This is a genomic window from Streptomyces sp. NPDC088732 (assembly GCF_044751205.1).
GTDB lineage: Bacteria > Actinomycetota > Actinomycetes > Streptomycetales > Streptomycetaceae > Actinacidiphila.
On sequence record NZ_JBIVLI010000020.1, the window covers coordinates 55948 to 113618 of the forward strand.

Consider the following 57671-nt stretch of genomic DNA (forward strand, 5'->3'; position numbering starts at 1 on the left):
CATGGCCGTCGGCGCCGTCCTCGTCCTCGCCCCCGGGGCCCTCGCGGCACCGCACTGCTGGCTGGCGGCCGCCCAGGTGTACTGGCTGTTCCGGCTGCCTCAGCTCACCTTGGTGTCGGCGCCCTTGTCCGTGGCGCTGCTGGTGTGGCTCGCGGAGCCCATGGCCGCCCTGCCGGTCTGCGCGGCGCTCGCCGTGTGCTGGGCCGGCGCCCGCCACCGTCTCGCGGTCCGGCGCCGCCGGCGGCTGCTCGCGGCCAACGCCGCCGGTGACGTACGCCTTCGGCTGCCCGCGCCGGTGCCCGCGCTGCGCCGCCGCGGGCTCGTGCCGGCCGCCGTCGGGCTGCCGTTGTGCGCGGTCGCTGCCGTACCGTTCCTGCTCCCGGTCGCCCTGGCCGGGTTCACCCTCCTGGTCACCGGGCTGCGGGCGATGCGGCGGGCCGCGGCACTGCGCCGGGACGAACTGCCGGTGCTGCGGGTGCTGTCCCGCGAGGACGAGGACACCCGCGTGTGGGTCTACGCCGCCGACGACACCGCGGGCCGCGTGCCGGTCTTCTCCTGTCCCGTGCGGCCCGGTTCGGCGATCCCCGACGACGACCACGCGCCCGGCGACAGCCGGCTGCGCGACACGCTGCTGTTCGGGGCGCCCTTCGAGGGCGCGGAACTGGTCCTGCTCTCCGCCGACGTGGAACACGGCCCGCTGATCGACCGGGTGGCCGGACCAGTGCGCCCGGTGGCGGGTTAACCTGCGTCCGCAAGGCAACCACCGCCACGACGAGGGGTCCTGACCGATGTACGAGTACAAGGTCGTCAACTTCCGTGAGTCGCTCATAGGGGACGCGATCGACAGCGACAAGCTGGAGAAGACGCTCAACAAGCACGCCGAGGACGGCTGGCAGCTCAAGGCGATCACCGCCGCCGACGTCAAGGGCCGCATCGGTCCCGGCGCCGTCGAGGGTCTGCTGATCACCTTCGAGCGGGCCCGCCAGGCCTGACCGCCGCGGTCCCGGTGCGGGGCCCGGCCGGCGCGTAGGCTGCACGCCATGCCGCCCGCCGCCCGCCGCCCCCGCACCTACGACCCGGCGCGGACCGCCGCCGCGCTCACCGCGCAGGCGGGACACGTCCTCGACGCCGCCCGCGCCCTGGACGCGGAGCAGCTGTCCGCCTCCTCGGGGCTGCCCGGTTGGGACGTGCTCCACCTCCTGGTGCACATGGCGCGCCAGATCGAGGTGGTCCCCCGGGTGCTCGGCGAACCGGCCCCGGCCAGGGCGGACCTGGACCTGACGGGCTGGGCCCGCTCCACCAACCGCATCGCCGTCAACCTGGACACCGACACGCGCGAGGCCGCGCTCGGCACCGCGGATGTCGCCGGACGCCTGGAGGCGGCGACGGCCTCCCTGCGGGACGTGCTGCCCGAGGCGGTCGACCCGGCCCGGGTGATCGCCATCACACTGGGCGCGATGCGCGCTCCGGACTTCCTCGTCACCCGCCTCGTCGAACTCGTTGTGCACAGCGACGACCTGGCCACGGCGACCGGTGTCCCCGTCCCGCTGGACCGGCAGGCGCTCGCCGCCGTGGTCCGGCTGCTGGCCGACACCCTCGCCGTCACCGCGCCCGGCAACTCCGTCGAGGTCCGCGTGCCGCCGTTCGCGGCCGTCCAGTGCGTCCCCGGCCCGCGGCACACCCGCGGCACCCCGCCCAACGTCGTCGAGACCGACCCCGTCACGTGGGTGCGCCTGGCCACCGGGCGCACGACCTGGGACGCCGCCCTCGCCGCTGGCGCCGTCTCCGCGAGCGGCGAACGCGCCGACCTGGCCCCGTACCTGCCCCTGCTGGGCTGAGCCTGCGAGGTCGTCCGCATAATGCGCCGGTGACCTCGACGACCGCCCCCGCGGACATACCGGCCCGGCCCTGGCTCTCCGCCGACGCCCAACGCTGGGCCGCCGTGCGCCTGCCGGGCTGGGCGCGCCCCCTGTGGTGCGCGCCGGTACTGCTGGCGGCGGTGATCGCCTCGATCGCCTTCGCGCCGGAGGACGTGTGCACGCCGGCCGCGCCCTGCGGCCCGATGTGGCTCGACGCGAGCGGCTCGGTCGGCTTGTTCTTCCACTTGGTGTGGATCTTCGTACTGCCCGAGGCCGTGCTCCTGTCCGCGCCCTTGCTGGTGCTGTGGACGGCGACCGGACCCGCCGAGTGGTCCGGCGGCACCGGCGCGCGTGTCGCGGATGTCGCGGTGATCGCCGCGCTCTGCTGGAGCTGGGCGGCGGTCGTGGCGCGTCTGCGGATGCGGCGCCGTCAGCGGGCGCTCGCCCTGGAGGCCGCAGGTGGTGCCGCGCTGCCGGTCCCGCCGCTGGCCGTCCCCGTACGACGCGGTGGGATCCGTGTCGTTGCCGGGGCGGCGGGCCTGGCCGTCGCCGCGGTGGCGGCGGTGGCCGCGGTCAGCGGTGACCGCGCGGACGAGGCGCACGCCGCGGCGGCGAAACACGTCGAGGCGGTCGTGGTCGCCAACGGCGCGGAGGATCACGTCGTGGTCCGCTTCGCCGACGGCACCCGCCACCGCGTCGAGGTGATGTTCCCCGAGGACTACGCCCGCGACGCCGAGGTGCCCGTCCTCGTCGACGGCGGCTGGACGCGCCTGGCGGCGGAGCCGTACCGGGACCGGACCGGGCCGCAGCTCCTCGTGCTTGCGGCGGGTGGCGCGGGGCTCGGCCTGCTGTGGTCCGCCGCCCTCACGATCACCCGTGTCCGGGCGGTGCGTCGTGGACCGGCGCCCGCGCTGCGGGTGCTGGCGCGGCGCAAGCACGGGTTCACCGTGATCCGCCCGCTGGACGGCAGGGCCGAGGCGCCGGTCCTGATGTACGACCCGGTCAAGCTCGGCGGGCCGCCCCAGGGGGAGAGCGTGCTGTTCGGCCTGCCCGCCGAGGCGGGCGAGTTCGTGCTCGTCGGCTCGGGGAAGTCCGGCCGTGTCGTGACGGAGGTGAGTGCCTCCCCCGCACAGCGGTGGTCGAAGCTCCCCTCTGTTCACGGGCCGCACTGGAACGCCAGGCACCGCCGTGAGGCGGAGGCGAGGGTGGCCGAGGCGGCGGCCGGGATGAAGCCCGCCACGGGCCCCGTGCGCTGGCAGAGCGGTCCGTTGAAGTGGGCGGTGGGTGTGCCGGCCCTGATGCTCCTGGGTGCCGTCCCGGCGGTGCCCCATGTCCTCGACGGCAACTGGTGGCACTGGATTCTGTGGGTCGCGGGCATATGGGGTATCGGCAGCGAATCGGTGCTTCTGATCAGGTGGCGCATCACGGCCGACGCGGACGGGCTGTGGATACGCCGTTACTGGAAGAGCCGCCTTGTGCCCTGGGCGGAGGTGAGCCGGGTCGACCGCACCTCTGGGGGCGACCTGGTCGTGCGCCGCACCAAGGGCCTGGACGACCTTCGCCTGGACAACGTCAGCAGCCCCCGGTGGAAACGTCTGCGCCGCCGCCCGTCCCCCGCGACGCGCGCCGCGGCCGGACTGACGGCCATGGTCCGCCACCCGGAACTGCGGCCCTGACGAACATCGGAACCGGTCGGGACCGGTCAGCAGGACGAAGGTCACATGCCCATGCGCCCCATGGGTTTACGCGCATAGAACACGGGTTTGTCGGGTTCCCTCGTTCGGACGACACCGCAACCTGCCCTAGACTCGATGACGTGCCACGTGGTGACGGACGACTCAACCACGACCTGCTCCCCGGTGAGAAGGGCCCCCAGGACGCTTGCGGCGTCTTCGGTGTCTGGGCTCCCGGCGAAGAGGTCTCCAAGCTCACCTACTTCGGGCTGTACGCCCTGCAGCACCGCGGACAGGAGTCCGCGGGCATCGCAGTGAGCAACGGCTCCCAGATCCTGGTCTTCAAGGACATGGGTCTGGTCTCCCAGGTCTTCGACGAAACCTCCCTCGGCTCCCTCAAGGGCCACATCGCGGTCGGGCATGCCCGTTACTCGACCACGGGTGCGTCGGTCTGGGAGAACGCCCAGCCCACCTTCCGCGCCACGGCCAGCGGCTCCATCGCGCTGGGCCACAACGGCAACCTCGTCAACACCGCCGAGCTGGCCGAGATGGTCGCCGCGCTGCCGCAGGGCAACGGCCGGGCCACCAAGGTCGCCGCGACCAACGACACCGACCTGGTGACGGCGCTGCTGGCCGGTCAGGCCGACGCGGACGGCAAGCCGCTGTCCGTCGAGGAGGCCGCCCGCCATGTGCTGCCCAAGGTCAAGGGCGCCTTCAGCCTGGTGTTCATGGACGAGCACACCCTCTACGCCGCCCGCGACCCGCAGGGCATCCGCCCGCTGGTGCTGGGCCGCCTGGAGCGCGGCTGGGTGGTGGCCTCCGAGTCCGCCGCCCTGGACATCGTCGGCGCGAGCTTCATCCGGGAGATCGAGCCCGGTGAGCTGGTCGTCATCGACGAGAACGGGCTGCGCTCCTCCCGCTTCGCCGAGGCCAGGCCCAAGGGCTGCGTCTTCGAGTACGTCTACCTGGCCCGCCCCGACACCGACATCGCCGGGCGCAACGTCTACCTCTCCCGCGTGGAGATGGGCCGCCGGCTGGCCAAGGAGGCCCCGGCCGACGCCGATCTGGTGATACCGACCCCGGAGTCCGGCACGCCGGCCGCCGTCGGCTTCGCCGAGGCCAGCGGCATCCCGTACGGCTCGGGCCTGGTGAAGAACTCCTACGTGGGCCGGACGTTCATCCAGCCCAGCCAGACCATCCGGCAGCTGGGCATCCGCCTGAAGCTGAACCCGCTCAAGGAGGTCATCCGGGGCAAGCGCCTGGTGGTCGTGGACGACTCGATCGTCCGCGGCAACACCCAGCGTGCGCTGGTCCGGATGCTGCGCGAGGCCGGCGCCGCCGAGGTCCACATCCGGATCTCCTCGCCGCCCATCAAGTGGCCGTGCTTCTTCGGCATCGACTTCGCCACCCGCGCCGAGCTGATCGCCAACGGGCTGACCGTCGACGAGATCTGCAAGTCGCTGGACGCCGACTCGCTGGCGTACATCTCGATCGACGCCATGGTCGAGGCGACCACCATCGCCAAGCCGGACCTGTGCCGCGCCTGCTTCGACGGCGAGTACCCGATGGAGCTGCCGGACCCCGAGCTGCTCGGCAAGCACCTCCTGGAGACCGAGCTGGCCGGCGGCCCCGACGCCGCCGACGCGCTCCGTCGTCCGTAAGCACACGACGCAAGGACACCTCACAGTCATGTCCGAGAACACCGGTGCCAGCTACGCCGCGGCGGGAGTCGACATCGAGGCGGGCGACCGCGCGGTCGAGCTGATGAAGGAATGGGTGAAGAAGGCCACCCGCCCCGAGGTCGTGGGCGGTCTTGGCGGCTTCGCCGGGCTCTTCGACGCGAGCGCGCTCAAGCGCTACGAGCGCCCCCTGCTGGCCTCCGCCACCGACGGGGTGGGCACGAAGGTGGACATCGCCCGCCGGATGGGCGTGTACGACACCATCGGCCACGACCTCGTCGGCATGGTCGTGGACGACCTGGTCGTGTGCGGCGCCGAGCCGCTGTTCATGACCGACTACATCTGCGTCGGCAAGGTCTTCCCCGACCGGGTCGCCGCCATCGTCAAGGGCATCGCCGAGGGCTGCGTGCTGGCCGGCTGCGCCCTGGTCGGCGGCGAGACGGCCGAGCACCCGGGCCTGCTCGGCGAGGACGAGTTCGACGTCGCGGGCGCCGGCACCGGCGTGGTCGAGGCGGACCGGCTGCTGGGCGCGGATCGCATCCGTAAGGGTGACGTGGTGATCGCCATGGAGTCCTCCGGTCTTCACTCCAACGGGTACTCGCTCGTGCGTCATGTGCTCTTCGACCGGGCGGGCTGGGCGCTCGACCGCGAGGTCCCGGAGTTCGGCCGCACGCTCGGCGAGGAACTGCTGGAGCCCACCCGGATCTACTCGCTGGACTGCCTCGCGCTCACCCGCACCGCCGAGGTGCACGCCTTCTCGCACGTCACCGGCGGCGGCCTGGCCAACAACCTGGCCCGGGTGGTCCCGGACGATCTGCACGTCACCGTGGACCGCTCGACCTGGGCGCCGGGTGCGGTGTTCTCGACCGTCGGCGAGCTCGGCGGAGTGGCACGGCGGGAGCTGGAGAAGACCCTCAACATGGGTGTCGGCATGGTCGCCGTGGTCCCCGAGGAGTCGGTCGACGTGGCGCTGACGACGCTGGCCGACCGGGGCCTGGAGGCCTGGGTGGCCGGCGAGGTCCTGGAGCGCGGCGACCGCGCCGAGGCCGTCGAGCTCACCGGTGAGTACGCGAACTGACCCGCCCGGGGCCGCGGCCCCACGCGGCGGGCAGCACGAAACCCGGTCCGGGCGTGCCCGGACCGGGTCAGCGGTCAAGCTGGATTGGTTTGTCCTGCGTCAAGCGCGACGACGTTGGGACGAGGGCTCGGACTCGTCTTCGTCCTCGTCGTCCTCATCGTCGCCGTAGAGATCCGCGTACCGTGCGTACGGGTCGTCTTCCAGCTCGTCGTCATCGTCGTCTTCCTGTACTTCCGGCGGATTTACCGGCAGCGGTGACGATGCGCCCAGCTCTTCGGCCAGACGTGACAGGTCCGTGCCGCCGCTGTTGTACTTCAGCTGGCGGGCGACCTTCGTCTGCTTGGCCTTGGCCCGGCCGCGCCCCATTGGCTCGACCCCCTCAACGTGGGGCTCGACGGCCCCGAGTCTTGACACGCGTTCACGATGTGGAACGGGCTCTCGCACGAGAGTCCCGGTCCGTAGGGCTTCAACGGTACCTGCTTCCGAGGCCGCACGGTACGTCGCCCGCACGACGCGCGTCGGAGCAGGGGCCCGCCGATGGCCCGTCCTGGCTGGTCAGTCGTGATTTTACCTTCTTCCGCCGCGGTCTGGCTGCCAGGGCGTGGTAACGACCGAATCTCCAGTCTGCGGCCCGTGTCCCGGGCGGCCGGCGAAGGCCTCACGGGTGAACGACGGGCGCGGGCACACCGTACGACGGCGGGGCGGTCAGGTGTCCGCTTTGTGATGGAGGACACGCCCCCGCCGGACCGGGCGGGGGCGTGCTCACCGTGCCGTCAGTGGGCGGCCGAGGGCCGCAGCCAGCGGTCGGCCGGAGTGCGCTCGGCCATGCGCTGCTCGGCGAGGCGGTCGGCCGCCGCGGCGGGCGGGATGCCGTCGGCCGCGGCCCGCTCGAAGATCGCCAGCGTCGTGTCGAAGATCTTCGTCGCCTTGGTGCGGGCCCGCTCGAAGTCGAAGCCGTGCAGTTCGTCGGCGACCTGGATCACGCCGCCCGCGTTCACCACGTAGTCGGGCGCGTACAGGATGCCGCGGTCGGCGAGGTCCTTCTCGACACCGGGGTGCGCGAGCTGGTTGTTGGCCGCGCCGCAGACGACCGCGGCGGTGAGCACCGGCACGCTGTCGTCGTTGAGGGCGCCACCCAGCGCGCAGGGCGCGTACACGTCCAGCGGGGTCCTGATCAGGACGTCAGCGTCGGTGACGGCGGTGACCTGGGGGTGACGGGAGGTGATCCGCTCGACGGCTTCGCCGCGAACGTCGGTGACCACGACCTCGGCGCCGTCCTTGAGCAGGTGCTCCACCAGGTGGTGCCCGACCTTGCCGACGCCCGCGACGCCGACCCGGCGGCCGCGCAGCGTGGGGTCGCCCCACTTGGCCTGGGCGGCGGCCCGCATGCCTTGGAAGACGCCCCAGGCGGTCAGCACCGAGGAGTCGCCGGCGCCGCCGTTCTCGGGCGAGCGGCCGGTGGTCCACTGCGGGTTGGCGCGGGCCACGACGTCCATGTCGGCGACGTACGTGCCGACGTCGCAGGCGGTCACGTAGCGGCCGCCGAGCGAGGCCACGAAGCGGCCGTAGGCCAGCAGCAGTTCCTCGGACTTGACGGTGTCCGGGTCGCCGATGATCACGGCCTTGCCGCCACCGAGGTCCAGCCCGGCGAGCGCGTTCTTGTACGACATGCCGCGGGCGAGGTTGAGCGCGTCGGCGACGGCCTCCTCGTCGGAGGCGTACGCGTGGAAGCGGGTGCCGCCGAGGGCCGGGCCCAGGGCGGTGGAGTGGATCGCGATGACGGCCTTGAGGCCCGTGGCGCGGTCCTGGCACAAGACGACCTGCTCGTGTCCTCCCTGATCCGATCGGAACAGGGTCCACAAGGGGGAGACGAGGCCGGATGTCTGACGTACGTCGGTCACTGTGGTGACTCCCGATGTCCAGAGGTCGCCCTCCGAGCGGGTGGGGAGGGCCGGTTGCGAGAAGAGTAGAGCCACCTGGTCGTGCGCATGCTCCCAGTGTCGTGGATCACTCCCGGTGGGGGAAGCGGCGTGGGACGATGCAGGGCGTATGCCGTCGTGAGGGAGCGGGTGTGGGCTTGTCTTCGGTACTGGTCCCGTACGCGTCGTATCTGCGCGTGTACGAGCCGCTGGCGGCCTTTCCGGAGCCCGAACGGGGCCGTTGGTACCGGTATGCCGCGGCGGGTGCGGAACGGACCGCACAGGACGAACTGCGCCAGTCCCTGGCGGACCTCCTGCCTGTCCCCCCGGTGCCCGTTCCGGTGCACGAGAGCCGGGACGCCTTCGTGGCCGTCGTCGACGGTGTGACGCACGTCTGCCCCTGGCGCACCCGGCTGCGCGGCTGGCTGGCCCTGGAGGAGCTCACCGAGGAGTTCCCCACCGCGGTGCTGGACGCCGTGCTGCCCAAGGTCGTGCGGGAGCAGGCGGCGGCCGACTTCGCGGCGTGGCGGGCGGAGAAGCCGGAGAACGCCGACGCGCGGCCGTGGATCCGCAGCGCGACCTGGCATGTCCCGGTGCGCTGGTTCACGCTGTTCGACGACTCGGAGCGGGAGTACGAGCTGGCCGGCGCCGGCGAGTCCAAGCAGCCGGTGATGCGCTACCGGACCCCCATGGTGCAGGCCCGCCGGCGCACGGCGCGCGGCCTTCGGGTGCTGAAGGATTCACTCGAAGAGGGTGCACTGATCGACGGCCTGGTGGATGTGGGGCGCTGGCTGGAGGAGTTCCACCCGCGGTCGCTCGTCGAGCTCGACTACGGCGGTCTCGTCCACGTGATCTCCCAGGAGCGGCTCGCCGAGGACCACTCGGCCACCGATGTGGCCGACGCGCTGGCGGCGCTGCGCGACGGGGACGGCGACCGGGCCGGTGAGGCGTACGAGCGTCTCACCGATCGCTGGCGGGCTGTCCGGGAGCTCCAGTACGCGAGTTGAGGGACCGTCGGAAGTCCTGTGGCCGGGGGACCTTGGTCCCGAGTACGGTCGACCGGTACCTTTGGCCTAAGGGTGACGTAAAGCACCTTTGGGGGGCTTGCCCTCATCCCTACCCCCCATGACAATATGGGACATCGGGTCCGTAAGGACCTTATTCCGTCTGCTTGGGCGGAATGTCCGGTATTGCATCCCTTGAGGTGGGGCTGTTGCTCGTGGGTTGGCTGTGACTGATCGTCACTCAGGTGTGACTGTCCGTTATGGCCCGGTCCATCGGCTTCCGTCGAGCTTAGACACCTCGGAGGGCAAATCCATCGGTTTGGCCGACACGGCTGGACAGATGGTGTAGTTGTAGTGCCGAGGACAAGCCGTTCGTCCTATTACCGACTCGGCCCGCGTCCGCCATTTCGGGCAACGCGGGTCAAGGTGCAGAATTTAGAGGAAAGAACCGTGTTGGTTCGGTTCTCTCGAGGAGGCCGCTCATGACCGCTCGCACCCCTGATGCCGAGCCGCTGCTGACCCCCGCTGAGGTCGCCACGATGTTCCGCGTGGACCCGAAGACGGTCACGCGCTGGGCCAAGGCTGGCAAGCTCACGTCCATCCGCACGCTCGGCGGGCATCGCCGCTACCGCGAGGCGGAGGTCCGTGCACTGCTGGCGGGCATTCCGCAGCAGCGCAGCGAGGCCTGACCTGATCCAACGGGCGCTCGTGCAGGGCCCCCAACCTGCCGAAACGTCCGCTCCAACGGCTCCCTGCCCCCATCGGGGAAGCCCAAGGGAACTCAGATCGCACCGGAGTCCGCCGGCTCCGGTGCGATCTTTTTTGTGCGCCTCATGTGTCCGTCTTGTGCAGACGTGAGGCTCATGGGCACGGTGCAATTGCACATATTAAATTGACGGTTCCCCAGGAGCCCTCAAGTTCCCCCAGAGTCGGAACTTTTGACGTGACTCCCGTCACATGCCCAGGCCTTGCCTCAGATGTTCCCGGTGCGGTAGTGACGTTCCGCACGTCGTGCGGTGTGCGGCGTGCGTTGTGCGCTGTGCGGCCGCCGGACCCGGCAGGCGGTCCCCGGCGGCCCCGGCGGGTCGGTGGCGGCCCCAACCGCCCGTGGAGGACCGGACGGTGGAGCCGGATGCCGTCGGCCGTCCGCCGACCCGCCCGGCGGCCGTCCGTCGCCGGCTGAGGCCATGAGCCAGACGTACCACGCAAGAAGGCCCGGATCCAGGGGATCCGGGCCTTCCTTTACTGCGGTCCTGACGGGATTTGAACCCGCGGCCTCCACCTTGACAGGGTGGCGAGCACTCCAAACTGCTCCACAGGACCAGGTTTCGCCGCCCTCTTTCCTGGCGACGAGGATGACTGTACAGCAGGTCAGAGGGTGAAAGCGAACCGGATACCGGGCGGCCTGCGAGCGGACCGCCGGGGTCCCCCGGGGGTCAGCCCCAGGCCTCGTCCAGCGCCTTGAAGATGCGCTTGTCGGAGACCGGGAACGCGGTGCCGAGGGCGTGCGCGAAGTAGCTCACCCGCAGCTCCTCGATCATCCAGCGGATGTCGCTCACCCGATCGGGGACGGGACGCCCGGCCGGCCGCGCGGCGAGCAGCTCGGCGTACTCGGCCTGGATCTCCCGGACCTTCTCCATGCGCGTGGTGTCGCGCTGGGCGCCGCTGGGCATCTGCTGCAGCCGCCGGTCCACCGCGACCAGGTAGCGCATCAGGTCCGGCAGCCGGCGCACCCCCGTGCCGGTCACGAAGCCGGGGTGCACCAGGGCCGCCAGCTGCTCCTTGACGTCCGCGAGGTTGGCGACCAGCGCCAGGCTCTGGGTGGCCTTCAGACGGCGCTCACAGGCCTGCCAGGCGGCCAGCACCTGCCGGACCTGCCCCACCGCCTTGATGGTCAGCTCGACCAGCTCCGCGCGCACGGAGTCGTAGAGCTTGCGGAAGGACTCCTCGTCCCAGACCGGTCCGCCGTTGTCGGCGATGAGCCGGTCGGCGGCGGCGGTCACGCAGTCGTCGAAGAGGGCGGCCACCGAGCCGTGCGGGCTGCGCGACAGGGCGAGCTTGTCCTGGTTGGACAGCCGGTCCGCGACGAACTTCGCCGGGTTGGCGGGCACGTTCAGCAGGATCAGCCGGCGGGTGCCGCGCCACATCGCCTCGGCCTGCTCGGCCTCGGTGTCGAAGAGCTGCACACCCACGCTCTCGCCCTCGTCCACCAGCGCCGGGTACGCCTTGACCGGCTGCCCGGCCCGCCGGGTCTCGAAGGTGCGCGGCAGGGTGCCCACGGTCCACTGCTTCAGACCCGTGCGCCGCTCGATGCCGATGGAGCCCGCCGCGTCGAAGGCCTTGCTGATAGCGGCCTTGGTCTTCGGCCGGAGGCTGAGCTTGAGCGCCTCCAGGTCCTTGTCCTCGGCCAGTTTGCGGCGCCGCTCGTCGGTCACCCGGAAGGTGATCTTCAGATGGTCGGGCACCTTGGCGAGGTCGAAGTCCTCGGCCGTGACCGGCACGCCCACCATGCGCTGCAACTCCCGCGCCAGCGTCTCCGGGAGAGGGTCCTGCACCGGTACGACACGGTCCAGGAACGCCTTCGCGTAGTTCGGCGCCGGTACGTAGTGCCGGCGGATCGCCTTGGGCAGCGAGCGGATGAGCTCGGTGACGACCTCCTCGCGCAGGCCCGGGATCTGCCAGTCGAAGCCGTCCGGGGTGATCTGGTTGAGCACCTGCAGCGGGACGTGGACGGTCACGCCGTCCGCGTCGGCGCCGGGCTCGAACTGGTACGTCACCCGCAGCTTGAGCTTCCCCTGGCGCCACGAGTCGGGGTAGTCGTCCTTGGTGACGGCCTCGGCGTTCTCGTTGATGAGCATGGAGTGCTCGAACGTGAGCAGCTCCGGCTTCTCGCGGCGCTCCTGCTTCCACCAGGAGTCGAAGTGCGCCCCGGAGACGACATGTTCGGGCACCACGCGGTCGTAGAAGTCGAAGAGCGTCTCGTCGTCCACGAGGATGTCGCGGCGCCGCGCCCGGTGCTCCAGCTCCTCGACCTCCGCGAGCAGTTTGCGGTTGTCGTGGAAGAACTGGTGGTGGGTCCGCCAGTCGCCCTCGACCAGCGCGTTGCGGATGAACAGCTCGCGGCTGGTCTCCGGGTCGATCTTCCCGTAGTTGACCTTGCGGTCGGCGACGATGGGCACGCCGTACAGCGTCACCTTCTCCAGCGCCATGACCGCGGCCTGGTCCTTCTCCCAGTGCGGCTCGCTGTAGGACCGTTTCACCAGGTGCTGGGCGAGCGGCTCGATCCACTCCGGCTCGATGCGGGCGTTGACCCGCGCCCACAGCCGCGAGGTCTCCACCAGCTCGGCGGACATGATCCAGCGCGGCGGCTTCTTGAAGAGCGACGAGCCGGGGAACACCGCGAACTTGGCGCTGCGGGCCCCCAGGAACTCGTTCTTGCTGTCGGTGTCCTTCAGGCCGATGTGCGACAGCAGGCCGGCCAGCAGAGACTGGTGCACATGCTGGGCGTTGACCTCGTGGTCGCCCTCGGCGAGGTGGATGCCCATCGTCTTGGCGACCGTGCGCAGCTGGCTGTAGATGTCCTGCCACTCGCGGATGCGCAGGTAGTTGAGGAACTCCGAGCGGCACATCCGGCGGAAGGCGGAGGACGACAGCGCCTTCTGCTGCTCGCGGACGTAACGCCACAGGTTGAGCAGCGCCATGAAGTCGCTGGTCTCGTCCGCGAACCGGCGGTGCTTCTCGTCCGCCTGCTGCTGCTTGTCCTGGGGGCGCTCGCGCGGGTCCTGGATCGACAGGGCGGCCGCGATCACCATGACCTCGCGGACCACGCCGTTGCGCTCCGCCTCCAGCACCATCCGGGCCAGCCGCGGGTCCACCGGCAGCTGGGAGAGCTTGCGGCCGGTCTGGGTGAGCTTCTGGCCGTCCAGCGCGCCCAGTTCCTGGAGCAGCTGGACGCCGTCCTTGATGTTCCGGGCGTCCGGCGGGTCGATGAAGGGGAAGCGGGCGATGTCGCCGAGGCCAGCGGCGGTCATCTGGAGGATGACGGAGGCCAGGTTGGTGCGCAGGATCTCGGCGTCGGTGAACTCCGGGCGGGACAGGAAGTCGTCCTCGGAGTACAGCCGTACGCAGATGCCGTCCGCGAGCCGGCCGCAGCGGCCCTTGCGCTGGTTGGCGCTGGCCTGGCTGATCGGCTCGATCGGCAGCCGCTGCACCTTGGTGCGGTGGCTGTAGCGGGAGATGCGGGCGATGCCCGTGTCGATCACGTAGCGGATGCCGGGGACGGTGAGCGAGGTCTCCGCGACGTTGGTGGCCAGCACGATGCGGCGGCCCGTACCGCGCTGGAAGACCCGGTGCTGCTCGGCGGAGGACAGCCGCGCGTACAGCGGCAGCACCTCGGTGAACCGCAGCTGCCGCTTGTTGAGGGCGTCGGCGGTGTCGCGGATCTCCCGCTCGCCGGAGAGGAAGACCAGGATGTCGCCGGGGCCCTCGGCCTGGAGCTCGTCGACCGCGTCGCAGATCGCGGTGACCTGGTCGCGGTCGTCGTTGTCGGCCTCTTCCGCCAGAAGCGGCCGGTAGCGCACCTCGACCGGGTACGTGCGCCCGCTGACCTCCACGATCGGGGCGTCGCCGAAGTGCCGCGAGAAGCGCTCCGGGTCGATCGTCGCGGAGGTGATCACGACCTTGAGGTCGGGGCGGCGGGGCAGCAGCTGGGCGAGATAGCCCAGGATGAAGTCGATGTTGAGGCTGCGCTCGTGCGCCTCGTCGATGATGATCGTGTCGTACTGCAGCAGCTCCCGGTCCGTCTGGATCTCGGCGAGCATGATGCCGTCCGTCATCAGCTTGACCAGCGTGCTGTCGCCGACCTGGTCGGTGAAGCGGACCTTCCAGCCGACCGCCTCGCCCAGCGGGGTGCGCAACTCCTCCGCGACGCGCTCGGCGACCGTGCGGGCCGCGATCCGGCGGGGCTGGGTGTGGCCGATCAGGCCGCGCACGCCGCGGCCCAGCTCCAGGCAGATCTTCGGGATCTGGGTCGTCTTGCCGGAACCGGTCTCGCCCGCGACGATCACGACCTGGTGGTCCCGGATCGCCTCGAGGATCTCGTCCTTCTTCCGGCTGACCGGCAACTGCTCCGGGTACGAGATCGCGGGTATGGCCGTGCGCCGTGCCTCGACCTTGAGCGAGGCCTTGTCGATCTCGGCCCCGATCTCCGCCAGCACCGCGGTCCGGGCCTCCGGCTTGCGAATACGGCGTGCGCCGTCCAGGCGGCGGCCGAGGCGCTGCGCGTCGCGCAGGGTCAGCTCGGTCAGCCGGGTGCCGAGCTCGGCGAATGCGGGGGTGGGGGGCTGCGTAGACATACGCGTTCCAGCATCGCATTCGGTGCGGCCCGCGGGCGAACCCATTTAGGTCACGCACCCCCGGCGCGCGACACCTGTGCGATGCGCGGGTGCCCCCGGGGGGCGGGCCGCGACATGCGGCATCCCCGGACCAGGGAGACGATCGAGGAGCGGAGTCCCCCCGGGAAGCGGGCCGTACCGCCTCGCTCTCCCGCGGACCGGGGCTCCGCGCGCGTGATCCACGACCCGGCACGTCCGCAGGAAGGACCCCACCATGGCCGCTCCCACCGTTGTGATCACCGGCGCGCTCACCGGCATCGGCCGTGCCGCCGCGGAGGCCTACGCGCGCCAGGGCGCGAACGTCGTGGTCTCCGGCCGCCACCAGGAGGCTGGCGAGCAGCTCGCCGGGGAGCTGGGCGCGCTCGGCGGCCGGGCGGAGTTCGTCAGGACCGATGTGCGCCTGGAGGCCGAGGTGCAGCGGCTGATGGAGCACGCCGTGCAGACGTACGGGAAGATCGACGTCGCCTTCAACAACGCCGGCACCGAGGGCACCCCCGGCGGCGTCGAGGACATCACCGACAAGGAGTACGACGACGTCTTCGACACCAATGTGCGCGGCACGGTGCTGAGCATGAAGCACGAGTTCCGCGCCATGAAGCAGGGCGGCGGCGGCAGCATCGTCAACATCAGCTCCACCTACGGCCAGATGGGCTTCCCGGGCGCCTCCCTGTACGTGGCCAGCAAGCACGCCGTCATCGGCATCACCAAGGTGGCGGCCATCGAGGGCGCGCTGCACGGCATCCGGGTGAACGCGGTGGCTCCCGGCTTCACCCGCACCGCCATGTACGAGCGGGTCACCGCCTCGGACGCGTTCCGCCAGGCGGTGGACTCCATCCTGCCGCTGCACCGCCCGGGCACCCCGGAGGAGATCGCGGACGCCGTGGTGTTCCTCGGCTCCGACAAGGCCTCGTACATCACCGGGCAGACCCTCACCCTGGACGGCGGGCTCATGGCCGGCTGGCCGCTCTTCCCGGTCGGCTGACCTCGCGCGCCGCGGCGCCGGTGCCATGGACACAACGCAGAACCCCCGCCGAGGAATCTCGGCGGGGGTTCCTGCCCTTGCGGGCTGCTGTGGCTGGGGCCGGGGTCGAACCGGCGACCTATCGCTTTTCAGGCGATCGCTCGTACCAACTGAGCTACCCAGCCAGCGCGGTCCTGACGGGATTTGAACCCGCGGCCTCCACCTTGACAGGGTGGCGAGCACTCCAAACTGCTCCACAGGACCTTGCTTTGCGCTTCTCTGTGCGAGACACAGTCTCGCACAGGTCAGTGCGTGCCCCCAACGGGATTCGAACCCGTGCTACCGCCTTGAAAGGGCGGCGTCCTGGGCCACTAGACGATGAGGGCTGATGGCCCGCCGGGCGGTGTTTCGGCCGTCGGGGACGTGAGAAGCATATGGGATGCAGCGGGGGATCGCCAAAACGCTTTAGCCCGCGCCCGTCGGGCGGACCGCGGGGGACGGTTCCCGCCCCGGCGTCACCTCCTCCGGCAGATGGCGGGAGACCTCGGCCGTCGACTGCCCCAGACCGCCCAGCGTGATCTCGTCCCAGGCCTGCAGGGCGTGGGTGTCGCGGTCCAGGTAGAGCACCGACGCCTCCACCTTCTGCGGCGTGTCGCCCTCCACGGCGCGCAGCCCGCCGCCGCCCGTCGTGCCCTGCACCATCAGGCGGCTGCCGTGCTGCAGGACGCTGACGTCGCGCTGATGGGTGTGCCCGGCCAGGATCAGCGGGACGGTGCCGTCCGCCTGGGCGGCCGCGATGGGGTTGTGGGCGATGGCGATGTCGACCGTTCGGCCGGCCGCGTCCTGCCGCCGGATGGAGTCGGCCAGCCGCTGCCCGGCCCGGCGTTCCGCCGCGTCGCCCGCCGCCTCGACCGAGCGGTCGGGGGTGAACTGCGGGTCGCCGATACCGGCGATCCGCAGCCCCTTCACGACCGCCGACTCCCCGTTGTCCACCACGACGGCCCCCTTGCGCGCCGCCACCGCGCGCTGGCTGTCCATGGAGTCGTGGTTGCCGCGCACGAAGACATAGGGCGCGCCCAGGTCCGGGATCGCGGAGGTGAAGCCGTTCTCGGCGGTGGTGCCGTGGTCCATCAGATCGCCGGTGTCGATGATGACGTCGATCCGGTACTCGGCGACGACGGACTGGATGATCTGCCAGGCCGCCGGGTTGAGGTGGATGTCCGAGACGTGCAGCACCCGCAGGGTCGACGGGTCGGGGCTGTACGCGGGCAGCGTGGAGGTCGCGTCGTACAGCCGGGTCATGTTGGTGACCAGGCGTGCCAGCTCCTGCTGGTAGACGTCGAAGTCGCTGACGATGCTACGGGCGTTGCCGACCACGGACGGCGCGCTGCTCAGCAGCCCGGAGAACTTGGGCTCCAGGACGCTGCGCGGGTTCCACGTCCCGTACGCCGTGCCCGCGCAGGCCGCCAGCACCGCCAGCGACAGACCGCCGGCGGCCAGCGCCCTGCGCGGCGTGCGGTAGACGGCCAGGCCCAGGGCGGTGGCGCCGGTCAGCACGGCCAGCGTTGTGCGCAGCGCGAGCTGCACGGTGCTGTTCCGCACGTCCGTGGCGATCTCGTCCTGGAGCCCGCTCAGCCGCTCCGGGTGCCGGACCAGGGCCTGGGCGCGCTCGGGGTCGAGGGTGTCGACGTCCACCACCAGCCGCAGCGGCCCGTCGTGGCTGTCCAGCTGAAGGGCGCCCAGCGGCGCCACGTTCACCCTGGTGTCCCCGGTCCACGACGGGTGCAGGGACATCCGGGTGTTCATCGGCCCCACCGGTTCCTTGATGCTCCCCAGCACCACCAGCCCGAGCCAGCCGCCGATCAGGGTGACGGCGACCAGCGCGAGCGCGGTGAGCCAGGGACGGCGCGGCGCGCCGAGCTCGGGGACGGCGGGGGCGGCGGGACCGGTGCGGGGAGAGACCGAGGGGGAGGAGCGCCGAAGGGTACGGCGCAGCGCGGACCGGACGCGGTGCGGCAGATCTCGGAGCATTGCCGACGTATGCCCTTCTCCTCCCCGGCGTATGCCGTCAGCCCCAGCCCAGCTCGTGGAGGCGCTCCTCCTCGATGCCGAAGTGGTGCGCCACTTCGTGGACGACGGTCGTGGCGACCTCCTCCACGATCTCCTCCGCGGTGGAGCACAGCCGCAGTGTCGGACCCCGGTAGATCGTGATGCGGTCCGGCAGCACCCCGGCGTACCACTCGCCGCGCTCGGTCAGCGGAGTTCCCTCGTACAGGCCGAGCAGTTCGGGGTCGGCCGGGTCGGGTTCGTCCTCGACGAACACCGCCACGTTGTCCATGACCCGGGCCAGCTCGGGGGGGATCCGGTCCAGCGCGTCGCTGACCAGTTCCTCGAACGCTTCGCGCGACATCTCCAGCACACCGCCCATTGTCCGGGACGGCCGGTCGATCGGGCAGTGTCCGACGCGGATCGGATCACACGGGCGCGGCACCCCGCGAAGGCGCGACCGCGCCCGACCCTGGTCGGCGCGCCGCACAATCCGGTGCCGAGTCGGAGTCGGAGCCGCGCGGACGCCCCGGCGGCGACATGCCGCCCCAGGGGCGCGGGGAACGGCGCGACCAGCCCGAGCGGACCCGCCACGGCCCCACGCAGGGCAGCCCGCGGTACCCGTGCGGGGGACCGCCGGTGACCGCGCCCGGGATTCGTGCCGGGCCTGGACCGCACGGTCCGTCAGATGACGCAGGAGTGCGCCGATCGCGGCCCCGATCGCGACGAGCAGTCAGTTCATCCGCGGTCCCTTCGGTCGGTGCCGCGCACGGCCGCGGCCGGAGAGCGGTGACCTGCGTCACGCCCTCTCCGTGTGGCGGGACGGCGACGTGGCCGGCAGCCGCTGCACGCCGAGCGCCGAGCAGCCGGCCGCGTTCACCAGGAACGCCGCCCCCGGGAAGGCCCCGCCGCAGCCCCGCCCCGGAGCGGGCGAACGTCCCGGCCGCCCCGGCGTGCGCGGCGGGTCGCGCCCCTGCCCAGGACGGTGTCCGGGCGCCGCGGCGGGAGGGCCGGCCGGGGGGCGTGCGGCCGTGTGCGTGTCCCCAGGGGCCGCGGGCCCGTTGGGCAGCGCGGAACCCGCTCCGTCGGGCGACTGCCTCCGGAGCCTCCTCAGATGTCCCTCCACTCTCCTCAGACCTTCCGAGGTGCTCCCGTGACCCCTGCCACAGCCCGCGCGCGCACGGCGGCCGTACTGCTTCTCCCCGTACTCGCCCTGGGGTCCCTGACCGGCTGCATGACCGTCGGCGGCACGGGCAGCGACGCCAAGCCCGACGGGGTCTCCTCCGGGATCGCCGGTGAGGACGGCGGGGCGGGCGGCACCGGCTCGGACGGCGGTCTGGGCCTGCCCGCCGCCGTTCCGGGCGCCCCCGTGGGCCGGCCGGGACGGCCGGGGCACTCCCCGTCGGCCTCGGGATCCCCGTCGGCGACCGCGCAGGAGTCCGTGCCGGGGCCGACGCAGGGCCCTGGCGGCCCGCACAGCGGCAAGCCCTCGGGGCGGCCGTCGTCCTCGCCCCGGCCCTCCACGCCGGCGTCCCCGACCGAACGGCCCTCGACCTCGTCGTCGCCCGGCGGCGAGTCCTCGGCGCCGCCCTCCGGCGGCCCCTCGCCCGAACCGTCGCCCTCCAGCGCGCCCTCCGCGAACGGGGCTGTCTGAGGCGTCCAGGACCGAATTGGCCAAAGCGGTCTTCTATGCGTATGCTGGCAGATCGTTTGATCCCCTTGCCCGGCGCCGAACCGAGACGCGCCGCGTTGGCGCGTTCCTTTTCTCCTGTGGCTGACCGCATAGAGGCGGTTGTAAGCAACCTCCGGAGCTGGCGCGTGCCGAAATCTCCGAGAGGTTTTAGCTTCAGCATGTCTATTGACACTGCCGACCGTTCCGCCATGCCCTTCGACACCAACGACAGCGACACCGCTGACGCCGTCAGCACCGCTGACGCGGCCGTCACCGAGGAGCAGACCGCTCCCGAGGTCACCTTCGGCGACCTGGGCCTGCCCGAGGCCATCGTCCGCAAGCTGGCGCAGAACGGTGTCACCACCCCCTTCCCGATCCAGGCCGCGACCATCCCGGACGCCCTGGCCGGCAAGGACATCCTCGGCCGAGGCCGCACCGGCTCCGGCAAGACGCTCTCCTTCGGCCTGCCGCTGCTCACGCAGCTCTCCGGCGGCCACACCGACCGCAAGCGTCCGCGCGGTGTGATCCTCACCCCGACCCGCGAGCTGGCGATGCAGGTCGCCGACGCCCTCCAGCCGTACGGCGACGTCCTCGGCCTGAAGATGAAGGTCGTCTGCGGCGGTACGTCGATGCAGAACCAGATCTACGCGCTGGAGCGCGGCGTCGACATCCTCGTCGCCACCCCGGGCCGGCTGCGGGACCTGATCGACCGCGGCGCGTGCTCGCTGGACCAGGTGCAGATCGCCGTCCTCGACGAGGCCGACCAGATGGCCGACATGGGCTTCCTGCCCGAGGTCACCGAGATCCTCGACCTGGTTCCCCAGGGCGGCCAGCGGCTGCTGTTCTCCGCCACGCTGGAGAACGAGATCGACACGCTGGTCAAGCGCTACCTGAAGAACCCGGTCACGCACGAGGTCGACCCCTCGGCGGGCGCGGTCACCACCATGACCCACCACGTGCTGATCGTGAAGCCCAAGGACAAGGCGCCGGTCACCGCGGCGATCGCCGCCCGAAAGGGCCGCACCATCATCTTCGTCCGCACCCAGATGGGCGCCGACCGCGTCGCCGAGCAGCTGCGCGAGGCGGGCGTCAAGGCCGACGCCCTGCACGGCGGCATGACCCAGGGCGCGCGCACCCGCACCCTGGCCGACTTCAAGGACGGTTACGTCAACGTCCTGGTCGCCACGGACGTCGCGGCGCGCGGCATCCACGTCGACGGCATCGGCCTGGTGCTGAACGTGGACCCGGCCGCCGACCACAAGGACTACCTGCACCGCTCGGGCCGCACCGCCCGCGCGGGCGAGTCCGGCACGGTCGTCTCCCTGGCCCTGCCGCACCAGCGCAAGCAGATCTTCCGGCTGATGGAGGACGCGGGCGTCGACGCCTCGCGCCACATCGTCGGCGGCGCCGGCGCGTTCGACGAGGACGTCGCCAAGATCACCGGCGCGCGTTCGCTGACCGAGGTCCAGGCCGACGCGGCCGGCAACGCCGCGCAGCAGGCCGAGCGCGAGGTCGCCGACCTCACCAAGTCCCTGGAGCGCGCGCAGCGTCGGGCCTCCGAACTGCGCGACGAGGCCGACCGCCTCACCGCCCGCGCCGCCCGCGAACGCGGTGACGACCCCGAGGCCGCCGTCGCCGCCGCGCAGGCCGAGGCCGCCGAGGCGGTCGCCGCCGCTGCCGCCGCGGTCCCGGCGCAGGCCGAGGCCCCCGCGGAGCCGGCCGAGCAGCGCACCTTCCAGCGCCGCGACGACCGGGGCAACTACGAGCGCCGCCGCGACGACCGTCCGTCGTACGGCAACCGGGACCGTGACCGCGGCGACCGGGACCGGGGCGGCTACGAGCGCCGTGACGACCGTCCGTCGTACGGCAACCGCGACCGCCGCGACGACCGTCCGGCCCGTCCGTCCCACGACCGTCGCGACGACCGTCCGTCCTACGGCAACCGCGAGCGCCGTGACGACCGCCCGTCGTACGGCAACCGCGAGCGCCGTGACGACCGCCCGTCGTACAACAGCCGTGACCGCCGCGACGACCGTCCGGCTCGTCCGTCCTACGAGCGCCGTGACGACCGTCCGTCGTACGGCAACCGCGACGACCGCCCGGCGGCCCGCTCCTACGACCGTCCGTTCAACCGCGACCGCCGTGACGACCGCCCGTCGTCCTTCGGCCGCGACCGCGACAACAACGACCGCCGCCCGTACGGTCGTCGTGACGACCACCGCCCCGGCACCACCGGCACCGGGACGGGCACCGGCTCCTTCGGCCGCCGTGACGACAAGCCGCGCTGGAAGCGCAACGGCTGACGCTTTTCGCCCAGCCTGAACGAAGGGGCCCGGCAGGTGAACACCACCTGCCGGGCCCCTTCGCGTACCCCCGCGGCTTCCGGGGTCTGCGAGGCGGCTGTTAAGGTCCGTGCTAATTGCGTGGGGGGTACAAGCCGGGGGGCTTGGGGGATTCCGCGGCGCCGCGCGCCGCGACACCAGTGACCGCTGTGCCGCTGCGCTTCTTCGTGACTTTCAGGAGGAACGGGTGGCCAGACGTGCCCTCGTCCGTATCGCCGCCATGACCGCAGTCCTGTCGTGTGCGGTTGCCGTGGGCTTCGGTCCGCCTCAGACTCCGGCCCGGGCGGCGACGCCGCAGGAGACGGTGATCCCGGCCGTGCCTCGTACGATGCCGCGGGCGGCGTTCCTGCAGAGCGCAGGCGCCTCCGGTTTCCTGGAGTACCGGTCCGACGTTCCGGGCGGGGCCTTGTTCTGGACCCGTAACGACGGTACCCGCGAGAAGCTGGACGACCCGGGACGCCACGGTCCGGCCACAGCGGGCACCTATGGCGTCTCTGACGTCGTCGCCCTGGAGTACAAGCGCCAGGTCGTCCTGAGGGACATGGTGAACGGCACTGTGGACAACGTCACCGTGCCCACGGGGCAGACCTACATGCAGAGCTACGGGCGAACGGTCCTCACCGGCCAAGGGACTGGTGACCAGCGCGTCGGACTGCACCTTCTGCACGACGCCCACGGCACCACCGTGGACGTCCCGGTCACTGGGCTGCCGGAGGGTTCGGTCCTTCCTTCCTACCCGGACGGATCCAGTGACGGATTCCTGTTGTACGTCGACCTCCCCGGCGCCTCCACGGCCGCCTACGCCTGGGTCGATCTGACCGATGGGAAGACGGTCATGCTTCCCAAGGGAGTCGCCAACCTGAACTCGATGGTCACTGCGCAGTACGTCCTGACGCAAAGGCCCGGCACGGTGACGCTCTACGCGCACGGGAACTGGGACGCTCCCGCTCACACTGTCGCGGTGCCCAGCGACGTGAGGGTTGTAGGCGCGGTGGGCGACGCCCTTGTCGTGGCACGCCACGTGCCGGAATACGGCGAGGCGGATTCGGCCAGGGCCGTATGGCGGTTGTCCGCCGTACCCTTCGACGGCTCCGCTGAGCGCACTCTGGCCACCCGTGCGTCCGAGGAGGTGGTCTCGGCTTCGGACGGTGGTCTGGTCTTCGCGGGCGGCGAGTCCGCAACCGACTACGGGATCGGGAAAATCACCGCCGATGCCGACGGGCATCCACAGGTCGCGCGCATCGTCGAGCTGCCGCCCGTGCCCATGGCCGTCGCGGAGCTCACGGTGGCCAACGGCCGACTCGTCACGTTGGAGACCGGCAATGGCCACACCACCTTCTACGGCCGTGATCTGAGCGGCATCTCACAGGTGCAGTACGGCGCGCGGCAGCAAGTGGCCCCCATGACGCGCGTTCACGACAACTGCACCGCGGAGTGCCCGCCGATCAAGGCCACCGGTGACGGGCGGATCGTGTACACGGGCGTAGCGTCCGTCGGCACCGCGCAGAGTCTCTACGTCATGAACGACGGGCCGGCGAGCGCGGTGACCGAGTACGCTACGGGCTTCTCCGGTATCGAGAACGTGGCGCTCCGGGCCGCTTCGGGCCGCACGGCGGTCGTCGGGTTTTGGAACGGCATCAACAACTACAACTTCACGGACATCGACACCGGCCGAGTCGTACGCAAGCTGCCGCAGTCACCTTGGGCTCTATGGGGACACACCCTGTGGACGCCGACGGGCACCACCGGTGTCAACGCCCAGGACGTTCGGTCCGGGGCACGGATCATGTCCTTCCCGATGACCGGCTGCACCGGTTCCGCGATCGTGAATGCGGTGAGCCACTGGGTCAACTGGTCCTGTACCGAATGGGAAAAAGTCACGTCAGCTGTCTACGACACCCTGACGAAAAAGCAGATCGCGCTTCCCCGGACCGACGGAGCCCTGCGATTCGGCGACGGATTCGTCGTGAACCGGGACCTGGCCGGTGGCTTGACGCTGTACGACTTCCACAGCGGAACCGTTGTGAAGCGACGGCTCGCCGAGCAGAGCGGCACGGCGTGGTCGGTGGACCCGTACACCGGCTACGTCGCGTATTCGGACGCCGCTCAAAACGTTCATGTCCTCAATGCCGGCGTGCCCACCTCCGCATTGAGCGTGCCGGACTCGCAGGTCGGGACAACCGTGGATACCGACTCCTCTCCCGTGGACTGGCGCGGCAAGTGGTGGCTGTCGAAGCCCGCCGCCTCGTGGAAGCTGGTGCTCAAGCACAAGGCGACCGGCGCTGTCGTGCGGACGCTGAGCGGCGGCGCTGCCCGATCCACGATCAGCGCGACCTGGGACGGCCGGAGTTCCAGCGGCGCCCTCCTGGCCAATGGTGCATACACCTGGACGCTCACCGCCGGCCCTGCCGATGGCACCGGCGCCGTGCTGACGAACTCCGGGAGCGTGAAGCTGAGTGGTGGAGCGGCTGTGCGACGGGATTTCGCGGGCGGTGACGGGTTCGGGGACCTGCTGACGCAGAGTTCCTCGGGGACCCTGGCCTTCCACCAGGGCGGTGCGGGCACGTTCTCGGGCTCCCTGTCGGGTGGCGGGTGGGCCACCTCGGTCACCGCGGTGCCGTTCGGCGACCTGAGCGGTGACCGGTGCAACGACGTGCTGGTGCGGCTCGGCAACGGGAGCCTGCGGGGGTACAAGCCGGCCTGCGGCAAGGCGCTGACGCCGTCGACGCCGTACACCGCGCTCGGCACCGGTTTCCAGCAGTACAACGTGCTGACCTACCCCGGTGACATCAGCGGCGACGGGCGGCCCGACCTGATCGGACGTCAGTCCTCCACCGGCGATGTCTACCTCTACAAGGCGACCGGCACGGGCACGCTGGCCTCGCGGGTCAAGATCGCTTCGAGGTGGACCGTCTTCAAGAAGCTTGTCGGCGTGGGTGATCTGAACGGCGACGGGTTCGGGGACCTGCTGGCGCAGGACACGTCGAACGAGTTGTGGCGCTTCTCCGGCGACGGCAAGGGGCACTTCAAGCCCCGTGTCCTGCTGGCCAGGAACTGGGGCGCCGCGTACAACGCGGTCGTCGGCGTCGGCGACATCACGGGCGACGGCAAGGCCGACCTGGTCGTCCGGGACACCGCGGGCGTCCTCTACCGCTACGGCGGCAACGGCAAGGGCACCTTCGGCGGGCGCGTGAAGATCGCGACCGGCTGGAAGGGCTACAAGGCCATCCTCTGATGGGAGAGAGCATGAGGAACGTGGTGGTGGGCGCCGCCCTGCTGGCGCTCACCGGGTGTGCCGGGACGGCGGCGCCGTCCGGCGCGGCGGCCCCCGTCACCGAGGCGGCGGCTCCCGCGACCGCGGCGCCCGCCCCGTCGGCCTCGACGGCCCCGGAGAAGGCCGCCGGGCACGGCTACGACCCGAGTCGCGACGCGGCCGCGGACATCGCGGCCGCCCGTACGGCGGCGAAGAAGGACGGCCGTCCCGTGCTGATCGACTTCGGCGCCGACTGGTGCCTGGACTGCGTCGTACTGGGCAAGCGCTTCCAGGAGCCGGGCCCGGCCGCCCTGCTGGCGAAGTACCACGTGGTCACCGTGGACGTCGGGGAGTTCGACCGCAATCTCGATGTGGCCGCGCGTTACGTGGACCTGGAGGGCAGCGGCATCCCGGCGCTGGTCGTGCTCGATCCCGCCTCGGGCCGGATCAAGGTGGCCACGAACGAGGGCGAGTTCTCCAACGCGCGCACGATGTCGGGGGCCCAGGTCGGCGCGTTCCTCCAGCGATGGGCATAGGCGAGACGCGCGGGACGGCACGGCGCGGGGCCGTCGCGCTCGCGGCCGCCGCGGTGTTCGCGCTCACCGGCTGCGCACGGGACGGCGACGGCCCCACGGCGCCCGCCGCGAGCGGCTTCTCGGAGGGCGGGGTCGCCGTGACCGTCCGGGTGGATTCCGGCGACGGCGCCCTGCGCGTCGTCGCCGACCTGCGGCCGGAGCGGGCCGGGTTCCACCTCTACAGCCTCGCCCTCCCCGACGGCGGCATCGACGGCATCGGCATCCCGACCCGCATCCGCGTCGAAGGCGCGCTGCGCTCGGCGGGCCCGGCGACCACCGACGCCGAGGAGCGCGGGCTGACCCCGGAAGGCCTCGGCGTGCGCCTGCCCGTCTACCGGGACGGGCAGGTCACGCTCCGGATCCCGGTGCGGCGTGTCGAGGGCGTGCGCGACGCGCGGGTGTTCCTCACCTACGGCGCGTGCAGTGAGACCGAGGGCTGCCTGGTGCCGGTACGCGACCGGCAGGTCACCGTGCCGCTCACCGGCTGACGGGAACGAGGCCGTTCCGCTCCCGTCGTCCGCAGGGCGAATACGGTCAATTTCAGCCAGCGGACGACGCATGCCGTGCCCCCGGCGAGGGAATCGCTCGGGGCATGACAATTCCAAAAGGATCGGACGAGACCAGAGGGCCCACCGCCCCGGTCACCGACGAGGAACGCCTCGCCCAACTCGGCTACACCCAGGTGCTGGCCCGCCGCATGTCCGCGTTCTCCAACTTCGCGGTCTCCTTCACGATCATCTCGGTGCTGTCCGGCTGCCTGACGCTCTACGCGTTCGGCATGAACACCGGCGGCCCCGCCGTCATCACCTGGGGCTGGGTCGGCGTCGGGCTGATGACCCTGGTCGTCGGCCTGGCCATGGCCGAGATCTGCTCCACCTACCCGACCTCCGCGGGCCTGTACTACTGGGCGTACAAGCTCGCCCCGGCGCGCAGCGCCGCCGCCTGGGCGTGGTTCGCGGGCTGGTTCAACGTGCTGGGCCAGGTCGCCGTGACCGCGGGCATCGACTTCGGTGCGGCGAGCTTCCTCAACGCGTACCTGGACCTGCAGTTCGGGTTCACCAGCACCCCCGGCCACACCATCGTGCTGTTCGCGGCGATCCTGCTGCTGCACGGGCTGCTCAACACCTTCGGCGTGCGGATCGTCGCGCTGCTCAACGACATCAGCGTCTGGTGGCACGTCCTCGGCGTCGCGCTGATCGTCGGCGTGCTCGCCGTCGTGCCCGACCGGCACCAGTCGACCTCGTTCGTCTTCACGCACTTCGTCAACAACACCGGCTGGGGCAGCGGCGTCTACGTCGTTCTGCTGGGCCTGCTCATGGCGCAGTACACCTTCACCGGCTACGACGCCTCCGCCCACATGACGGAGGAGACCCACGACGCCGCCACCGCCGGCCCGCGCGGCATCGTCCGCTCCATCTGGATCTCGTGGATCGCCGGCTTCGTGCTGCTGCTCGGCTTCACGTACGCCATCCAGTCCTACGACGACACCCTCGGCACCTCCACCGGCGTGCCGCCCGCCCAGATCCTCATCGACGGCGCCGGCGCCGTCGGGGGCAAGCTGCTGCTGCTCGTCGTCATCGGCGCCCAGCTCTTCTGCGGCATGGCCTCCGTCACCGCCAACAGCCGCATGATCTAAGCCTTCTCGCGCGACGGCGCCCTGCCGTTCTCCGCGACCTGGCGGCACATCAACCCCCGCACCAAGACCCCCACCAACGCGGTCTGGCTCGCCGCCACCGGTGCCCTCGTCCTCGGGCTGCCCTACCTGATCAACCTCACCGCGTACGCCGCCGTGACGTCCATCGCCGTCATCGGCCTCTACATCGCGTACGTCATCCCCACCCTGCTGCGCCTTCACAAGGGCGACGCCTTCGAGCGCGGGCCCTGGCACCTGGGCCGCTGGTCCCGGCCCATCGGCATTGTCGCCGTCGCCTGGGTCGGCTTCATCACGATCCTGTTCATGCTGCCCCAGGTGAGTCCCGTCACGGTGGACACGTTCAACTACGCGCCCATCGCCGTCCTGGTCGTCCTCGGCTTCGCCGCCACCTGGTGGCTGGTCTCCGCCCGCCACTGGTTCCTCCGCGACCACGCCCCCGCCCCCACCGACACCGCCGGCTGACGCCGCGGTCGCCCCCTCCGCGACGGCGACCGCGTCCAACAGGCCCAATGCGCTCGGAGCGACGGCCACCGTCCGGCTATGCTGCGGTGTGCGGGCCGTTAGCTCAATTGGCAGAGCAGTGGACTTTTAATCCATTGGTTGTGGGTTCGAGTCCCACACGGCCTACCGCTGAGGCCCAGGTCGGAGTGCATCCGGCTTGGGCCTCAAGGCTTCCTGCGGGACTTGGAGACCGCCGGCTCGGCCCACGCTCGGCCGAGATGCAATCGATCATGCGCTGCGCAGCGTGATGCCGATGCCCGAAGAGGTGCCGACAGTTGTCGCATGCGCACGCCGACTGTGTCTCAGATCACGCATGGATCGGACCCGGCCATTGTCGTGCCCGCGGATTGCTCCGTACCGCCGCCTGGGAAGTGTGCGCATGACAGCTATCTACAGGGGAGGGCGTAGTGGGTGACGAGCAACAGGTCCGCGTGGCGGCGCTCAGCGGCACTCGGGGTTGGCGCTCCGTCAGGATGCGTCCGGCCGAGTCGGCGCGCACCCTTTAAGTGCAGCCCTGTTCGTACACCACGCACGCCTGGCGGATGGGGCTGCTCAGGGACGAGGGACGGCATCGCCCGCGTCGATCCCGGCTGAGATACCGGGCTGCTCAACGGTGAATACGTGGTTTGCTGCCGGGATGACAACGGTTCCTCGGATTGCCCGGGAATTGTTGGAACGCATGCTGTGATCACGTCACGTCCCCGGACGATCCCCTCCTACACGGCGGATTACCGCCCCTTCAAGGGTGAGCCGCGCCGGACGTTGCCGTCACCTGTTGGGCGTGCTCCGCGAGCCTCTACGGGGAACGCGGTGCAGGCCCGGGGGTGCGAGCCCGATCGCTACGGTCCGGAATCCGCCACGCACTCGCGCCATGGGGATCGGCCCCCCGCCGCGGGCGAAGCGGGGGGCGAGGCCGTCCGCCTCCGGGAGGCACGGAGCGCTCAGGTCTCGATCAGCTGCATCTCGATCGCGAGAGCCCCGAGCGCCTCCTTCTCCGGCGGGTAGATCGCGCGGATGTCGGCCAGCTGCTCGTCACGGGACGACGTCGGGTTGACGTTCGCCGCACCCTCCGCGTCGAGCAGGGCCTCGAAGTCGTCGTAGGCGGTGACCCTCTTCACGACCACGTCGCACGATTCCTCGGTGCCCTTGATGCGTAAGCGGATCACCTCTCCGGCAGCGAGGTCGGCGAGGTGCGGATACCGCACCCGGACCTCGATCGACTTGCGGCCGGCGGCGACCAGGTCGAAGTACCGGCGGTACAGGTTGAGCTCACGGACACGGCCGGCGCCGCTCATCGGGTAGGCACACTCCTGGCAGTGGGGGTGGTCATCATGCGGCCAGGCTCGCCGGCCGAGTACGCCCGGAAGAAGTGCCGGGGGTCGGAAGCAGGACCTCGGCGAGGGCGGGCAGCCGGTCGACGTACTCGGCCGACGATCCCGGCCGCTCTCGCGTATCGAGCCTGGGTGGCATGTGACGAGTGACGGTCCTTCCCCGGCGCCCTGGGGCTCAGGGGACGTTGGTGCGTCAAGCGGTCGGTGTGTTGGCCGACTCCTCCGCAGATCGTTGGCGTACGACGGATGGCGCGGGCCGGTTGTCGGCGACGTCCTCTTCGGGAGCGCCGGGCCAATATCGGGGCGGGTCGAGTGCCGGGTTCGTCACCTGTAGTCGCTTCCCCCTGGTCGGGTCCACACCTGTCAGGTAGACAAGGCGCTGCCCAGCCGCTTCGGCCAACTCGTCCATTGCATGCGGGAGGCCGGCGCAGACAGTGGCAATCGAAGTTCCCAAGCCAACCAAGCCGCCATGCTTGTTGTTCTGCCGGTACTCGATCCGATGCAGGCCTGACTTGGCGATCGCAACGACCTCCGGGGACCGCTTCATCTGCTTGCTGTCGTTGGTGATGATGGCTTCAAAGCCCGCGGCTTGCGCCTTGGGGTAGAGGGGGATGTCCTTCGTCCCGGACCAGCCGGGCAGATCGTTGACATGCAGCACCTCGTGCCTGACCAAGAGAATGCGCACGATGTCGGCCATGGGCCTAGGCACGTTCTCGTCCAACAGCAGCTTCAAGCGGCAGCCTGCCCCGGCCCGTTGTCACTGGTGTAGCTGTCGACGTAGTCGCTGAAGTCCTTCGCGTCCTCAGCTGCGGCTGCGCTGACTCCGGGATAGAAGTCGTTGATCCGGTCGGGCGGGATTCCGTCACGAACCAGGGCGGCTACGTCCGCGGCAGGGATCCGGGTCCCCTCGATGACGGGCTCGCCGCCCCTGACGGACGAGTCGACCGCCACGTGGTCACGCGGCCTCAGCAAGTCGGGGATCGAACGACCGTTGCGATAGAAGGGAGCGAGTACGTCCACAAGTTCGTGGATCACCACGTTGCCTCCCCTGAGGAGGTCAACCGCACCGCCTGACTCGGCCAGGTAGAGGCTGTCGCCCTCTGCTACGAGGACGTACGACGACAGATGCTTCCGCTCCCCCAGATCTTCCCTCAGGGTGTTCAGCGCCTGGCGGATCTTCTGCAGAGACGTCTCCTGTCGCAGCTTCACGCAGGTGCGGAGCGCGACCACGTCGCGGAACGAGTACAGGATCGGGCGGGCCCGAGACACCTCAGGGATCAGGATGGCGCCCTTGCTGGCAGCGGGATTGCGCCAGTGAGCCAGTTGGCGGATGGTGGCGCCGGACAGTGCCGCCGCCAGTTTCGGTTCGTATGACACTGCGCCCACCTCCCTCCGTATGCCTACCCAGGGGGGTGTGACGCTACCGGATCACGCCGTACGGAGCCCAGACCTTTGGGCCCGACAAGCCCGGATTTCAGGCTTGCGAGGGCATTTGGGCGAAGAGGCGCTTCGAGTGCGGCAGGGTATGCATTTCATGGGTCGGGCCCAGAGAGACCAGACGCTTGCTCCGGTGTTGAGGACGACTCCCAGCAGCGTCAGGGAAAGGGGCGTGCACTGATTCCCGACCGCTTGATCGAGGGTGGAGAAGCGGGTCAGTTCACACAGATGCCGCCCGGCCGGGACTGCCGTGCCTCACGCCGCGTGCGGGTACCGGGCATGGCGGCTCCCGCGGCAGGCACAGGCTCCGGGGTGCGGGCCCACCTCGTTCGACTTACGTTCGAAGAGCCGGGTCGTGCGGGAGCGCACCCAGCACCCCAGCGCGCCAACCTCGGAAGATCGGGAATCCCATGGACCCCAAGGACCTGCACGTGGGCCACAGGGTCGCGATCAGCGGCTTCGGCAGCTTCGGGACAGGAAAGATCGAACGGCAGGCGGGAGCCGAGAAGTTCATTGTCTCCAACCCGCGGACGAAGAAGGCCGAGCAGGTCGACGCCGAGCAGATCGTCCGCGAGCTGGACTGAGGCGGAGGCCCCCAGCGCCCGTCAGGGGCGGTGGGGGCCGATCCTCGCCGGTGAGGCGGGTGGCCTCAGGAGGCGTAGCGCGTCACCTCGGTCACCCGGCACGTCACCTTGCCGGTGGCCTCCGCCGTGCCCTGCGCCTCCTCCTTGGCGGTCCGGCCCGGGCGCAGGTTGTTCGTCGCGGCGTAGCCCTCGCTGATCCGCGTGCCCTTCGCGTCGACGAACTCGACCTCCACCATGTAGTTCGACGTCTTCGAGCTGCGGTTGGTGATGGTGAGCTTCGCGCTCGGCCACGTGGTGTAGGGCTCGATCTCGCACGCGGTGAGCGTCACGTCGCCCGTCGGGCCCGCCGCTTCCGCTTCCGCTTCCGCGACGCCGTCCTCGGCCTTCATCGCGGGTGCGTCGCCCGAGGCCCTGCTCGCCCCCGGCTTGGGATCGTCGTCGCTGCTGCCCCCGCTCACCGCGACCGCGACGATCCCGAAGAGGACGAACAGCAGCACGATGCCGAGGCACCCGAATCCGACGATCTTCCCCGCGCCGGACTTCCGCGGTGCCGGCGGCGGAGCGGCCCATCCCGGCTGCGGCGGTCCGGACGGCGGCGGGTACTGAGGCTGCGACATGGCGTCCCCCTGAGTCGTGGTGCATGTGGGGGCAAAACTGGCAGGACGATGCATGTGGCGGCATGTCACCACGAACTCCGTGACGCGGTCGTGACCGTATGCGGACGGATCATGCATTGTCGGGCGTACGAGGGCAGTTCGCGCCGGACGGCCGGGCCGCGGCGCGTGGGCGGGGCCCCGGGTTCCGTAACGGACGGGGCGTGTGCGCCGGAGCGGAGCGCGCCCGTATCGTTGGGCCACCGCGAGCGCCGCCGCGCGGCTCGTCCCGCCACGCTTGCGCTGCCGACGCCCATCGCACTTGCCAGGAACCGGACCTCATATGACCGCACCCTCCTTGCACAGCTCCGCCGACCTCGCCTCCCTCAGCCCCGAACTCCGGGACGACCTGCGCGGGTACGCGGACCTCGGCGGTTTCACGCTGACCGCCGCCACCCACGCCTGGTACGCCGCCGCGGAGACCATCGGCGGCCCCGAGGAGGCGCGCGCCGCCTCCACCGTTCTCACGGAACTGCGCGTCCGTGACCTGCCCGCCGTCGCCAGGGCTGCCGGCCGCATCGGCGAGGGCACGGACTTCGACGCCCCCGGCACCGTGGAGGAGACCGAACGGATCGTCGCGCTGCTGCTGCGCGTACGGTCCACACTGCGGACGCTGAGCCCCGAGGCGTACGGGCTGTCCGACGACGAACTCCACGAACTGATCGCCGCCACCGCGAACGGCGCCTGGCGGCGCGAACGCGGCCTCAAACTGTCCTGGCTGCGCCGCCGCGCCCCCGGCAAGCGCGCCCGTACCCTCGCCTCCGGACGGGCCCGGCGCGACGCCCTCCACGCCGCGCTGACCGCGACCTCCGCCGACCGCGCCGAATGGGCCGCCCTCCAGGTCCCCGGCCGCCCGGCCCTCCCCGCCGACGCGGACTTCCTCGACGAAGGCGCCCGCGCATCGCAGGCCGCCATCGAGGGCCTGGGCGAACTCGGCCGCCTCCTGCGGTCCGAGAGCGACCTCAAGACGCTCCCCTTCGACGAGCTGACCGAACTCCTCGAGCGCCTCTCCGCCGACGAGGGCACCCTCTTCCGCCTCCCCACCCTCCGTACCGCCCGGGACCGCCTCACGGAGGCCGGCCTCACCGACGTCGTCGCGGAACTCACGGAGCGCCGCACCGACTCCGCCGCCCTCACCGCCCTCCTGGGCGACACCGCGACCGCCGGCACGGCGCCCGTCCCCGCGCCCCGGGTGCCGGCGGACGCCGACGACACCGCGGCGCCGGAGGAGGCGCCCGAGGTCGCCGATGAGCGGGAGGAGCTTGTGGCTCCGGCGGGGGTCTCCGAGCCGGAAGCCGTGACGGAGCCCGAGGCGGACGCTGTGACCCTGGCCGAGGTCGAGCCCGAGGTCGTGGTCCCCACGGCGGAGGTCGATTCGGTGGCGGAGTCCGAGGTGGAGGCCGTTGTCCTGACCGAGGCTGAGCCCGTCGTCGAGCCCGAGGTCGTGGTCCCCACGGCGGAGGTCGATTCGGCGGCCGAGTCCGAGGTGGAGGTAGAGGAGGGGTCCCCCTCCGAGCCGGAGTCGGTGACTTCTGTGGAGCCCGAGGTCGTGGTTGCGGCCGAGCCCGAGCCCGAGCTTGAGGCTGTTGCCGAGCCCGAGGTCGTGGTTCCGGCGGTCGAAGCCGAGCCGGTGGTTGAGAAGACGTCTGTCTCTCAGCCGGAGTCCGTGACTTCTGTGGAGACCGAGGCGACGGCGAACGTCTCCGAGCCGGAGACCGAGGTCGAGCCGGAGCCCGAGCACGAGGTCGTGGTCGCGGCGGCCGCGGTTGAGCCGGCGGTCGAGGCGGAGCCGGAGGCCGGGGAGGCTTCCCTTTCCGAGCCGGAGTCCGACACGGTGTCGGCGGTCTCCGAGCCGGAGTCCGTGACTTCTGTGGAGCCCGAGGTCATGGCCCCGGCGGCAGCCGAGGTCGCCGTTGAGCCCGAGCCCGAGCCCGAGGCCGTGACCCAGCCGGAGCCGGTGGCGGACGCGCAGCCCGACGCGGGGACGTCGGAGCCCGAGCAGCCGGTGGCGGAAGCCCCTGCGCCCGAGGAGGCGGACGGCCAGGTGCGGCCGGCGAGGCCGGCGATCGAGGCGGGGAAGGCCGTGACGGCCTATGCGCCGGAGGAGTTGGCCGCGTTGGTGCGGTGGATCGACACGGACGGCGTCGAGCGGACGGACGACGAACTGCTCCGGGCGGCGATGAAGGAGCTCGGGTTTGCCCGGCTCGGGCCGCGCATCAAGGAGGCACTGGGCGCGGCGGTCGCGGCGGCGCGGGCCTGATTGCGGCACGAGGGTGGATCGCGGCGGCGTGCGCCGCACCGTGGGGGCACTTTCCCGTCGAGGGGGTGCCCCCACGGGTGTTTCCGCACAGGACACGTCACGCGGGCCCGCCGCACGCGCCACACCCGTGCCCACCCGCCCCTCACGGAAAGGGAGTTCGCCGGGCACGGCCCCCTCCCGGCGGCACGGCCGCAATAGGCGGCGACTTCCAGATTTCACCTGAACTCTCTTGTCGTGCCCGTTTCTACGCGCGTAACTTGAGCCGGTCCGCTGTGCGTTGGCCCGAATCCGACGGGCCGACGGCCGTTGAAGGAGAAACCTCGTGCCGATCGCAAGACCGAGCCGATCCCGCAGCCGAACCGCGGCATTCGCTCTCATATCGACGGGAATCGCCACTTCCGTCGCCCTGACCGGACTGCCTGCCGCCCACGCTGCCCCGTCCTCGTCCGCTGTCGTCGCCGAGGTGTACGGCGGTGGCGGCAACTCGGGCGCGACGCTGACGAACGACTTCGTCGAGCTCGCGAACGCCGGTACGGCCCCGTACAACCTCTCCGGTTACAGCGTGCAGTACCTGCCCGGTTCGCCGTCCGCCTCCTCCAAGTGGGGCGTGACGCCGCTGACCGGGTCCATCGCCCCCGGCGGCCGCTTCCTGGTCACCGAGGCCGCCGGCACCGGCGGTACGACCGCCCTCCCGGCCGCCGACGCCAGCGGCAACATCGCGATGAGCGGCACCACCGGCACCATCGCCCTGGTCTCCGGCACCACCCCGCTGACCTGCCTGACCGCCGCCGACTGCGCTGCCGACACGCGCATCGTGGACGTCGTCGGCTACGGCACCGCCACCGTCCGCGAGGGCAGCCCGGTCGCCGGCGCGAGCAACACCGCCTCCGTGTCGCGTGCTTCCTCGCTGGCCGACACCGACAACAACGCGGCCGACCTGACCGCCGGCAACCCGAGCCCGGTCAACAGCGCCGGCCAGACCCCGGGCGGCCCCGGCGGCGACCCGGGCGACCCGGGTGACGGCGGCCCGACGGAGCCCGGCACCACCCGGATCCACGACATCCAGGGCACCACCCGGGTCTCCCCGCTCAAGAACCAGACCGTCACGGGCGTGCCCGGCATCGTCACCGGCGTGCGCACCACCGGGTCCAAGGGCTACTGGATCCAGGACGCGGACGTCGACGCGGACCCGCGCACCAGCGAGGGCGTCTTCGTCTACACCGGCTCGGCCAACCCGACCGTCGCGGTCGGCGACAAGGTGCTGGTGACCGGCAAGGTCTCCGAGTACTACCCGGCCACCGGCGCGCAGTCGCTCACCGAGATCACCGGTCCGACCGCCACCGTGCTGTCGAGCGGCAACACCTTGCCCGCCGCGGTCCGTCTCGACCAGGCCGCCGTCCCGGACGCCTACGCCCCGGACGCGGCCGGCGGCAGCATCGAGAACCTGCCGCTCCAGCCGAACGTCTACGCCCTGGACTTCTACGAGGCCCACGAAGGCGAGCTCGCCCGCTTCACCGGCGGCCGGGTCGTCGGCGGCACGAACGAGTACGGCGAGGTGTGGCTCACGCTGAAGCCGAACGAGAACCCCTCCGAGCGCGGTGGCACCGTCTACGGCTCGTACGCGCAGCCCAACACCGGCCGTATCAAGGTGATGTCGCTGAACAGCGGCGCCCCGGTGCCGGCCGCGAACGTCGGCGACAAGTTCACCGGCGACACCGCGGGCCCCATCGACTACGACAGCTTCGGCGGCTACAACGTCCAGGCCACCACGGTGGGCAGCCGGGTCGACATGGGCCTGAAGCGCGAGGTCACCCGCAAGCAGAAGGACGCCGAGCTCGCGGTCGCCACGTACAACGTGGAGAACCTCGACCCGTCCGACCCGGCCGACAAGTTCGCGCGGCTCGCCGAGGGCGTCGTCACCAACCTGTCCTCGCCCGACATCGTGGCCCTGGAGGAGATCCAGGACAACAACGGCGCGGTCGACGACGGCACCGTGGCCGCGGACCGGACCGTGAGCAAGTTCATCGACGCGATCGTCGCCGCCGGCGGCCCGCGCTACGACTGGCGCTCGGTCGACCCGACGAACGACACCGACGGCGGCGAGCCCGGCGGCAACATCCGCCAGGTCTTCCTGTTCAACCCCGACCGCGTGGTGTTCAAGGACCGTCCGGGCGGCGACGCCGGCACCGCGGTCGCGCCCGTCGCGACCAAGAAGGGCGTCCGGCTCTCGGTCTCGCCCGGCCGGATCGACCCGACCAGCTCGGCGTGGGGCAGCAGCCGCAAGCCGCTGGTCGGCGAGTTCGAGTTCAACGACAAGCAGGTCATCGTCGTCGCGAACCACTTCAACTCCAAGGGCGGCGACGAGCCCCTGCACGCCAAGAACCAGCAGCCGAACCGTTCCTCCGAGGCCCAGCGCAAGCAGCAGGCCACCGAGGTCAACACGTTCGTGAAGTCGCTGCTGGACGTCGACAAGAACGCCCGCGTCGTGGTCCTCGGTGACCTCAACGACTACGAGTTCTCCGACGCCCTGTCCACGCTGACCTCGGGCGGTGTGCTGACCGACCTGCTCACCACCCTCCCCGCGGAGCAGCGCTACACCTACGTGTACGAGGGCAACTCCCAGTCCCTCGACCACATCCTGCTCAGCCCCGACCTGCGTCGCTACGACTACGACGTCGTGCACATCAACGCCGAGTTCGCCGACCAGGCCAGCGACCACGACCCGCAGATCGTCCGGATGCGCCTGAGCGGCGCCCAGGCCGACGACTGACGGTCGCGTCATCTCGCGGAAGGGGGGCGGTGCCGGCGGGCACCGCCCCCCTTCCGCGTGTCAGCGGTGGTCGCGCTCGTGGTGCGGGACGCCGTTCCTGAGGGCCTCGTCGCCCGTCCAGGTGGCCAGCAGCTGGAGCGCGGCCTCGGAGGACGAGCCGGGCTCGGCGGTGTGGATGCACATGGACTGGTCGGCGTCGGCGGGGAAGACCACGTTCTCGTACGCGAGCGTCAGGTCCCCCACGACCGGGTGGTGGTAGTGCTGGACGCCGTGGGTCCGTTCCCGGACGCCCTGGTCGGCCCACCAGTCGCGGAACTCCGGGCTCTTTATGGTCAGTTCGCCGACCAGCTCGGTCAGCCCCGGATCGTCGGGGTACCGCGCGGCCTGCGCCCGCAGGGCGCCCACGAGTTCGGCGGCGTAGGCCGCCCACTGCCGGTACAGGTCCCGCGCGGCCTCGTCGAGGAACAGGTAGCGCGCCAGGTTGCGGTCCCGGTGCGGGAGCACGTCGAAGTCGGTGATCAGCGCGCGGGCCAGCCGGTTGGAGGCCAGTACGTCGCCGTGCCGGCCCAGGACGAGGGCCGGGGAACGGCCGTCCAGCAGATCGAGCACGCGGTGCACCTCGGGCCGGACCCGCTGCGGCCGGTGGGGCGGGCGGCGCCGGGCGGCCTGCCGCGGCCGCGCCAGCTCGAAGAGGCTGGCCCGTTCGTTCGCGTCCAGGCGCAGGGCCCGGGCCACGGCGTCCAGCACCGCGTCGGAGACATTGTGCTGCCGGCCCTGCTCCAAACGGGTGTACGAGTCGGTGCTCACGCCGGCGAGCCGCGCCAGCTCCTCCCGCCGCAGCCCCGGCACCCTGCGCGCCGTGCCGCTGACCGCCACCCCCGCATCCTGAGGGCTCAGCCGCGCCCTGCGGGTCCGCAGGAACTCCCTGAGCTCGGCGTTGTGCTCCATGTCCTCCAGTATGGGCGGCCGGTCATGCACGCGCCCGGCCCCGCGTCCCGGCCCAGGTCGGGGGCGCGGGAGGGGTTTCGGAACGGGGCGGGGCGGCGCATCCCGGGAGACGGGCCGGAGGTGGGCTAGACGCCCTCCTCCAGATGGCGGAGGCGTTCCTGGAAGTGGTCGAGGCGGGCGCGCAGGGCCGCGGCCTCCGCGGCGAGCTCCTGGCGCAGCGGCGGGCCGTCGGCGGGGAGCGGAGCCTCGCCGGTGACGTTGACGCCGGGGCCCCCGAGCCGGCCGAAGTCCGCCGGGTCCAGCACCCGCAGGTCCGCCGCGCAGGCGCGGCAGGTGCCCTGGAGGGTGCGCCAGCCCGGCAGGCCCGTGCCGTCGCGCACGAAGACGCGTGCCGGGCGGCCGCAGCGGCAGGCCGCCATGCGGACGGTGCGCACCCGCTGCCGGGCGTAGCGCATGCCGCGTTCGTACCGGGTGTACGCGCCCAGCACGCTGACCTGGAGGATCACCGCGTCACCGCAGTCCGTGGCGCAGGTGAGCGCCTGCGCCTCGGCGGCCGTGTGGAGGCAGTAGAAGCCGCAGTCGCAGCCCCGGGCCGGGCTGGCGTGCCGTCTCCCGTAGCCGCACCGGGCGTCGTCCAGGACGCCGTACACGATGCGCCCCCCGAGGGAGACGCCCCGGAAGCCGACGCGCGTGCCGTCCGCGGAGAGCATGGGGAACGCCAGCTTCCAGCCCGTCGGCGGCACCGCCGGCCGCTCCTCCGGCAAGCGGCGCCCGTACCTCACCGGGCCGCGGCCTCGGCGCTCTCGGGCTCCTGGGCGGCCGTGACATCGGCCGACGAGACCGTCCGGGCCGTCACCTCTGCCGCGACGTCGATCTCCTTCGCGACACCGGGCGGCTCGTCGCCGGTCTCCTCCGCGTAGCCCTTGGCCAGTGCTTTGCCCAGCTTCATGCCAGCCTCCAAGATCGGGCGAATCCGCCGTACTCGGGCATGATGACGCACCCGCGCGGCCGTCGCATAGGGGGCGTGGGGGCTCCCGCCGCCCGGGACCGGACTCCGGTCGCGCGCCTTCCTCGGATGGGTGGCCGCCGGCCGCAGTGGTCACGTGATTGACGGCGCATCAGCGTCCGGTGGCCTCTTATGGCCCGTCACGACGGCCGGTATGTCCGGGTTCTGATGCCTTTCGACACCGCCGCCGCCCCATGCATGCAGAGCCGCCGCATGTCAAGAGTGACGAGGGTCACGGCACTGTCGTGTGACCCGTGGGGCGCCCGGGGAATTCTGGCGCCGGGCCCGCGGTCGCCGCCGCGCGGTGCCGTGCCTCTCCGCGGCGGGTGCCGCGCTCCACGAGGACCCGGACGGCGACCGCCGGGCCCACCGCTTTCCGGCCTCGCGGGTGGCGTGAAGTGCACCGCAGCCCCGGACCGGGCTCCGGCGCGGACGGTGCTCCGCGACCTCTCGGCGCCTTCCGGGGGCGGGTGTTGGATCGCCGGGACCCGGGGCCGACCCTTACTCCTCGTGAGCAGACAGCTCCCTTCCGCATAACGACTGATGCACACTCACATATCTCGTTGGTCACGGCAGTCACAGCGGAATGTCCGTCTCTGGCCGTTACATCCCCATAGATTCCCGCTGTGAACTCGCCGAAGCGGCTTGGAATTGGGTGCTGCCTCTATTAACGTTCGATAACGCAGCGCGGTCACCCGTCGCCCGCCAGGGCGGCGCCGTGCGCTTGCCGAATCCCGTCCGCGGGAACCGGGGAACCACTTCCTGGGGTGAATCGGGGGGCTTGCACAGTCCTCGTAGGAGACCTTCCTGCTCCGAACCCGTCAGCTAACCCGGTAGGCGAGAAGGAAGGAAAGGAGTGCGCCCGCGTGGCGTCGAACGAGCCTGCCCTGATACCCGGACAACAGCAACAAACGACCGGGTACGCCAACCCCGAGTGGGACACCGCCGAGTGGAACATGGCCGCCGGCTGGAACCCCCCGGCCACCGAGCAGACTCCGCCGACGAAGAACGCGATCGACGGCTGGGACACCGCGGAGTGGAACTTCGCCGCCGGCTGGGTCGAGGAAGCACTCGCCGCCGCCCCTGAGCCCGCTGCCGAACCCGTCGAGCCGGTCGCCCCCTTCACGCCGGTCGCCCCCGTGCCCGAGCCGCGCAGCGCGGTCGAGGCCGCGGCCTTCCTCGACGAGGCGTACGGCGTCCGCGAGGCGGCCCCCGCCCACGAGGCGGACACCCGGGACACGAACACCGCGCAGCCGCTGCCCCCGTACGGCGAGCCGGAGCCGGCCACCGAGCCGTGGAACCCCACCGAGGAGTCGACCGCCCCCGTGCGCGGCCGGCACCGCGTGGCCAAGCAGCGCACCCTGGGCCGCGGTTCGGCGGTCTTCGGTGTCGCGGCCGTGGCCGTGCTCGGCGTCGGCGGTGTCGCGACCGCCGAGGGCAAGAACCCGCTCCCCGTCTCCCTCCCCAAGCTGCCCGAGGTCTCCAAGGTGCCCGGGATCGGCGGCCTGCTCGAGAGCGAGCCCACGGCCAAGCCGGTGGCCCAGGCCCTGACCCCCGGCGCCGGCGAGGCGCTGCGCGCCCGCATCCTCGACCAGGCCCAGCAGCAGCGGAACGCCGCCGACCACGCCGCGCGCACCGCCGCGCAGCAGGAGGCCGCCGCCAAGGCGGCCAAGGCCGCCGCCGCACAGCAGGTGCGCGTGGAGGCCGCGGCCAAGAAGAAGGCCGCCGAGGAAGCCGCGAAGAAGGCCGAGGCCGCGCGCCTGGCCGAACTCGCCAAGAGCTACACCCTGCCGCTGACCTCGTACACGCTCACCGCGAGCTTCGGGCAGTCCAGCTCCCTGTGGGCCAACACCCACACCGGCCAGGACTTCGCCGCCCCCACCGGCACCCCCGCCAAGGCCATCCACAGCGGCACCATCACCGAGGCCGGCTGGGCGGGTTCGTACGGCTACCGCATCATCCTGACCCTCGACGACGGCACCGAGCTCTGGTACTGCCACCTCTCCTCGATGCTGGTCACCTCGGGCAAGGTCTCCACCGGCGACACCATCGGCCGCGTCGGTGCGACCGGCAACGTCACCGGCCCGCACCTGCACATCGAGGTCCGCCCCGGCGGCGGCGACCCGATCGACCCGATGCCGTGGCTGCGCAGCATGGGCATGAAGCCCTGACCCGATGAGCTGAGAGCGTCGTACGAACGGACCCCGGCGGCCTGGTGACACCCCCGACACCAGGCCGCCGGTCCGTTGTCCGGCGGACGCACTACGGCACGAGGAAGTTGTAGAGCTCCGAGACCCGCGGCGGCCCGCTCGGCTCCGGGAATCCGGACTCCTTGGCCGCGGGCATCATGATCACCAGGTAGGCCTCCAGCGCCTCGGCCGAATTCCACACGTTCACGATCCGCAGACCGTCGTTGGTGATCACTGCGGCGTGGGCCAGCAACCCGGCGGGCGGATGGTCGGGGCCGAATCCGGCGCGGTGATTGGCCTCCTCGTACTGCAGGGCCGTCACGCCCGGGAACTCGACCTCCGCCAGGACCGTCATGGGAACCTCCCGTTTCCCTCTACGCCCAATTTCCCCCGGCGGCGGAGCGCCCGCAACGGGAGATGGCCGCACGCCCCAGGGGCGCACGGCCACACCGCGAGGGGAGGGGCGCTACAGCGCCTCCATCCTCACGTCCGCCGCATCGCAGGCCACCGTCTCGTCCACGTAGACCTCGCACACCGGCCGCCCGTCGGGCGTCATGGTGTGCTCGACCTCCCACAGGCTGAGCTCCTCGCCGCTCGCGAGCAGGAACGCGTGCTCGTACAGCGTCCAGCCCACCACGCGGCCGGTCCCGATCCGGGTGTGCCGGCCGGTGACGTACGCGATGTCGTGGCCCACCGCGGAACCGAGCCGGGCCCGCAGGTCGTCGCCCGGTGCGTCTCCGTTCTCCGCACGGCGCAGCAACCGCCAGGCGTGCTCGGCGGAGTACTCCCGCTCGTACTGCCGAGGGCAGGGCACCGCCTCCGGGCCGAACCGCGGCAGCCGGGCCAGCCACTCCGCGGCCTCCGCCTCCAGCTCCTGCGGCGCGGGCTCGCCGAAGCGCAGGTCGATCACGTGCTGCGCGGCGAGCAGCACCTCGGGGTCGGCGTACACCTCGTACAGCGGGTCCTCGCCCGGCCCGGTGTTGTGCTCGATCTCCCACAGCACCTGGGTGCCGCCGTCGGCGAGCAGGAACGTGTGGCGCAGCGTGCGCCGGCTCAGCCGCCGCGGCGGCCCTTTGCGCTGGCGGAAGGACGCCAGCTCCGTGCAGCCCATCAGCGCGGTCGCCAGCCGCCCCAGCACGACGTCGTCGATCTCGAACGCGTTCTGCGCCCGCGTCAGCACCACCTCGACGTCCGCCGGACCTGCCCCACCTGGTCGCGCGTTCCCCATGCGGTCCTCCTGCTTACGGCATTCCCCGCGCACCATTGCTGAGCACACAGCGTAGTGGCCCGTGAGCACTCCGCGTCGGGGGTACGGGAAAAATGGTGCACGCCCACCCGTAGGAGGCGCGTAAACGGGATGACCCCCCTCCCGTACCGCCCGATGCCACTATGCGCCCATGCGCGCGCTCTTCGTAGGCCTCTGCACACTTGACGTCATCACACGGGTCGGCCACGTCCCCGCCCCCAACGAGAAGCTGACCGCCTCCGCCCAGCTCATCGCGGCCGGCGGGCCCGCCGCCAACGCCGCGGCGACCTTCGCGCACCTCGGGGGCGAGGCCGTCCTGCTCACCGCCTTCGGCGGCCACTCGCTGGCCGCGGCGATCGACGAGGACCTGGCGGCGCTCGGCGTCGCCGTCCTCAACCTCACCGCGGACTCCCCGCAGCCGCCGGCTGTCTCCACGATCCTGGTCACCGAGTCCACCGGCGACCGGGCCGTCGCCTCCATGAACGGCACCTCCCCCGGAACTGTTCCGCCCTCACCCCCGGGAGATCTGCGGGCGCTCGTCGCCTCGGCCGACCTCGTCCTGGTCGACGCCCACCATCCGACGCTGGCCCTCCCGGCGGCCCGCCACGCCCGCGCCGAGGGCATCCCCACCCTGCTCGACGCCGGCAGCTGGCGCCCCGGCACCGCCCCGCTGCTCCCCTACACCGACCTCGCCGTCTGCTCCGCCGACTTCCGGCCCCCCGGCACGGCGACCCCCTCCGACGTCCTCGCCTTCCTCCGCGGCGCCGGCGTCCGCTGGCCGGTCATCACCCGCGGCCCCCTCCCCGTCCTGTGGGCCGGCGGCGAAGTCCCCGTCCCCGCCCCCACCACCGTCGCCGACACCCTCGGCGCCGGCGACATCTTCCACGGCGCCCTCGCGCACGCCCTCCTCACCCACGTCCGAACCCGCCTCACCCCCACCCTCCTCACGACGATCCTCCGCTCCGCGGCCGAAACCGCCTCCCGCTCCTGCGCCTCCTTCGGCACGCGGGCGTGGATGCGGACGTGAGGCCGCCGGGGCGGCATCAGAATCCGGGGCTTACGACCTGCCGCTGCGCCGCCCCGCGAACCCCACGAAGATCGCCGCCGCCACACCCAGGACGGCCCACCCCACGGCGGTCTCCGACAGGGACGTCTGCGTGTGCTTCGGCAGCAGCGACAGCCCGCCCAGCACGACGAACATCGCGCACAGGTAGCTGCCCCCCGCCGCCAGCACCCACCGCACCAACCGTCCCTGCCGCGTGTTCGACGACTTGTCGCTCATGGGGATTCCGCCTTGCTCCGTGACCTTGCCAGGCACCGGGACTTTCCCGTCAGTGCTTCAACGCCGGCCCACACTCCCCGACACGGGCTCATGGCGGCTTCAATTCACGGGTGTTGCTTGTGGGGCGGAGGCGAATGCGGTACCGGTGCTACCGGCTCATCGATTGCTTCGGCCTCGGAGCGCGAGTGCGCCCGCCGCGAAGATGACGACGGCAGTGCACAGCACAGTCCAGAAGAAGCCTGATTCCTGAAGTGATCGCAGCGCATCCTGCGGAAGCAGTGCGAAGAGCAGCAACACGAGCACGGTTGCGATGCCGTAGCTCAGTCCCGCGCCGAGGAGAACGCGCAGGGCACGGGAAGCCAGTGAAGGGTGCATTCGAGAGGGCATGGTCGCTCCGGCAGTCACTCGGTGATGAAGTGGCACTGCGATGCCCGCCTGGTCCCAGCGACGAAGAAGTCCGCGCATGCCTTGCCGTAGTGCTTCAACGTGCGATGCGTTGTGTCGACACGGCCGATGGAGCTGTGCAGGGTGCACTTGCGGTGAGTCTCGCCCCTGCTGAAGAGGTAGGTGCGGCCATTCGTGTCGGAGTACCGCCAGTCGATACGCCAGTTGCACCAGTTCCCGCCGGCACTGTCCATGCCGAAAGTGTCCTGTACGGAGGCCTCTTGGCGGTTCACGTTTCGTCCGGATCCCTGGACGAAGTGCCCCAGCGTGGTGGTCGGCAGACAAACCTGCTGGCCCTTGGCGTCGAGACAGAAGCCGACCACCTTCGCGTAGCCCACTGCCGTGGCGGAAGCCGGCGCCGAGAAGCTGATGACCGTGGCGACCGCAGTGGACGCGGCCAGGGCGGCCTGGGTGACGTACCGCGCAACGATGTTCGCTCGCTCCATGGGGACTCCTCCGATGCTCTTGAACTGCGGACGCACCGGAAACGGGAGGAGTGGATCACGGGGTACGCGGTGTTGCACGGCGGTGACACAAGGTCGCCCCGAGGAGTGGTGCAAAAACCTTCAAGCGGCAGTTCTGCAACAGGATCCGCCGGCGGTGGATGCCGTTTGTCGTATTGGCTTGGCTGCGCCTTCGGGGGCGGCGGGCGACGCCGTCATACTGGTCTTATGGCCCCGACAGCATCGTCACCGGCCGTCGCGGCGCGCATGAGCCGGCAGACCTCCCGCGACACGGCACAGGAACTGGCCGTTCGCCGAATACTGCACGGCAACGGGCTGCGCTACCGGGTGCATGTCCCCGTTCCGGGCATGCCGCGCAGGACCGTGGACATCGTCTTCGGAAAGCTGAAGATCGCGGTGTTCCTCGACGGATGCTTCTGGCACGGCTGTCCGCAGCACGCCACGAGTCCTCGCTCGAACGCCGAATGGTGGCGCGCGAAGCTCGACAAGAACATGGCGCGTGACCGCGAGACCACGGCACATATGAGCGCTGCCGGATGGACGGTCCTGAGGTTCTGGGAGCACGAAACACCCGGAGATGTCGCACATCGAGTCGCCGATGCAGTGGCTGCCGAGCGGGCGCCACGAGGTACTGCCTGACACCTGGTGTGTCCAGTCCTGATGCAACCGCTGCTTCCAGGGAACGGGCATGCCCCTTGCCGTCGTGGGTCCACGTGCCTGATCGTGACGGTGATATCCCGGTATCAGTCGCCTGTTCGCGCCATAGTGTGTAGATATTGTGCGTGGGGGTGGGCGGCGAACAGGGCCGGTGGCGCTGTTCATGGAGACGTCCGCCAAGGCGGAGGGGTTGTGCAGCGTGGACATCACGCGCGGCAGTGGGGAGTGGGGGCGTCGATGAGCGACGAATTTGATGGCATGTACGGCACCTTTAGGGCGCTCTTGGACGCTTTTCCTCCGTCCGAGGCTGTCAAGCGGATCGAGCAGTTCGGTGTAGAACCGGAGATCATCCAGCGGATCCGCGAGCTTCACGAGCAGCAGACCATTCGCATCAAGGAACTCGAGGAACCGCACGCCGTGGTCATGGGGAACCGTGACACCTGGTACACGGGTCCGCAGGCCAAGGACAGGTGCTGGCCCGCGATCGTCGACCTGCTCCGGAAGGACGGTTGGCCGGAGCATCCCGCGATTGCAACTCTCGACGACTCCTCCACCCGCGTCGTTTCGCTGCTGAACCATCCGAAAGAAAAGGCGTTCTCCACCCGTGGCCTCGTCGTCGGCTACGTCCAGTCGGGAAAGACAACCAACTTTACGTCGGTGATGGCCAAGGCAGCTGACCGCGGCTACAAGCTCTTTATCGTCCTCGCAGGCATCCACAACGGGCTGCGGCGTCAGACGCAGGCCCGGCTTGTGCAGCAACTCGTTGAGCCCAATCCTTCCTTGTGGTCGCAACTGACGGGGCTGGACAAGGACTTTACTCCTCAGGAGAACCCTGCTTCGTACTTCGGCAAGAACAACAGGACGCACGTGCTGTGCGTCGTGAAGAAGAACGCCACGGTGCTGCGCAAACTGGCGCTCTGGCTGGAGAAGGCGTCCGATTATCTTGCGGACTGTCCGGCACTGATCATCGACGACGAGGCCGACCAGGCCACTGTTGCCACGAAGTCGATCAATCCGCTGATCCTGAGGATCATGGGCTCGCTGCCCAGAAGTGCCTATGTCGGTTACACGGCATCCCCGTTTGCCAATTTGCTGATCGACCCGAGTGCCGAGGATCTCTACCCACGGGACTTCGTCGTCAACCTACCGAAGCCACAGGGTCATTTCGGTACGGAGGTCCTCTTCGGTAGGTATGCACTCGACGGCGAGGACCCCGAGCAGGTCGATGACGGCCACGACATGATCCGTTCCATTCCCGACGACGACGTGACGTGTGTACGTCCGGAGACCAGAGCGGACGTCGAGGGATTTGAACCGTTCATCACCGATACCCTGAGCAACGCGATTGAGTACTTCTGGCTGGTCACGGCGGCGCGACGAGTACGGGGCACGGGGAACCCGCACAGCACGATGCTGATCCACACGAGCGTGAACACGTCGGTGCACAACAGCTTCAAAAGGCCCCTCGAGCACCTCAGAAGTCGTCTTGCGCGATCACTCGACGACCTCGAGGTCCTCTCGCGTCTGCGCCATCTCTGGGAGACCGAGACCGGCCGGGTTCCGGCGCAGGGGTTCGGCGAGAAGAAGGTGTCCTTCGAGGAGTTGCTGCCTCAGTTGCCGGGCGTGCTCGACACCTGCCGTGTCATCATGGACAACTCCAGCAGCGAGGACCGTCTCGATTACGACAACGGACCCGTAGTGGCCATAGCCGTGGGTGGGAACACCCTGTCGCGCGGGCTGACGTTGGAGGGCCTGTCGGTCAGCTACTTCGTTCGTGCCGTGTCGGCGTACGACACGTTGCTCCAGATGGGGCGATGGTTCGGATTCAGGAATGGATACGCCGATCTTCCCCGCATTTGGATGACCGATGAACTAGCCCAATGGTTCCGACACTTGGCCACGGTCGAGACCGAGATGCGGCGTGACATCGACACCTACATGACCGAGGATGAAACGCCGTTGACCTTCGCTGTTCGCCTCCGGACGCATCCAGCGCTGCGGGTGACGGCAGCGGCCAAGATGCGAGACGCTGTGACGGCGGCCTCTTCCTACGGCGGAAAGAGAGTGCAGACCCACTACTTCCACACGAATGCCGAATGGTTGAAAAGGAACATTGATGCCGCACGCGTCCTGGTCAGCGCATCCTCAACGAGCGCGGTGCGAGTTGACGCGCGCCCCGAGGACGGCCGATACGTTTTCCGTGATGTGCCGTACGACGTCGTGACCGACTTCCTGTCGGGCTATGCGTTCCATGAGCGGTCGCCGGAGAACGACGGCGAACTCATTTCTGACTACATCCGCAAGCGGGTGGCCACGGCCGGTTCGTTGCGTCGTTGGAACGTTGCAGTCGTGGGGAATCCACGCGGTGAAGCGTTCACTTTCGCACCTGGAGTGACAGTGGGGCGCAACGTCCGTGCGCGTCTGGCCGTCAATGGACCGACGCCGGACTTCGCGGACATCAAGACCCTAATGAGCCGGCGCGACGCGGCGGTGGACATGAACGGCGATACGGAGAAACTGACGGAGAAGGGCATTATGGACGAGCGTCGCGTCCAACTGCCGGACACCGGACTGCTGGTGCTTTACCCCATCGACAGGCTTTCCGCGCCCAGCCCGTCGAAGCCCCTTCGCGCGCCATTGGATGCCGAGGAGCATGTCATCGGGGTCGGTCTGGTATTCCCCGAGCCGACGGAGGGCGATAGTGCAGTGGTGAAATACATCTCGGCGAACTTGTCCAATGTGCGGATTGAGGACGAGGACTACAGCCTCCTCGACAGCGAGGAAGCATGAACGACGACATGCTCCGCGCGATGGTCGAGGAGAGGTGGGGCGCCTTGGGTGAGGAACCCGCCACCGGTGAGAGCAGGCTGAGAATATCCCAGCTTCCCGTCGACACCACGTACGGGTCATTGGCGGTCGCCGTCGACCACGAGGGTCACCGGCATGTACTTGTTCCTATCCAAGGGCACAGCAAGGTGCGTGGCGGACTCGACGGGCCGGTCCTCTTCCTGCGTAAACGGGCTCTGGAGGACGAGGAGACCTACCAGACCTATGCCGACCTCGGCTGTCTGCAGGACGACCTGAGCGATCTGTTCACCGACCTGTGCGTGGACGTTCTGAGTGCGATCGTGGAACTCCGTGGCAATCCGATCAAAGCGCTTTACGGGGTTCTGGACAGGTGGAGGGCTCTTTTCCGGACGCACGGCGCGCCGCTCGGGGCGGAGCAGCTCGCCGGGCTCTTCGGTGAACTGGTGGTACTCGAAAGACTGCTGCGCATCGATTCCAGCGCTCACAGAATCTGGCACGGACCCGAGGGGCACCGTCACGACTTCTCGGCCGGGTCCGTTGCGATCGAGGTGAAGTCCACCGCAGCCACCGCTGGACGACGGCCGAGGATTCACGGCCTCGATCAGTTGGAGGCCCCTGAGGGTGGGAGCCTTTGCCTGACATGGTTCCGCCTTCGGCCCGCGGCGCCGACCGAGAAGGGATCCGCTGTCCCGGATCTGGTAGAGCGCATCCTGAAGCTGTGCGACGACGAACCCGCACTCCTCGAACTTCTGGGTGCTGCCGGATACCGCGCTTCGGACGCGGATCGTTATCGCGAAGTGCGTTTTCTGGTGGGTGAGGAGAGATGGTACCGGGTGGACACTCATTTCCCCGCTCTGACGAGGCAGACGTTCTCGACGGCTGTGCCGGTGTCCGTACTGGATGTCGAGTACTCCGTCGATCTCTCGGGTGACGTTCCGGCACCCATGGAGCGCTTTCAGGTCGCGGAGACCATCGAAGCATTGATCCAGGAGTCCGCGTGAACGACCCCAGTTGGTACTCCCAGCCGTACCCTCCGGAAGGCGCCAGCGCAGCCGAGGGAATCCGTAATCAGCTCGGGCGTCCCGAACTCGATCTTCTGACCATCCTGGTACGTGAGTCCGCACAGAACAGTTGGGACGCACGTCTGGGTGAATCGGCGGGCCCTGTCGACTACACCATCGACCTGAAAACCGTGGGGCCGGCCCATACAAGTATCTGGCGGGAACTGTTGCTTGAAGGGGCGCCCGCCGGTGTGGACAATTTTCCTCTCAGGGAATCGCTGCGACGTGGCGCGGTTCGCGTCCTGATTGTCTCTGACAGACGCACGCGAGGCCTCGGTGGACCCACTCGCGCGGACAATGCGGTCGGACCCGAGCGTGATTTTGTCTCTTTCATCCGCAACATCGGTGAGCCGCGGGACACCGAACTCGGCGGTGGCACCTACGGCTTCGGAAAGGGCATTTTCTACCTGCTGTCGAAGGCTGGCACGGTACTCGTGCACTCTCGTTGCCGGACTTTGGACGGAGGATTCGAGACCCGGCTCATCGGCTGCACGCTTTGGAAGAGCTACGTGACCGCGGAGCCCCGTGGTGGTCGCCGTTACACGGGCCGACACTGGTGGGGGGACACATCGGGCGAAGTTGTGGAGCCCTTGATCGGGCGGGTGGCCGAGGCCGCCGCCCAGCGCCTGGGGCTTCCTGCCTTCGGGGCTCGGGAAACCGGGACGACAGTTGTCGTCGTCGATCCGAAATTGGACGGTCTCGAGGCCTCGGAGGCAGCGGACTATTTGGCCGAGACAGTCGCCTGGCATCTCTGGCCGAAGATGATCTCTACGGACGGCGGACCGGCGTCGATGACCTTCTCGATCACCTGTGACGGCGTTCGTCATCCTGTTCCTGATCCGAGGGATACACGACCACTCAACATGTTCGTGGCGGCCTACGAGGCCATGATCGGCCCCGATGGTTCCGATCTTGCCTGCATGCGTCCGAAACGCCATCTGGGTCGGCTGGGTCTGGCAAAGAGAATCCAGCCGCCGCTGGAGCCCACGCGTGCCTCGCGCATGCTCGGCATTGAGGACATGGTTCACCATGTCTGTCTGATGCGTCCCGCGGAACTGGTCGTCACGTACCACCCGGGCCCCAAGCCGCCCAGCGTGAACCAGGGCTACGCAGGAGTCTTCCGGGCCGACCCGTCGATGGACGAGATCTACGCGAGGGCAGAACCGCCCACACATGATGCATGGAATCCGCAGTCGCTGGAACGGCCTGAGAGCACTTTCGTGCACACGACCTTTCGCCGTATCGGCGAGGCATTGGAGAGCTTGCTCTCGCTCGGCGGTGTCAGCAGACCGGGTGCGAGCAGTATCGCCCTGGGCGCGGCCAGTTCGCTCTTCTCCGGACTGGTCGGTGGAGCCTGGGGGATCGGGGGAGCGACGGCCTACTCCAAGCCAGGGAGTACTGCGAGCCGCCGCACGGTGGACTCGGACGAGTCCCTGGAGGAGGCGGTCCGTGGGTCCGTGGTGCGCTCGGGTTCGGGCGAATCGATCTCGGGAGGGGACCGGGGCGGGGTGCCCACACAGGAGTTTTCGGAGGCACTCGTGTCAGGCCAGTCCTCCGCGATCGATCCTTCGGCGGCCACCGGATCGGCGGCACTGGCCCGGAGGCCACGGGTGCAGTACGTCGGAGACCCCTATTACGAAGACCGCGATGAAACGAGCCTGCTTATCCAAGAGTTCAGATTGCCCGTGCCGGGGCAGCAACGTGTCCGCGTCGATCTGGCTGTCACGTTGCCCGGTACTGGTGGACGGGAGACTGATCCTCCGATCGGGGCGAGCATGCCGACGCTGATCGGGTGGGAGGACGGAGAGGGACGGCTGTACTCGACGGACGTTCATGTCGTCGAGGGCGGGGAACCTGTCTGGCGTGCGTTGGTGCGTCCGGCTCCGGACACGATGACGGAGATCGGCATCAAGGTCGAGGCGGTGAAAGCGCAGTGACCCGCCGGGTTCTGCCGTACCGCGTCCCCGGTGAGGGAGTGATTGCCGCCAGTGCGTGGACGCTGGCAACGGACGACGGGGAAATCGTCCTCCCAGAGGCATTGCCGGACTGGGATTACCACATGGACCTGCGCCTGCGCAGGACCGTCCGTGTGGACCTGGACCGTACTCGTTCCGAGTCTGGGCTTCCTGCGGAAACGGAACTAATGCTTACGGCTGTTTGGACGGCGACCGGATCGAACCTGAGCGGGCCCGCGCAACACATGCGTCTGACTGGTGCCGGGGTGACTGTCACGGATCTCGAGGTGCATCTTGCCGGTGCCGATCTCGGTGGTCTGCTTTTGATTGACACGGCCCTTGTCCTGGCAGATCGTCGTTCCGACGCTCGTCCCTCCTCTCCCCGCCGGGCAGGTTCGGTGCTCTGGAGCGACAGGCAATCGCTCCGTCTGCAGGGCGATGCGCCACAGTTCCCCATGGCTGTTATCGATTTCGGGAAGACATCCTTCCCCGACGACGCGGCCTGGCACCTGCAGATCAGCGGGCGCCTTGAGAACGCGACCATGGGGTCTCTGCTCTTGCTCGTCAACGAGCGGAACGTCGTCACCACTTCGGCGTTCGAAAACGCTGGCAAACCTCGTCCCGTCGATCGAGTCGTGCTCTCCGCCGTCTATGCGGACACTGCACGGATCATGGTCGAACATGCCCTCGGGAACGACGAGTTCGCGGAGGACGCGGACTTTCCCGACGGGTCCCTCGGCGCCACCCTGCTCAGCCTATTCGACCAGCTTTTCCCGGGACAGTCGATCAAAGACATCCGGTTGCGGCAAAGGCAGTCACCAGCCCTGTTCGCCTCGGACCTGCAGGCGGCAGTCAAGATGTTCGAGGTCTCCTGATGAGCTTCCTCTATCCCCGCCTGCTCGGCGAACAGGCCAAACCACTCTTCGAGGAGTATCGGCACCTGACCGTGGAGGAACTCGGGCGACGAGCAGGTGTGGCCCACGAGTCCTCCGTGTATGTCGCCACCGGAGGGGACCGGATCCCCTCGCAGCGACTTCGGGAGCTGCGTGAAGCCGTTCTGGCCATCGCCGGCCGAGCGGGATTCCCTGAGGGATCCGATCGAGCGCACAACAGTGAATTCGATCGCCGACTCGCTGCGATGCTGCACAGTGAGATGGGCATGGTGCCCGCGGAGGCTGCATCGCGGGACGTGTGGGCCTTTCTCGCGCTCGTGCTGCTGCCGGACGTGGCCTTCTGGCGCTATCCACAACCGCCCAAGGATCGGGTGCTCGGGACTGACCTCACCAGGCATGTCTTCGGCCGACTCTGGTGGCGCGCCCAACTGGTGCGCTCGCCCGGCGACACGGAGCCCTACGCCGCCCTGGAAATCCTTGGCGAGGCCGCGTTCGACCAGATCTACGCCCGACGCGCGGCGCTGGGCGGGAGTCCTCATATGGTGCGGGCCATCCTGCGCGTCTGGAGAGACCTCGACCTGACCGGACTCAACGAACGTGAGGCCCTGCGTGATTTCCTCAAGCGGTTGTTGAGGTTGGCCCCCTTCGTGCTCTTCGACGGCATCGACGGGCATGCCCTGGACGAGGAGCTACGGGCGGTCGCCGACGAGTCCGTACGGGCGCAGCTCCTCACGTCCGGTCGAATGACGGAGGACGCCGGCCGGGAAGAGGTACGACTGAAGGACGACCGGTTCGCCGGCGGCCGTGGGCCGAACGACGAGAAAATCCTGGCCGGAGCGGACCGACAGGACGTACTCCCACGTCTTAGTTCGGTGGAGATATGCGCCGGAGCCGGGGGCCAGGCACTCGGACTCGAACTTGCGGGGTTTGATCCCGCATTGCTCATCGACAGCAAAGCGGACGCGTGCTTTACGGTCGACCTCAATCGACCCGACTGGAATGTGGTCTGTATTGATGTGACCGACTTCCGACCGACCATGCTGCCCGAAGGATTGCGAGTTGACCTTGTCAGCTGCGGGCTTCCCCGTGTGAAGCCTTCGGCCACGGTGGGGGTGACCGAGGCAACCGAGGGACGCGATGTTCTCAGAGCCGCGGTAGGTCTGGCGCTCTCTCTCGCACCGAAGGCCGTGCTCCTGGAGAACCTGCCAGACCTGGTCGCAAGTGACGATTTCGGCGTCGATCGGTCATGGATCGAGGCTGAGTTCACCGAAGCCGGATTCCGCTGCAGTTGGCAGGTCCTAAACGCCGTGGACTTCGGGGTCCCCCAGAATCGTAGTAGCGGGTTTCTTGTCGCACTCCTTGAGCCGTACTTCCCACGTTTCCGGTGGCCGGTCCCCGACGCAACACCGTGCCCCACTGTGGGACAGGTGCTCGGGCCGTCGATGTCTGCGGGCGGCTGGCCCGGCGCCCAGCGGTGGATCAAGGGCGCCGATCGCGTTGCGCCGGCACTTGTCGGAGGATCCGATCGTCGCGGTGGCGCCGATCTCGGCCCGACGGGCAGCAAGAAGGCCTGGGCTGCCCTCGGCGTGAACGGCGCCAGCCTGGGAGACAATCCGCCGGACGCGGACTTCCCCGAGGACGGGCTGCCCCGGCTGACAGTCGACCAGGCGGCGTTGATCCAGGCGTTTCCGCCGGACTGGCGCTTCTTCGGAGGGAAGACGTCCCGGTACCGTCAGATCGGTCACGCAATGCCGCCACCTCTGGCTGCGGCTGTTGGAGGAGCCATTGCCGCGGCGCTCCGCGGCTAGGATCTGCTCATGCACACGCCCCGTCCCAAGGACCCAACACCCATCACGGTCGTCGATCTCTTCGCTGGTTGCGGAGGGTTCACACAAGGGTTTCACGAGTTCCGGCCTGACGGGGCTAACGATCGGGGACCAGTCTTCCGGAGCGTTGCAGCGGTCGAGCACAATGTCTCCGCCGCTGCCACGTACGCCGCCAACTTCGGCAGTGGCCTGGACAGCGAGCGAATCGAGCCGGCACTCGTTCATGTGGGCGACATAGAGAACTGGACGGACTTGCCCCCGGAGGCCCTAGATGCCGATGTGGTGGTCGGAGGTCCTCCGTGTCAGGGTTTCTCCGCGCTCAACAGGAAGAAGAAGGGCGCCGAACGCAACAGGTTGTGGGAAGAGTACGTGCGTGTTGTTGCGCAGATCCGCCCCAAGGTCTTCGTGATCGAGAACGTCGATCGTTTTCTGAAGTCGGACGAATTCCGGAATCTTTTGAGTCAGGTGGAGGAGGGAGGACTTCTCTCCGAGTACCGACTCGTGGACCCTCCGGGCCTGCAACCAGGCGACACGGAGGACGAGAAGAACAAGCGGTATCTGCTGAACGCCGCGGACTACGGGGCTGCGCAGGCGCGCAAGCGCACCATTGTGATCGGTGTGCTCGCGGAAATCGAGAATGGTCGCGCGATGACCTATCCCGTTAGAACCCATGTCCGTCGCCCAAAAGCCCGCCTGGGGATCGCGGATCAGCCGATCAGTGGCGTCGACACAGGAACCCCCTACTGGCGGTCGGTGCGATCGGTGTTCCAGGAATCGTATTTCCTTAAGATCCGGGGAACTGAACTTCCCGACCGCAAGCAGAAATTTCGCGAAGTCGATGTCTTCGTCCCGGGAATTTTCACCACGCGCGACCTGCATTTCGGCCGTAATCCGGAGCCACTGTCGAGGGCTCGCTACCTCGCTATTCCGGAGGGTGGAAATCGTAAGGATTTGCGAGATAAGTGGTACACGGAGGACGAGACCGGCCAGCTCCACGTCTTCGGTGGCCCGCGCCCCAAGGGCGTCAGGACGCCGGTCTTTCCCCTTTCGACGCCCAGTTGGGACAGTCACAACACTGGTACCGGTGATGTGATGGGGCGACTTCGAGTCGATGAGCCATCTGTCACGATCCGTACCGAATTCTTCAAGCCAGAAAAGGGTCGTTATCTCCACCCGACGGCGCCCCGTCCGATCACCCACTACGAGGCGGCACGCATTCAGGGATTTCCTCTGGGTTATCGCTGGTGCGGTTCGAAGACTGACATTGCGAAGCAGATCGGGAATGCCGTGCCCATTCCCCTCGGCTCGGCCATTGCTTCGGCCATTCACGACTTCTTGCGCGGCTGATCGAGAACGCCATGCGTCGCCGGAGGTAATCCCGATCGTGGCGGCGTTCCGGGGAGGTGCCCGGAGGGTCACGGTCGGTGGAACGCGCCGGCGGGCGTGAGCTGGGCGGCGGGCGCAGCATGGCCCCATGAGTGCGAGCGAGACCCCGGTCACCGATGGGTTCGAGAAGGCGCTGGACGCGTTGCGGCGGGCGCCGTACGGGGTGGGGGACGCGGCGCTGTGGGAGGTGGAGGGGAGTGTGCTGAGGGAGGCGCGCGTGCATTTGGAGGCGTGGGAGCGGGTGGTGCGGGGGCTTGAGGTGGGGCGGGTGACGGAGCGGGGGGAGCTGGAGTGCCGGGACGGGGTGGCCGGGCTGGTGCGGAAGCTGCCCGGGCCCGTGGCGGAGGTGTACGGGGAGGCGCTGGGGGAGGTCGACGGCCGGTACATGGAGTTGACCGTGGAGGACGACGACGCGCCCGGCGGTGCGGGCGGTTGGTGGTGGGGCCGGCGGCCGCGGGCGGGGTGGGCGTGACAGTGGGCCCGGGCACACTGGTCGTATGTGCCGAAGCATCAAGACGCTGCGTCCGCCGATGACGACCGACGTGAGTGAAGAGGACATGAGGGCCGCGGCCCTGCAGTACGTGCGGAAGATCTCCGGGTTCCGGGCGCCGGCGGCGTACAACCGGGAGGTTTTCGAGGAGGCCGTGGAAGCGGTGACCGCTGCCACGCGGGAGTTGCTGGCCGGGATCGAGGTACGGGGGCAGCAGGCCTCGGCCTAGCGGCCGGTGCGCGGGGTGAGGGCGTGTCTTTCGGGGCCTGGGGGCGATTTCGGTAGGTTGTCGCCTGCTTGTATCTGTCTGTCCCTCCACCGCTCCGCTGAGGTACGCCATGTCCGTTGTCCGCAAGGCCCTCGTTGTCACCGCGCTCACCGCCGTCCTGCTGGCCAGCGCCGTCGTCTGCCAGTCAGCGGCCGGGGAGTGACACGTACTGGTGCAGCCCCGGGATGGTGAGCCGGTTGGCCCGCAGGAGCTGGTTGTAGGTCACGACCTGTGTGAAGAACAGCGGGATCGGGATCGTCAGGCCGGGCGGCAGCGGGGGCGGCATGTCCGGGGTGAAGGTGACGGGCAGCAGCCCGAGGAGGTTGCCGCTCAGCACCCGGGTCAGCAGGACGACCGGGCGGCCGGTGGCCGTCGACGTGCTCCAGGGGCGGCCGTCGGTCTCCAGCTCGCCCTGGCAGGGCGCCCACGGCGTGGGCACGGGTGAGACATGGCCGATGCCGGGCAGCCCGAGGTTCAGCAGCGGCAGCGCGAGGCCGGGCAGCCCGTGGAAGGGCGGCGTCCAGTGTTCGGCGCGGCCGCGGGCGCAGGCCGGTGAGAGCAGCCCCGCGGTCTGGCGCAGGTTCGCGATGTCGACGCGCCAGGCGGTGAAGACCAGGACGCGTTCGGGGCCGTGCCGGGTGGGGACGAGCGTGATGCCGCGGTACGTCAGCCCGGTCAGCACCAGCAGCGGTGTCAGGACCCGGAACGGCTGCTCGGCGGCGAGGCCCGTCCCGCGGTAGCGCCCGGCGCCGATGGACAGTTCCAGCGAGACCTGCGGGAGGCACCAGGGGGAGTCCGGTGTGCTGCCGCCGATGCGGATGCGTGGGGGGAGCAGTGACAACGGCGCGTCCATGCCGCGGTCGGCGGGCAGCCGGGGCACGATCAGGTCCAGCAGGCTGTCCGGGGTGATGGTGTTGCCGGACAGGATGCCGGTCGGGACGTGCGGCGGCTGCGGCCTCCTCTTCCCCGGGTTGTTGCCGTGGGCCTCCCGTCCGCGCTGCGGCGCCGCGCGCCGGGGGGCCTCCTCCGTGCGCGGCGCCGGCGGAGCGGAGGAGGCGGGGGGAGTCCCGTGCAGCCCGAGCAGGTCCGACACCGCGCCGAGCAACCCTCCGCCGCCCGCCGGCGGAGAAGACGGGGAAGGCGAGGAAGGGACGGGGGCCGCACGGCGCTGGGACGGCACCGGCACCGGCGGCGCGGCCCTCGGCGCCGGCCCGACGTCCAGCTTCCCGCGCACCGGCACCGGCGCTTCAAGGTCGACGCCCAGGTGCAGCCCCGCCCGCACCTCCTTGGCCGTGCCCGTGCCGTGCACCGTGGGGTGGCGTGCGTGGTAGAGCCCGTCCAGGACACCGCAGATCGCCTCGCGCGCACGCCGCGCCGCCTCCGCGCCGGACGGCGGTCCGTCGGCGCTGTGCCGGGCGTGCGGCAGGGGCGGCGCCATCGGCTGAAGCCCCCCGGCGAGCAGTGCCCCGCCCACCGGGATGACGCCCAGGGCGCGCAGCTTCGCGACGGTGCGCGGCCGCGGGGCGGCGGCAGCGGCGCCCGTCCGCAGGCTGCCGCTCGTTCCCGGCTGCGGTTCGGCGGGGGGCGCGGCGGGAGGTACGACGGGAGGGGCGGCCGGCGGCTCCGGTCCCTCCGGGGCTTCAGGCTCCCCCGGTCCGCCGCCCGGGCCCGGGGTCTCCGGGTCGTGCGCCGGGTCCGTACCGCCCCCGCCGCCCCAGTCCGGTACCGGCCGTCCCCGTCCCCAGCGGCCGTTGCCGTCGCCGTACGGCACCCAGCTGACGGCCATCGCGCCGCCCGTCACCCCGAGCAGGAAGCCGATGAGGAAGCCGCCGAAGTTCGACAGCACCAGGGAGGCGACGGAGAAGATCAGGGTGGCGATGCCCGCGAACGTCCGGTAGTGCGGGGCGAACCACATCGTCAGGCCCAGGACGATCAGGAAGACGCCCATGAGCAGGCCGGAGACGCCCGCGATGCCCTCGTGGATCATGAGGGACAGCGGCGCGAGCGGGATGGAGAGGATCTCCAGGCCCGCGAGCAGGGTCCAGAAGCCTGCCCAGAAGGGCCGGGAACGGCGCCAGAAGCGGAAGCGGGACCGGATCTTCCT

46 protein-coding genes, 5 tRNA genes, 1 pseudogene and 1 riboswitch (2 of these 53 only partly in view) are annotated in these 57671 nt (G+C 70.1%); of the genes and pseudogenes, 30 read left to right on the plus strand and 22 right to left on the minus strand.

What is annotated here, in order from left to right:
* The 6 genes from ACIP9H_RS30290 to purM form a co-directional block, all read left to right on the plus strand.
* Window positions 1-742: the 3' portion of a hypothetical protein gene (locus ACIP9H_RS30290; RefSeq protein WP_401961873.1), read on the plus strand. 119 nt of this gene lie to the left of the window's left edge; only the last 742 of its 861 coding nucleotides appear in the window; its start codon lies beyond the left edge, outside the window; its stop codon occupies window positions 740-742.
* A 46-nt stretch (window positions 743-788) separates the two neighbouring features.
* A complete protein-coding gene (locus ACIP9H_RS30295) occupies window positions 789-992 on the plus strand; it encodes a DUF4177 domain-containing protein (protein ID WP_360900426.1) in 204 nt (67 codons plus the stop codon).
* 48 nt (window positions 993-1040) lie between these two features.
* Window positions 1041-1838, plus strand: a complete 798-nt coding sequence (locus tag ACIP9H_RS30300; RefSeq protein ID WP_401591903.1) for a sterol carrier family protein — start codon at window positions 1041-1043, stop codon at window positions 1836-1838.
* A gap of 29 nt (window positions 1839-1867) precedes the next feature.
* Window positions 1868-3535, plus strand: coding sequence for a hypothetical protein (locus ACIP9H_RS30305; RefSeq protein ID WP_401961876.1), 1668 nt, complete (start codon window positions 1868-1870; stop codon window positions 3533-3535).
* A gap of 140 nt (window positions 3536-3675) precedes the next feature.
* Window positions 3676-5193: an amidophosphoribosyltransferase gene (gene purF, locus ACIP9H_RS30310; RefSeq protein ID WP_401591907.1), complete on the plus strand. Its 1518-nt coding sequence runs from the start codon at window positions 3676-3678 to the stop codon at window positions 5191-5193.
* Window positions 5194-5221: 28 nt separating this feature from the next.
* Window positions 5222-6289, plus strand: coding sequence for a phosphoribosylformylglycinamidine cyclo-ligase (gene purM, locus ACIP9H_RS30315; protein WP_401591909.1), 1068 nt, complete (start codon window positions 5222-5224; stop codon window positions 6287-6289).
* 99 nt (window positions 6290-6388) lie between these two features.
* Here the strand turns inward: purM and ACIP9H_RS30320 are convergent, their stop codons facing one another.
* Both ACIP9H_RS30320 and ACIP9H_RS30325 read right to left on the minus strand, forming a co-directional pair.
* Window positions 6389-6703, minus strand: coding sequence for a DUF3073 domain-containing protein (locus tag ACIP9H_RS30320; protein ID WP_384285307.1), 315 nt, complete (start codon window positions 6701-6703; stop codon window positions 6389-6391).
* Between the two features lie 359 nt (window positions 6704-7062).
* Complete coding sequence (locus tag ACIP9H_RS30325) at window positions 7063-8190, minus strand: Glu/Leu/Phe/Val dehydrogenase dimerization domain-containing protein (protein ID WP_360900441.1); 1128 nt, start codon at window positions 8188-8190, stop codon at window positions 7063-7065.
* Window positions 8191-8327: 137 nt separating this feature from the next.
* Between ACIP9H_RS30325 and ACIP9H_RS30330 the strand changes: the two genes are divergently transcribed.
* Window positions 8328-9215 (plus strand): hypothetical protein, encoded by an 888-nt coding sequence (locus ACIP9H_RS30330; RefSeq protein WP_401961880.1) that lies wholly within the window; start codon window positions 8328-8330, stop codon window positions 9213-9215.
* Window positions 9216-9694: 479 nt separating this feature from the next.
* The gene (bldC, locus tag ACIP9H_RS30335) at window positions 9695-9901 is read left to right on the plus strand and encodes a developmental transcriptional regulator BldC (RefSeq protein WP_003949541.1); all 207 of its coding nucleotides are present in this window, start codon (window positions 9695-9697) and stop codon (window positions 9899-9901) included.
* A gap of 559 nt (window positions 9902-10460) precedes the next feature.
* On the opposite strand, the gene ACIP9H_RS30340 is transcribed toward bldC, so the two are convergent.
* Both ACIP9H_RS30340 and hrpA read right to left on the minus strand, forming a co-directional pair.
* Window positions 10461-10535 (minus strand) — tRNA-Asp (locus ACIP9H_RS30340).
* 113 nt (window positions 10536-10648) lie between these two features.
* Window positions 10649-14566, minus strand: a complete 3918-nt coding sequence (gene hrpA / locus ACIP9H_RS30345) for an ATP-dependent RNA helicase HrpA (RefSeq protein ID WP_401961882.1) — start codon at window positions 14564-14566, stop codon at window positions 10649-10651.
* A 253-nt stretch (window positions 14567-14819) separates the two neighbouring features.
* Between hrpA and ACIP9H_RS30350 the strand changes: the two genes are divergently transcribed.
* Complete coding sequence (locus ACIP9H_RS30350) at window positions 14820-15587, plus strand: glucose 1-dehydrogenase (protein WP_360900450.1); 768 nt, start codon at window positions 14820-14822, stop codon at window positions 15585-15587.
* Window positions 15588-15677: 90 nt separating this feature from the next.
* Here ACIP9H_RS30350 and ACIP9H_RS30355 read toward each other — a convergent pair.
* From ACIP9H_RS30355 to ACIP9H_RS30375, 5 genes are all read right to left on the minus strand, one after another.
* Window positions 15678-15751, minus strand: a tRNA-Phe gene (locus ACIP9H_RS30355).
* Between the two features lie 4 nt (window positions 15752-15755).
* Window positions 15756-15830: transfer RNA gene (locus tag ACIP9H_RS30360), tRNA-Asp, on the minus strand.
* A 49-nt stretch (window positions 15831-15879) separates the two neighbouring features.
* Window positions 15880-15952, minus strand: a tRNA-Glu gene (locus tag ACIP9H_RS30365).
* Between the two features lie 79 nt (window positions 15953-16031).
* The gene (locus ACIP9H_RS30370) at window positions 16032-17597 is read right to left on the minus strand and encodes a metallophosphoesterase (protein ID WP_401591916.1); all 1566 of its coding nucleotides are present in this window, start codon (window positions 17595-17597) and stop codon (window positions 16032-16034) included.
* 37 nt (window positions 17598-17634) lie between these two features.
* Window positions 17635-17985 carry a metallopeptidase family protein gene (locus ACIP9H_RS30375; RefSeq protein ID WP_401591918.1) on the minus strand — a complete coding sequence of 117 codons (351 nt, stop codon included), beginning with the start codon at window positions 17983-17985 and terminating at the stop codon, window positions 17635-17637.
* A gap of 780 nt (window positions 17986-18765) precedes the next feature.
* Here ACIP9H_RS30375 and ACIP9H_RS30380 point away from each other — a divergent pair.
* The 7 genes and pseudogenes from ACIP9H_RS30380 (at window position 18766) to ACIP9H_RS30410 (ending at window position 27735) form a co-directional block, all read left to right on the plus strand.
* Window positions 18766-19266 carry a hypothetical protein gene (locus ACIP9H_RS30380; protein ID WP_401591920.1) on the plus strand — a complete coding sequence of 167 codons (501 nt, stop codon included), beginning with the start codon at window positions 18766-18768 and terminating at the stop codon, window positions 19264-19266.
* A 197-nt stretch (window positions 19267-19463) separates the two neighbouring features.
* A complete protein-coding gene (locus tag ACIP9H_RS30385; RefSeq protein WP_401961887.1) occupies window positions 19464-21587 on the plus strand; it encodes a DEAD/DEAH box helicase in 2124 nt (707 codons plus the stop codon).
* Between the two features lie 355 nt (window positions 21588-21942).
* Window positions 21943-24861, plus strand: a complete 2919-nt coding sequence (locus ACIP9H_RS30390) for an FG-GAP-like repeat-containing protein (protein ID WP_401961889.1) — start codon at window positions 21943-21945, stop codon at window positions 24859-24861.
* Window positions 24862-24872: 11 nt separating this feature from the next.
* Entirely contained in the window at window positions 24873-25415 is a 543-nt protein-coding gene (locus tag ACIP9H_RS30395; protein WP_401961892.1) for a thioredoxin family protein, read from the plus strand.
* Window positions 25406-25942, plus strand: coding sequence for a hypothetical protein (locus tag ACIP9H_RS30400; protein ID WP_401961894.1), 537 nt, complete (start codon window positions 25406-25408; stop codon window positions 25940-25942). The genes ACIP9H_RS30395 and ACIP9H_RS30400 overlap by 10 nt, the downstream gene beginning before the upstream one ends.
* 104 nt (window positions 25943-26046) lie before the next feature.
* Window positions 26047-27570, plus strand: a pseudogene (locus ACIP9H_RS30405) (amino acid permease).
* A gap of 92 nt (window positions 27571-27662) precedes the next feature.
* Window positions 27663-27735, plus strand: a tRNA-Lys gene (locus ACIP9H_RS30410).
* 815 nt (window positions 27736-28550) lie between these two features.
* On the opposite strand, the gene ACIP9H_RS30415 is transcribed toward ACIP9H_RS30410, so the two are convergent.
* From ACIP9H_RS30415 to ACIP9H_RS30425, 3 genes are all read right to left on the minus strand, one after another.
* A complete protein-coding gene (locus ACIP9H_RS30415) occupies window positions 28551-28904 on the minus strand; it encodes an ASCH domain-containing protein (protein WP_401591932.1) in 354 nt (117 codons plus the stop codon).
* 229 nt (window positions 28905-29133) lie between these two features.
* A complete protein-coding gene (locus ACIP9H_RS30420) occupies window positions 29134-29673 on the minus strand; it encodes a hypothetical protein (protein WP_401961897.1) in 540 nt (179 codons plus the stop codon).
* Complete coding sequence (locus ACIP9H_RS30425; protein ID WP_401591936.1) at window positions 29670-30317, minus strand: DUF433 domain-containing protein; 648 nt, start codon at window positions 30315-30317, stop codon at window positions 29670-29672. Before ACIP9H_RS30425 ends, ACIP9H_RS30420 begins: the two co-directional genes overlap by 4 nt.
* 470 nt (window positions 30318-30787) lie before the next feature.
* On the opposite strand from ACIP9H_RS30425, the gene ACIP9H_RS30430 reads away from it, so the two are divergent.
* A complete protein-coding gene (locus ACIP9H_RS30430) occupies window positions 30788-30961 on the plus strand; it encodes a hypothetical protein (protein WP_401961899.1) in 174 nt (57 codons plus the stop codon).
* 65 nt (window positions 30962-31026) lie between these two features.
* Here the strand turns inward: ACIP9H_RS30430 and ACIP9H_RS30435 are convergent, their stop codons facing one another.
* Entirely contained in the window at window positions 31027-31578 is a 552-nt protein-coding gene (locus ACIP9H_RS30435; RefSeq protein WP_401961901.1) for an FxLYD domain-containing protein, read from the minus strand.
* Between the two features lie 319 nt (window positions 31579-31897).
* Here ACIP9H_RS30435 and ACIP9H_RS30440 point away from each other — a divergent pair, with 319 nt between their 5' ends.
* Both ACIP9H_RS30440 and ACIP9H_RS30445 read left to right on the plus strand, forming a co-directional pair.
* Window positions 31898-33874, plus strand: a complete 1977-nt coding sequence (locus ACIP9H_RS30440) for a hypothetical protein (protein ID WP_401961904.1) — start codon at window positions 31898-31900, stop codon at window positions 33872-33874.
* A gap of 322 nt (window positions 33875-34196) precedes the next feature.
* The gene (locus tag ACIP9H_RS30445; RefSeq protein WP_401961905.1) at window positions 34197-36644 is read left to right on the plus strand and encodes an endonuclease/exonuclease/phosphatase family protein; all 2448 of its coding nucleotides are present in this window, start codon (window positions 34197-34199) and stop codon (window positions 36642-36644) included.
* A gap of 60 nt (window positions 36645-36704) precedes the next feature.
* Here the strand turns inward: ACIP9H_RS30445 and ACIP9H_RS30450 are convergent, their stop codons facing one another.
* From ACIP9H_RS30450 to ACIP9H_RS30460, 3 genes are all read right to left on the minus strand, one after another.
* Window positions 36705-37592, minus strand: a complete 888-nt coding sequence (locus tag ACIP9H_RS30450) for a helix-turn-helix transcriptional regulator (protein WP_401591946.1) — start codon at window positions 37590-37592, stop codon at window positions 36705-36707.
* 125 nt (window positions 37593-37717) lie between these two features.
* Window positions 37718-38335 (minus strand): hypothetical protein, encoded by a 618-nt coding sequence (locus tag ACIP9H_RS30455; RefSeq protein WP_401961907.1) that lies wholly within the window; start codon window positions 38333-38335, stop codon window positions 37718-37720.
* A gap of 35 nt (window positions 38336-38370) precedes the next feature.
* On the minus strand, window positions 38371-38541 hold the full coding sequence (locus tag ACIP9H_RS30460) for a hypothetical protein (RefSeq protein ID WP_401591950.1): 171 nt from the start codon (window positions 38539-38541) through the stop codon (window positions 38371-38373).
* Window positions 38542-39313: 772 nt separating this feature from the next.
* Window positions 39314-39453, plus strand: a riboswitch (cyclic di-AMP (ydaO/yuaA leader).
* 11 nt (window positions 39454-39464) lie between these two features.
* On the opposite strand from ACIP9H_RS30460, the gene ACIP9H_RS30465 reads away from it, so the two are divergent.
* Window positions 39465-40769 carry a M23 family metallopeptidase gene (locus tag ACIP9H_RS30465; protein ID WP_401591952.1) on the plus strand — a complete coding sequence of 435 codons (1305 nt, stop codon included), beginning with the start codon at window positions 39465-39467 and terminating at the stop codon, window positions 40767-40769.
* Between the two features lie 91 nt (window positions 40770-40860).
* Here the strand turns inward: ACIP9H_RS30465 and ACIP9H_RS30470 are convergent, their stop codons facing one another.
* A complete protein-coding gene (locus ACIP9H_RS30470) occupies window positions 40861-41142 on the minus strand; it encodes a hypothetical protein (RefSeq protein ID WP_389249295.1) in 282 nt (93 codons plus the stop codon).
* A 111-nt stretch (window positions 41143-41253) separates the two neighbouring features.
* A complete protein-coding gene (locus tag ACIP9H_RS30475; RefSeq protein WP_401591954.1) occupies window positions 41254-42015 on the minus strand; it encodes a DUF6227 family protein in 762 nt (253 codons plus the stop codon).
* Between the two features lie 169 nt (window positions 42016-42184).
* Here ACIP9H_RS30475 and ACIP9H_RS30480 point away from each other — a divergent pair, with 169 nt between their 5' ends.
* A complete protein-coding gene (locus tag ACIP9H_RS30480) occupies window positions 42185-43060 on the plus strand; it encodes a PfkB family carbohydrate kinase (RefSeq protein WP_401961911.1) in 876 nt (291 codons plus the stop codon).
* A gap of 30 nt (window positions 43061-43090) precedes the next feature.
* Here the strand turns inward: ACIP9H_RS30480 and ACIP9H_RS30485 are convergent, their stop codons facing one another.
* From ACIP9H_RS30485 to ACIP9H_RS30495, 3 genes are all read right to left on the minus strand, one after another.
* Window positions 43091-43315: a hypothetical protein gene (locus ACIP9H_RS30485; protein ID WP_401591958.1), complete on the minus strand. Its 225-nt coding sequence runs from the start codon at window positions 43313-43315 to the stop codon at window positions 43091-43093.
* Between the two features lie 156 nt (window positions 43316-43471).
* Window positions 43472-43690 carry a hypothetical protein gene (locus ACIP9H_RS30490; protein WP_401961914.1) on the minus strand — a complete coding sequence of 73 codons (219 nt, stop codon included), beginning with the start codon at window positions 43688-43690 and terminating at the stop codon, window positions 43472-43474.
* A 26-nt stretch (window positions 43691-43716) separates the two neighbouring features.
* Window positions 43717-44205 (minus strand): hypothetical protein, encoded by a 489-nt coding sequence (locus ACIP9H_RS30495; RefSeq protein WP_401961917.1) that lies wholly within the window; start codon window positions 44203-44205, stop codon window positions 43717-43719.
* Between the two features lie 225 nt (window positions 44206-44430).
* On the opposite strand from ACIP9H_RS30495, the gene ACIP9H_RS30500 reads away from it, so the two are divergent.
* The 9 genes from ACIP9H_RS30500 to ACIP9H_RS30540 all read left to right on the plus strand — a co-directional run bounded on the left by ACIP9H_RS30500 (window position 44431) and on the right by ACIP9H_RS30540 (window position 55528).
* Complete coding sequence (locus ACIP9H_RS30500; RefSeq protein ID WP_401961920.1) at window positions 44431-44862, plus strand: very short patch repair endonuclease; 432 nt, start codon at window positions 44431-44433, stop codon at window positions 44860-44862.
* Window positions 44863-45117: 255 nt separating this feature from the next.
* Window positions 45118-47670: a Z1 domain-containing protein gene (locus tag ACIP9H_RS30505; protein ID WP_401961922.1), complete on the plus strand. Its 2553-nt coding sequence runs from the start codon at window positions 45118-45120 to the stop codon at window positions 47668-47670.
* The gene (locus tag ACIP9H_RS30510) at window positions 47667-48689 is read left to right on the plus strand and encodes a PD-(D/E)XK motif protein (protein ID WP_401961925.1); all 1023 of its coding nucleotides are present in this window, start codon (window positions 47667-47669) and stop codon (window positions 48687-48689) included. The genes ACIP9H_RS30505 and ACIP9H_RS30510 overlap by 4 nt, the downstream gene beginning before the upstream one ends.
* Entirely contained in the window at window positions 48686-50686 is a 2001-nt protein-coding gene (locus tag ACIP9H_RS30515; RefSeq protein ID WP_401961928.1) for a hypothetical protein, read from the plus strand. Before ACIP9H_RS30510 ends, ACIP9H_RS30515 begins: the two co-directional genes overlap by 4 nt.
* Complete coding sequence (locus tag ACIP9H_RS30520) at window positions 50683-51579, plus strand: hypothetical protein (RefSeq protein WP_401961930.1); 897 nt, start codon at window positions 50683-50685, stop codon at window positions 51577-51579. Before ACIP9H_RS30515 ends, ACIP9H_RS30520 begins: the two co-directional genes overlap by 4 nt.
* A complete protein-coding gene (locus ACIP9H_RS30525; RefSeq protein ID WP_401961933.1) occupies window positions 51579-53405 on the plus strand; it encodes a DUF6339 family protein in 1827 nt (608 codons plus the stop codon). The genes ACIP9H_RS30520 and ACIP9H_RS30525 overlap by 1 nt, the downstream gene beginning before the upstream one ends.
* Window positions 53406-53414: 9 nt before the next feature.
* The gene (locus ACIP9H_RS30530) at window positions 53415-54770 is read left to right on the plus strand and encodes a DNA cytosine methyltransferase (protein ID WP_401961935.1); all 1356 of its coding nucleotides are present in this window, start codon (window positions 53415-53417) and stop codon (window positions 54768-54770) included.
* A gap of 127 nt (window positions 54771-54897) precedes the next feature.
* The gene (locus ACIP9H_RS30535; protein WP_401961937.1) at window positions 54898-55281 is read left to right on the plus strand and encodes a hypothetical protein; all 384 of its coding nucleotides are present in this window, start codon (window positions 54898-54900) and stop codon (window positions 55279-55281) included.
* A 25-nt stretch (window positions 55282-55306) separates the two neighbouring features.
* Window positions 55307-55528, plus strand: a complete 222-nt coding sequence (locus tag ACIP9H_RS30540; RefSeq protein WP_401961939.1) for a DUF2277 domain-containing protein — start codon at window positions 55307-55309, stop codon at window positions 55526-55528.
* A gap of 184 nt (window positions 55529-55712) precedes the next feature.
* Here ACIP9H_RS30540 and ACIP9H_RS30545 read toward each other — a convergent pair whose 3' ends face one another.
* Window positions 55713-57671, minus strand: the 3' portion of a protein-coding gene (locus tag ACIP9H_RS30545) for a DUF6114 domain-containing protein (RefSeq protein ID WP_401961941.1). Its footprint extends 12 nt past the window's final position; only the last 1959 of its 1971 coding nucleotides appear in the window; the start codon falls outside the window, past its right edge — the gene reads right to left on this strand; its stop codon occupies window positions 55713-55715.

Coding starts and splice junctions, on each gene's coding strand:
- ACIP9H_RS30370 (WP_401591916.1), bottom strand. CDS start 17,597: ATGCTCCGAGATCTGCCGCACCGCGTCCGGTCCGCGCTGCGCCGTACC.
- bldC (WP_003949541.1), top strand. CDS start 9,695: ATGACCGCTCGCACCCCTGATGCCGAGCCGCTGCTGACCCCCGCTGAG.
- ACIP9H_RS30525 (WP_401961933.1), top strand. CDS start 51,579: ATGAGCTTCCTCTATCCCCGCCTGCTCGGCGAACAGGCCAAACCACTC.
- ACIP9H_RS30400 (WP_401961894.1), top strand. CDS start 25,406: ATGGGCATAGGCGAGACGCGCGGGACGGCACGGCGCGGGGCCGTCGCG.
- ACIP9H_RS30330 (WP_401961880.1), top strand. CDS start 8,328: ATGCAGGGCGTATGCCGTCGTGAGGGAGCGGGTGTGGGCTTGTCTTCG.
- ACIP9H_RS30450 (WP_401591946.1), bottom strand. CDS start 37,592: ATGGAGCACAACGCCGAGCTCAGGGAGTTCCTGCGGACCCGCAGGGCG.
- purM (WP_401591909.1), top strand. CDS start 5,222: ATGTCCGAGAACACCGGTGCCAGCTACGCCGCGGCGGGAGTCGACATC.
- ACIP9H_RS30300 (WP_401591903.1), top strand. CDS start 1,041: ATGCCGCCCGCCGCCCGCCGCCCCCGCACCTACGACCCGGCGCGGACC.
- ACIP9H_RS30500 (WP_401961920.1), top strand. CDS start 44,431: ATGGCCCCGACAGCATCGTCACCGGCCGTCGCGGCGCGCATGAGCCGG.
- ACIP9H_RS30540 (WP_401961939.1), top strand. CDS start 55,307: ATGTGCCGAAGCATCAAGACGCTGCGTCCGCCGATGACGACCGACGTG.
- ACIP9H_RS30495 (WP_401961917.1), bottom strand. CDS start 44,205: ATGGAGCGAGCGAACATCGTTGCGCGGTACGTCACCCAGGCCGCCCTG.
- ACIP9H_RS30480 (WP_401961911.1), top strand. CDS start 42,185: ATGCGCGCGCTCTTCGTAGGCCTCTGCACACTTGACGTCATCACACGG.
- ACIP9H_RS30350 (WP_360900450.1), top strand. CDS start 14,820: ATGGCCGCTCCCACCGTTGTGATCACCGGCGCGCTCACCGGCATCGGC.
- ACIP9H_RS30530 (WP_401961935.1), top strand. CDS start 53,415: ATGCACACGCCCCGTCCCAAGGACCCAACACCCATCACGGTCGTCGAT.
- ACIP9H_RS30435 (WP_401961901.1), bottom strand. CDS start 31,578: ATGTCGCAGCCTCAGTACCCGCCGCCGTCCGGACCGCCGCAGCCGGGA.
- ACIP9H_RS30395 (WP_401961892.1), top strand. CDS start 24,873: ATGAGGAACGTGGTGGTGGGCGCCGCCCTGCTGGCGCTCACCGGGTGT.
- ACIP9H_RS30295 (WP_360900426.1), top strand. CDS start 789: ATGTACGAGTACAAGGTCGTCAACTTCCGTGAGTCGCTCATAGGGGAC.
- ACIP9H_RS30535 (WP_401961937.1), top strand. CDS start 54,898: ATGAGTGCGAGCGAGACCCCGGTCACCGATGGGTTCGAGAAGGCGCTG.
- ACIP9H_RS30470 (WP_389249295.1), bottom strand. CDS start 41,142: ATGACGGTCCTGGCGGAGGTCGAGTTCCCGGGCGTGACGGCCCTGCAG.
- ACIP9H_RS30485 (WP_401591958.1), bottom strand. CDS start 43,315: ATGAGCGACAAGTCGTCGAACACGCGGCAGGGACGGTTGGTGCGGTGG.
- hrpA (WP_401961882.1), bottom strand. CDS start 14,566: ATGTCTACGCAGCCCCCCACCCCCGCATTCGCCGAGCTCGGCACCCGG.
- ACIP9H_RS30510 (WP_401961925.1), top strand. CDS start 47,667: ATGAACGACGACATGCTCCGCGCGATGGTCGAGGAGAGGTGGGGCGCC.
- ACIP9H_RS30430 (WP_401961899.1), top strand. CDS start 30,788: ATGGACCCCAAGGACCTGCACGTGGGCCACAGGGTCGCGATCAGCGGC.
- ACIP9H_RS30440 (WP_401961904.1), top strand. CDS start 31,898: ATGACCGCACCCTCCTTGCACAGCTCCGCCGACCTCGCCTCCCTCAGC.
- ACIP9H_RS30385 (WP_401961887.1), top strand. CDS start 19,464: ATGTCTATTGACACTGCCGACCGTTCCGCCATGCCCTTCGACACCAAC.
- ACIP9H_RS30505 (WP_401961922.1), top strand. CDS start 45,118: ATGAGCGACGAATTTGATGGCATGTACGGCACCTTTAGGGCGCTCTTG.
- ACIP9H_RS30475 (WP_401591954.1), bottom strand. CDS start 42,015: ATGGGGAACGCGCGACCAGGTGGGGCAGGTCCGGCGGACGTCGAGGTG.
- ACIP9H_RS30415 (WP_401591932.1), bottom strand. CDS start 28,904: ATGAGCGGCGCCGGCCGTGTCCGTGAGCTCAACCTGTACCGCCGGTAC.
- ACIP9H_RS30490 (WP_401961914.1), bottom strand. CDS start 43,690: ATGCACCCTTCACTGGCTTCCCGTGCCCTGCGCGTTCTCCTCGGCGCG.
- ACIP9H_RS30460 (WP_401591950.1), bottom strand. CDS start 38,541: ATGAAGCTGGGCAAAGCACTGGCCAAGGGCTACGCGGAGGAGACCGGC.